Source organism: Nocardiopsis terrae, from assembly GCF_014651695.1.
GTDB classification, from domain to species: Bacteria; Actinomycetota; Actinomycetes; order Streptosporangiales; family Streptosporangiaceae; genus Nocardiopsis; species Nocardiopsis terrae.
This window is the reverse complement of sequence record NZ_BMXJ01000002.1, coordinates 1-57,671: the sequence shown is the minus strand read 5'-3', so window position 1 is coordinate 57,671 and position 57,671 is coordinate 1. Positions and strand designations below refer to the sequence as shown.

The following is a 57,671-nucleotide window of genomic DNA, read 5'->3' as shown; positions in this document are numbered from 1 at the left end:
CACCGACTACATCACGCAGCTGGAGGCTGAACAGGAGGCCGCGCAGCGAATGGTCCGCGTGGCCGAGGCCGACGTGCGCAAGGAGAAGCAGCAGCTGAAGGAAGCGCGAATCAAACTCGACCGGCGCGTGCGCTACGGCAACAAGATGTACGCCAATAAGCGTGAGCCCAAGGTCGTGATGAAGCAGCGCAAGCGCGACGCCCAGGTCGCCGCGGGCAAGCACCGGATCATGCAGGCGGGCAAGCTCGACGAGGCCAAGCGCTCGCTGACCGACGCGGAGTGCGAGGTGCGCGACGACGACCGCATCAGGATCTCGCTTCCCGATACGCGGGTGGCGGCGGGGCAGGACGTACTGGAACTGGAGGGTTCCGACGGGCGACTGTACGTGCGCGGGCCCGAGCGCATCGCCATGACGGGGGCGAACGGTGCGGGTAAGACCACGCTCCTACGCGCCATCACGGGCGACTCCGACCACCGTGAGCTCACGGTCGAGCACGTCACCGACAGGGTCGGCTACCTGCCCCAGCGGCTGGACATTCTCGACGACCGGCTCAGTGTGCTGGACAACGTCCGGGCGGCCGCACCGACCGCGACCCCGCACGACGTCCGGGCGAACCTGGCGCGTTTCCTCATCCGGGGCGACCGAGTCGACCAGCCGGCGTCGGTTCTCTCCGGCGGTGAGCGATTCCGGGTGTCGTTGGCTCGGCTCCTCCTGGCTGATCCGCCTCCTCGGCTCCTCGTGCTGGACGAGCCGACGAACAACCTCGACCTGGACAGCGTGCGCCAGTTGACCGAGGCGCTGTCGGCCTACAAGGGCGCCCTGCTCGTGGCGAGCCACGACTACGCCTTCCTGAGGGAGATCGGGATCACCAGGTGGTGGCGGATCGAGCCCGGACGGATGCCCTTCGAGGCCGACGAGCCGACTGATTGACACGTCGAACCCAGCGCCGGGGTAGGTCGTGCGGGCGAGCCCCGTGCGACCGGCTCCGGCGCCTTCGATGATTCCGTGGCGATGCTGCCGCACCCGCCTCCGGACGGAGAGCCACCCCTGCGTCCGGAGCACCGATGAGGGCCTCAGTGGTCTCCGGGGCAAAGGAGTTGCAGAAGGCACCGGAATCCAATCCGAGGTACTGCTCCTGTGGGTGAAGGACCACCGGGAAGATGACCCCTCGAACGACACCGGGCTCGGTATGAGCGAGCGCGCCCGCCTCGGGGGCTCGTGCGGATCGACCGCGGACAGGACGGCGAGATCGAGTTCCCGAAAAGCAGCGGCGTACTGCGCCAAGGAACGTCCGTGACGGACGAGTACGAGTTCGTCGAGACCCATGGCGTTCGACGACGCGGCGAAGCGCCCGGACAGGAGCATGGGCCCCGCTGGCGCCCCGAAGACATCCAGACCTGGGACCGACACCTCGGAACCTTCATCGGGGACCTCACCCACCACCTTTTCGCCCGTGGTGCGCCACGCGCCGCCTTCACCGACCACGTCCGTGGCCTGCTCGCAGACGTGGACCGCAAGAACTCCCGACAACCCGCCGGGTACCACTGAGCCTGGCCACGGAACACCTGGTCGGCGGGGTCGCGACGCACCCGCCGCCCACACCCGCGACCACCTCACTCACCGGACGCGGTTCTGGTCGTCAACGACACCCGGATCATCGGGAAGGGGAACCGCCCGGTCGGCACCGCCCGCCAGAACCGTGGCCTGACCGGACAGGTCGGAAACCGCCAGGCCATCGTGACCTGTACCTGGGCTTCACACCCCCTATGCCCGGCGCCTGTGCCTGCCCCGGGGGTGGGACGCCGCCGAGCCACCGCCGGTGTACCCGCCAGCATCCGCCACGCCACCAGACCCGTCCTGGTACCGCCACACCGCGACCGTGGTAATCGTTCGGGTCTTCCTCGCCATGCAGCGGGTTGAACAGGGAGAACAACGAGCCGATGGGAGGAGGTGAGGCCGCCGAGATCCGTCGGCAGCTCACGTGGACGGTACTCCTGGCCCGGTCCGGGCTCGCTCATATCGGACACGTGCTGAACTGGTCATACTTGCGGGGCGTGCACCGAAGACGCGCGATGATCAGCCTCTGCCGAAGACTCGGGGACCCCTGTCCGCACGAATTCGAACGTAGTACCAGGCTCACCCCCGCGCTGGGAGCCGTCGTCGCCCCCTCACTTCCAGGGGTGAGTCCGGGCCGTTGGTCATGAGCGGGAACGAACCCCTCAGAAGGAGCCCGGGCCTGAACCGCTTCCTCAGTTCACACTTTCGGGCGATTGCCAATTCAGGCTGATCCCCGCGAGGATTCTCCATGAGGAGATCAGTACCGACAGCCGGGGCCGCAATGGCAGAGACTGACGCGTGGAAACGACGAGAGGGTTCGGTGGTCGGGGTGCAGGAGGACGTCCGTTTCCCCGTGCCTGCGGAGCGCCGTGGTCGCCTCCTGGAACGGATGCTGCTCTCGCGTGAGTGCGACCGCCGAGCCGGAGTGTATTACCGCCAGGGCAAGGCCTGGTTCCATATTTCATCCGCTGGCCACGAGGGGTTGGCGGTGCTGGGTGAGCTGCTTGAGGGCGGCGACTTCGTTGTTCCTCATTATCGCGACCGGGCGCTCATGATTTCCCGTGGAATGGATGTCGAGGAGCAGGCTCGGGATCTCATGGGGAAAGCCCGCTCGCATTCCGGAGGGCGGAATATGAGCTCACATTTCTGCTATCAGCCGGGAAACGTCTTCTCGATCGCGAGCCCGACTGGCAGCCAGTGCCTTCCCGCGTCAGGAATCGCTTGGGCGGCGCGTTTCCGTGATGAGTCGTCAGTGGTTCTCTGCTCCGTCGGGGACGCCACCACCCGCCAGGGGGAGTTCTTCGAGGCGCTCGCGTTCGCGTTGGAACGCGACCTGCCCGTGCTCTTTCTCGTCTCCGACAACGGCTACGGGATCAGTACACCGACCGCGGACTTCGTCCCGTCGGGGCTCGGGATGGTCCCCGACCGAGTCATGTGGGACATCGACGCGGCAGACCCCGACGTCCTGCACGACGCGGCCTCGCGAGCCATCGCGAGCGTGCGCGGAGGGGGCGGTCCCGCTGTCCTGTGGTGCCGACTGGACCGGCTCGATTCGCATACCTCCTCCGACGACCAGCGCGTTTACCGGACCCCGGACGAACTTGCCGTGCTCCGCGACCCGATCGAGGTCTTTCGGAGCCGCCTGCTGCGTGAGGGCACCGTCACCCCGGAACAGCTGATGGACACCGAAACACGCGTGGCCGAGCATGTGGAGGAGGCGTTCGACCGCGTCGCTGCGGAGCCGACGGCTGACCCGAAAGCCGTTCATGACCACCTCTTCGCGCCCCAAACCGAGCGCGACGCCGCGTGCGAGGCGATCGGACCCGTGGCCGCCAGGAGCGGAGACACGATGGTCGCCGCGGTCAACCGCGCCCTCCGGACAGGATTGCGGGACCAGCCGGAGATGGTGGTGTTCGGTGAGGACGTCGAAGACCCCAAAGGCGGTGTCTTCGGATTCACCAAGGGCTTGGGTGAGACCTCCGACGGCCGGGTGACCAACTCACCGCTGGCGGAGGCCACGATCGTGGGCGCCGCGGTGGGCCTGGCCGCGGCCGGTATGCGTCCGGTCGTGGAACTGCAGTTCATCGACTTCGTCGGCCCCGCGTGGAACCAGATCGCGGCTCAGTTGACCACTCTGCGCTGGCGGACGCTCTCGGCGTGGAACTGCCCGGTGGTGATCTACGCACCCTGGGGCGGCTACCTCCCGGGCGGGGGGATCTGGCACAGCCAGAGCAACGAGAGCCTCTTCACCCACCTCCCGGGGCTGCGAGTGGCCGTTCCCTCGACGCCCGCCGACGCCGAGGCGGTTTTCCTGGAATCCTTCGAAGCCCCCGACCCCACCCTCGTGTTGCTGCCCAAGAACCTGATGCGGCGCCGGGAGCGTACCGACGCCCCTCCCTCACCTTCGCGGGGAAGCCGCGTTCTACGGACGGGTTCCGACGTCACCCTCGTCACGTGGGGCAACGGCGTGGACCTGAGCTTGGCAGCCGTCGACGCGCTGATCGGGGAAGGCGTCACGACCGACGTCATCGACCTGCGGTGGCTGGTGCCCCTGGACAGAGAGACGGTCGCGGCCTCCCTGCGCCGCACCGGTCGGCTCGTGGTGGTCCAGGAGGACAACAGGACGAGCAGTTTCGGCGCGGGCCTCCTAGCCGACCTCATCCAGACGGACGAGGAGTTCTACTCGCTCCTGGCACCACCGCGCCTGGTGACCCGGGACGATATCCATGTTCCCTTCCACCCCGACCTGGAGGACGAGGTCATGCCCTCGGTCGGTGACGTGGCGGCCGCGATCCACTCGGTTCTGCGATGACGGAGGAGCCACGCATGACGACACTCACTGTTCCCCGTCTCGGCGAGGGGATCGTCGAGGTCACCGTCACCTCCCTGCTCAAGCGTCCAGGCGAGACAGTGGCCAAGGACGAGATCGTCTACGAGATCGAGCACGACAAGGCCGCGCTGGCCATCGAGTCCCCCGCGTCCGGGGTGCTCGCCCGGTGGCTGGTCGAGGAGGGACAAGTGGTCCCGGTAGGGACGCCGGTCGCGGAGGTCTCCGCGGAAGAGCCCCCACCGCCGCCGACGAAGCCCGCCCAAGGCGCGTCACCGCGAGCCGCGGGACCGGCGGCGCCGGGTGAGCGTCCGCGTATCCCCCCGCGTACCAGGGCCTATGCCCGAAGGCTGGGCTTCGATGAGAACCTCCTGCCCGACATCCCCCGACGCGGGGAGAGCGTCATGCCGGCCGACGTGGAGCGGTACGCGGCGAGCATGCGGACGTCGCGTAACGACTCGGTGGACGAGCCGATCAGCGCGTCGCAGAAGCGGCTCAACGCGGTGATGCGCACGGGGGCGGCCGAGGCGGTGACCGCGGTCGTTTCGGTGAATCTGGAGGACGACGTACTGGAGCGCGCGGCCCGTGGCTTCACCGGTACCGGCGAGACGGGGGCGTTCACGACCCCGTTCCAAGTCTTCGCCGTTGCCGCGGCGCGCGCCTGCGCCGACTTCCCCGCGCTACGTTCGCGACGCGTGGGCGATGATCGGGTCCGCGTGTTCGAGAGAGCCGACCTCGGGATCGCGTGCGCCCAGGAGAACGGCGACCTGACGGTCGGCGTGGTGCGTAGCGCGGACCGCCTCGACGACGAGGAGTTCGGTACAGCCTACGCATCAGCTGTCGAACGCGCCCTGCAAGGGGAGTCCGAGGCAGACGGCAGCGTCACGCTGACCCTCTCGCACCTGGGGGACGAGGACGTCACCTTCGCCGTCCCGGTCGTCGTCCCTCCCGCTGTCGCCACACTGTTCCTCGGGGCACCGGAACAATCCGGTCCGACCGGTGTGCGCCGCGTCGTCCTGGCCTTCGACCACACGGTGATGAACGGGCACGGGGCTGCCCGCTACCTCGGAGCGGTCGTGGACGGTGTGCGCGCGTTGGCTCCGGATAGCCGCCCGTCAGCGGCCCCGCCGCTCCGGCGGACGATGGCGGGCGGAGACGTCCTCGGCAGGGTCGGCGGTATCGCCGCACGTGTCGCCGGGCACGACCTCGATCCGCGCCGCCCGCTCGGGGAACAGGGGTTCGATTCCGCGCGGGCCGTGAAGCTGACACGGGAACTGAGCGAGGAGTTCGGCACTCGTGTGCCCGTTACCGCCGTGTGGCGACACCCCACGCTGGAGGCGCTCTCCCGTCTGTGCGCGGGGTCCGCGCACTCCGACGGCGGCGGTGGAACGCCGGACGCCGAGGCGGAGGAGTCCGCGCCCCCGGCGGATGACGGCGACATCGCCGTTGTCGGAATGTCGTGCGTCGTTCCCGGAGCCGCCGACACGGACGCCTACTGGCGGCTGCTCGAACGAGGGGAGTGCCGTATAGCCGAGGTGCCCCCGGGGCGCCTGGCGGGCGCGGTCCCTGACGGCTTCCGGGCCGCGATGCTCGACGGTGTCGACCGGTTCGACGCCGAGTTCTTCGGCGTCACGCCCCGGCAGGCGGCATCCATGGACCCCCAGCAGCGGATACTCCTGGAGTCGAGCTGGCATGCGCTCGAGCACGCCGGGCTGAACCCGGACCACCTGGAGGAAACCGACACGGGCGTGTACGTGGCCGCGTGCAGTTACGACTACCGGGAGCTGCTCGTGGCGACCGGTCAGGCGGACGGCTACGCCACGGTCGGGACTTTTCCCGCCTTCCTCGCCAACCGTGTGTCGCACTTCTACGGAACGACCGGACCGAGCATCACCGTCGACACCGCCTGCTCCGGGGCCCTGACAGCGCTCTCCCTCGCCGAGGCCGCGCTGCGCTCGGGTGACTGCGGCGTCGCCCTCGTCGGTGCGGCCAACATCCTCAGCAACGCCTTCAACGCGACGGCGTTCCATACCGCCGGAATGCTCTCCCGCTCCGGTGAGAGCCGAGTCTTCGACGCGGCCGCGAACGGTTTCGTTCGGGGTGAGGGAGCGGGTTGGGTCGTTCTCAAGCCGCTTCGCTCCGCCATGATCGACGGCGATCCCGTACTCGCCGTCATCCGGGGAACGTCCGTCAACCACGGGGGGAGGTCGGCGAGCCTGACGGCGCCGAACCCCCGCGCACAGAGCACGCTGATCGCCACCGCGCTCGGCCGCGCAGGCCTGACCGCCGCGGACCTGGGATACCTGGAAGCCCACGGAACGGGGACGCCGCTCGGCGACCCGATCGAACTGGAGGCCGTCCGCGAGGTCCTGACGAAACCGGTCGACGCCCCGGGGACCGCGGCGGGGCCAGACGGCCGCATGTGGGTGGGGTCGGCCAAGGCCAACATCGGCCATCTGGAAGGCGCCTCCGGCCTCGTCGGTCTGATCAAGGCCGTCCACGTCCTCCGCAACGGGCTGATCCCCCCGACGCCCAACGTCGACCGCCTCAACCCTGAAATCGACTTCAGGGAGGCGCCGCTCGCCGTGGCGGACCGAGCGGTGTCCTGGCCCGAAGCCGACGGGAAGGTGCGCCGTGCCGCCGTCAGTTCCTTCGGCTTCGGCGGCTCGAACGCGCACACGGTCCTTGAGGAGGCCCCACCCGCTGCCCGAACCCGGGTGCGCGACCGGGGCGAAGCAATATACGCGATACCCCTCTCCGCTGACGGGGAGCGGTCCCTGCGACGGCTCGCCGCCGCTCTCGCCGATTTCGTGGAGCGCACCGGTCCGGACCTTGCGGCCCTGGCGTGGACGCTGCAATCCGGCCGCAAGTCGCTGAGCACGCGCGCCGTGCTCTGCGCACGGGGTCCGGCACCGTTCGTCGAGGCGGCACGTGCCCTCGCGCGTGGAGACGAGGACGGGGCATTGGCGCGCCCGGGGCGGGAGGCCGCTCTGACCGCGCTCCCCTCCGGCGACGGTTTCCGCGACGGAGTTCGCGCGTGGCTGCGCGGCCAGGACGCGGACGGCGAGACCCTGTGGCAGGGGGCCGACCGTCCGCGCCGGATCCCGCTCGTCCCCTACCCGTTCGAGCGGGGGTCCCATTGGTTCCCGGGGACCGCAGACGAGCCCGGCTCCGCTGACGCGACGGAGGGCGACAGGGCCGACCCCCGGGCCGAACGGACCGGGACCGCGCACCGGGTCTCGGGGCGCGAGGTCGTATCCGGGGCGGACCTCCTCGACCTGATGTCGGAACGCGGGAGTAGTGAGCTCCACGGGGTCCGCTTCATCACGCCGGTGAACCCGGAGGACCGCCACGCGCTCCACCTGGCTGCCACCGGCGAAGGGGGAAGAACCGTCCGCTGCTCGGGGACCGTGCACGCACGCGCGGCCCGAGCCGTTCCCGCGGACGGGCGCGTCGAGCCCCCGCCCGTGCCACCGTCGACTCTTCGGACGAGGAGCGCCGACCTGGGATCCGAGCTCGCCCGCCGCGGGGTGGAGACAGACACCCTCTCCTCCGCTGTGACGGACCTGCGCCAGTCCGACGGCTGGGTGACCGGTCGGCTGTCCGTACCCGGGGAGGGGGAGCGGTGGACGTGTCCGGTCGCGTGGCTGGACACCGTGCTCCAGGCGGCGTGCGTCGCCGTCGGTGACCACCGGCCGCGCCTCGCGGCGGGCGTCGACTCGTTCGTGTGGACGGGCGGAGCCCCCGGCCGGGCCGAGTTCACCGCTCGCCTGGTCGGCACCGAGAACGACAACGCCACCGTGGACGTCGGTGTGACCGATGGCACGGGGGAGCCGCTTCTGTCGTTGCGCGGACTTCGCCTGACCGTTCCGCCGGAGCGGGGCGCCGACCGCGTCCGCCTGTTCGACTCGCGGTGGGCCGAGGAGGAAGGGCCGCGAGCCGAAGGGGAGCAGGGCCCCCACCTCGTGCTGTATGACCGGGCCACGGCCGCATTGGCCGACGACGTCCGTGCCGTGTGGTCCTCCTGCGGTGCGGTCGCTGTCGGGACCGGGGACCGGTCCGAGGACATCGTGTCCGCCGTCCGGGACGCCGTGGCCTCAGCCGGCGACGGCCCGGTGCGCGTCTGCCTCCTGGTCGGCGGTGCGCGATGGACGGATGACTCGGAGGGCGTGGGACACCTGCGCTCCTGGCTCCTCTCCTTGGTGGAGACCGCCCAGAGTCTGTCCCGCGCGCGAGCCGTCGCGCGGATCCGGCTCGCCACCACGGCGTTGACCGCACCGGACGGAGGCCTCCCCGCCCCGGGAGCCGCCCTCCAGGGGGCGCTCATCGGTGCCCTGCGGACCCTGCCGAGAGAGTCGTCGGCGTTCACCGTCGCGGCCGTGGACCTGCCCGGCGGGGTTCTGGAGGACGTCAGCGGTGGCACGAGCGCAGTCGAGGCCGTCCTCGATGAGCCCTGCGCCAGCCTTCCCGCGCTCGTGGCGCTGCGCGGCGGGCGCCGGTACCGGCAGATCCTGGTCGAGCTCCCGGAACCGTCCGACGGGCCCGGTGCCGGGGGCTTCCGGGAGGGGGGCCTCTACGTCGTCCTCGGCGGCGCCCGGGGGGTTGGCGCGGAGACTGCCCGCTATCTGGCCTCCCGGTACGGAGCGCGGCTCGTCCTGGTGGGCCGGTCGGAGCCGGACCCCGGCATCCGCGACCTCCTGGAGGAACTCGGAACGGCGGTGTACCGGCGGGCCGACGCGTCCTCAGCGCAGGACGTGCGACGGCTCCTCGAGGAGTGCGTGAGCGTTTTCGGTGAACCTGACGGTGTGATCAACAGCGTCGGGACCGTCAGCGACGCGCGGTTGACGGAGATGACCGCCGCCGATCTCGACCGGTCGCTCGCGTCGAAGGTCGGCGCGGTGGTCGAACTCCGGCGTGCCTTGCGGGGGACACCGGATACCGACCTCGTGCTGTTCTCATCGGTCGCCGGGGTCTTCGGAAGCGAGGGAGGCCTCAACTACGCGGCTGCCAACGCCTTCCTGGGGCACTACGCGACCGCGGGCGACGGGACGGGGCCGACCGTACGGACCTTCGACTGGGGACTGTGGCGCGGGACGGGCCTGGCCCGTCGCTACTCCGCCCACGTCCGGAAGCAGTACCCGGGGATCGAGGACTTCCCTCCGGAGAAAGGGGCGGCCGCTTTGGACGCGGGTATGCGCGGCGGCGCTTCGCGGATCCTGGCCGTTGCGGGCGACCCGCGGCAACTGCGGTCCCTGGGCGTGTCCCCAGGGGACGGCCGTCCGGACCCGGCCGTCCGGCTCGACGGGTACGCCCGCTCCGCGCTCGCGCGCGCGATGGCCGACCTGGGGCTGACCGAAGCGCGGCGAGGCACCGACGATCCCGACACGGTGGCCGAGCGGCTCGGGATCGTGGACGGGCACCGGCGGCTTCTGGCGGCGATCATGGACGTGCTCCCCGCCGGCGGTAGCCCGCCTCCCGACACGCACGAACTCGGGTACACGCGCGCGGGGCTCCTGCGCGACCACCCGGACCTCGCGGGCCACGTCGATCTCCTCGACGCGGCACTGGCCGACCTCGGGCCTGTTCTCCGCGGGGAACTCCGGGCGACCGGTGTCCTGTTCCCGGGTGGCGACATGAGCGCGGTCGGTGCCATCTACAGCGGCAACGGGCTCTTCGACCCCGCAAACGAGGACGTGGCCACGCACCTGGCAGCGGCCGTCACCGACATCAACCGCCGTACCGGACGCCCCGCGCGCGTCCTGGAGGTCGGCGCCGGTGTCGGCGGAACGACCGAGGCCGTCCTCAACGCACTGGACCGGGCGGGGGCCTCCGCCGAGTACACCTACACCGACGTGTCCCCCGCCTTCCTCAACCACGGTCGGACGCGCTTCGGGGGCCGTGTGGACACCCGGCTCCTGGACATCGAGCGCGACCCCGGCGAGCAGGGTTTCGAACGGGGGCGGTTCGACATCATGCTGGCGAGCAACGTCATGCATGCGACACGGGACCTGGCACGCTCGCTGGACCACGTCCGCGGACTGCTCGCCGAGAACGGGACCTTCCTCATGGCGGAGATCGTGGTGCCCGCCGTGTGCCACACCGTGACGTTCGGGCTCACCGAAGGCTGGTGGCGCTTCACCGATCCCGGGTACCGGCTGCCGCACGGGCCGCTGCTCAGCATGGACGGCTGGTCACGGGTCCTGCGGGACCACGGGTGGGAACGGCGCGAAGCGTCCGCGCACCGATCTTCCCCCGGGGCCTTGGCCGTGCTGCGCTGCGTGCCCACCAGCGCGTCCGGGACGGCCGCGCTCCGGGCGCCGGAGGCCGGGGCGGAGGGGTCCCCGTCCCCGGAGGCGGATCGGCTCCCCCCCGAAGGGGCGGACGACCTCGTGCCCGAAATCCTCACGCTGGTGGCGCGCCTGACGGGCCGCGCACCGGACGGACTCGACTCCGGGGCCGACTTCCCCGGCCTGGGTGTCGACTCGCTGCTCAACGGAGAGATGGTCGACGCCCTCAGGGAACGTTTCCCCGGACACGACCTCCCCGCGACGATCCTGTACGAGCACACCTCCCCCCTGGCCCTGGCACGGTGGCTCGCGGACACGCGCACCGCCCCGCCGGAGAACCGCGAGGTCCCCGGCACCGGGTCACCTGTCCCGGTGCCGCAGCCCGTGGCGCCCCCCACGGCCGCTCCTACCGTCGAGACGCGCGGTCCGACCCCCCCGTCCGGTCGCGGTGACGGCGTCGCCGTGGTCGGGTTGGCGGGGCGCTATCCGGGTGCCTCCGATCTCGACGCGTTCTGGCGCCTCCTGGCGGAGGGGCGCAGTCCGGTCACCGAGGTCCCCGGACACCGCTGGGATTGGCGGACCGCCCGGTCACTCGGCGGAGGGTATGCGCGTTGGGGCTGCTTCGTCGACGGAGAAGACCGGTTCGACCCCCATATTTTCGGCATCACCTCGCGTGATGCGGCGGTGATGGACCCACAGGAACGGCTCTTCCTGGAGATCGCCTGGGAGGCGTTCGAGACCGCCGGCTACAGTCGCCGGACGCTCTCCGGATCCGCCGGGCGCCGAGTGGGCGTCTTCGCCGGAGTCACCGCCAACAGTCACCTCCTCGCGCAGCGCGACGCGCGGAGGTCGGGCGCGGACAATCCGGAATACGCGGTGACGGCGGCGGCGTCGGTGGCCAACCGCGTCTCCCACGCCCTCGACCTGAACGGCCCCAGCCTCGCGGTCGACACCATGTGCTCCTCATCGTTGACCGCGGTGCACCTGGCGTGCCGTGCCCTGGAGGCCGGAGACGCCGACATGGCCCTGGCCGGAGGCGTCAACCTCTACCTGCATCCTGACCGCCTCGCGGGACTGTGCGCCCTGGGGATGCCCAGCCGTGGGAGCCGCACCCGGGCGTTCGGTGCCGGAGGCGACGGATTCGTGCCGGGGGAAGGCGCGGGTGCACTCGTGCTCAAGCCCTTCGAACGGGCGGTAGCCGACGGCGACACCGTCTACGCCGTCATCCGTGGAACGGGTGTCAACCACGGGGGAGGCGCCGGACGCTATACCGTCCCCAACCCCGGCGCTCAGGCCGACGTGGTCCGTGAAACGCTCCAACGGGCGAGAGTACGACCCGAGGCCATCGACTACGTCGAGGCGCACGGAACAGGTACGCGCCTCGGTGACCCCATCGAGTTGAGGGCTCTGGCCCTCGCCTTCGGCGACCGGCCCGGACGGCGGGACGCCGTACGGATCGGCTCGGTGAAATCCAACATCGGTCACGCGGAGGCCGCCGCCGGTGTGGCGGGTCTGACGAAGACCATTCTCCAGATGCTCCACGGACGCCTGGCCCCCACCCTGAACAGCGAGCCCGCCAACCCGGAAGTCGACCTCGGTGACGGTGCCTTCCGATTGCAGCGAGACCTGGAGGCGTGGCCCACCGGCCCGGGCGGAGGGCCGCCGTGCGCGGCCGTGAGCTCCTTCGGGGCAGGCGGGGCGAACGCGCACGTCGTTCTGGAGGGGCACCCACGCGAGGAGCCCGAGGGCGGGGGCCCCGACGGGCCGCTGACGATACCGCTGTCGGCTCCGAGCCGCCCCCGGCTGCGGGCGCTCGCGGACCGGCTTCGGGCGTGGCTCTCGGCCGAGCCCGACGACGGACACCTGTCGCGCCACCCTGTCCGACTGGCCGACATGGCGCACACGCTCGCGGTGGGGCGGGAGTGCTGGCCGCACCGCGCCGCGATCCAGACCGACGACCGCGCCGCACTCGATGCGGCCCTCGCGGCGCTCGCCGAAGGTGGGGTGCACCCCGCGCTCACCACGGAGGAGGACGCCGTCCGTGCCGAGGCGACCGCCCGCGCGTGGGTCGTCGACGGTGCCTGGCCGCGATCAGCGGTCGATGCGGGGAGGCGGCGGGTCGCTCTGCCCACGACCCCGTTCGAGCGCGTGGTGTTCCCGACGCCGTCGGTCCCCACCGGCTCGGACGAGCGACGGACCGACCTACCACTCTCCGACAGCCTGCGCACGCCCGACGCCGTTCGGGCGTCGGTGCGGTTCGGTTCCGGAGCGCGCTGGGTGGCCCACCACACCGTGGACGGTGAGCCCGTCCTGCCCGCTGCGCTGCAGCCCGAACTCGTCTACGAGGCGCTGCTGAGCTGTGGCGTGTCACCGTACGAACACGAGATCCGCGACCTGGTGTGGACCGCCGCGGCCGGGGGCCTGCCGATGACCGTCCGCGCCGAACTGGACGAACCGGGCGTCGACGGCTCACGCGCGTTCCGAGTCCTGGCGGGAACGACCACGGTGGGGCAAGGGCACCTGGCTCCTTCGGCCCGCGAAACGGTGCGCCCGACACTGACGTACGCGCTCGACGCCCTGGAGGGGCGCCTCGCGGAGGCGTACGTCGGAGCAGACGCGTTCTACCGGGTCTTCCGTGACCGGGGATTCTCCTACGGGCCGCTCTACCGCGCCGTCCGCCGGGTCTTCAGCGATGGAGACGAGGCGTTCGGCTTCGCGTCACTGCCTGAGGGCGAGGATCCCGACGGCCGTCACGTCGTGCATCCGGCCCTCCTCGATGCCGCCTGTCAGACCGCCGTGTACGGACTCCTGCGAGAGGCGCCCGAAGGGGGCGCCCGTTACCGACCCATGGCGGTGGACCGCCTGTCGGTGCACGGCCCGGTCACCGGCGCCGTGTATCTCCACACGGTGCGGGCCCGGAAGGCCGACGACGGGGCGACCCACGTCTTCGATCTGCGAGTGGTCTCGTCCGAAGACGGACGGGTGATCGCTGAGGCCGACGGATTCCGGGTCCGTGTCCAGGAGGCCGCCGCGCAGAGCCGCCCCGCCTCCGAAGCCCCCCGAACTCCCGGAACCTCCGAAACCTCCCGGACTTCCGAAACCCCCCGGCCCCCCGACGTGGGAGGCTACCGACTCGGCTGGGAACCGGCCCCCCGGCCAGGGCGGTCCGCCGGGCCCGACGGGCCCGTGTGGGTCATCGGTTCGGGACGTCCAGCCCAGGCGCTGGCGCGCTTCGCCCACGCTGAGCTGAGCGGTTTGGCCGAGGCGGACGAGAAGGCCTTGCTCCGCCTGCTCGAGGAGACCGGTGCGCCGAGGACCGTCCTCGTGGACCTCGACGGCGTCGTCGGGTGCGACTTCGGCGCCCGACCACTCGACATCGACGGGGTCGTGACCGGCTGGGAGGAGTTCCGTGACTCGACCCTGCGCCCAGTCTTCACGTTCCTCCGCGACCTGATCCGTACGCGAGGCATCGACGGAGTGCGGCTCCTCGTGACCGCGGACGCCGGAGACGACACGGGTCCCGTGCACCACGCGCTCCACGGGCTGTTGAGGACTCTGGGCGCGGAGACCTCGCGGATCCGGCCGTGTCTCGTCCTCGTCGAACGCGACGCCCTTGCGGACGAGGCGTCCCTGGCGCCCCGCCTGTTCGCGGAGGACGACCCCGCGGACGACTGGGTACGCCTCGGCGGCGCGGACGGCCGGCGCACGCCGGTGCTCAGACCCGAAACCGGGCTGCCGCCCGCGGCCCCAGCCGACTTGGTGCGCCCCGACGGCACCTATCTCATCGTCGGAGGACTCGGAGGGCTCGGCAGGCGGGTCGCCTCGGCCGTCCTGGGGGCCTGCCCTGACGCACGGGTGGTCCTGACCGGCCGTTCCGAGCCGGATCCAGCCGTGCTCGACTCCCTGCGTGAGACCGCGGGGGTGGCCGCCAGGCCGACCGCGCTCTCCTATCACCGTTGCGACGCCGGGGACCGGGAACAGGTCGGCGCGTTGGCGGCGAACCTGGAACGCGACGGCGTCCGTCTGCGCGGCGTCTTCTACATGGCGGGCCTCCTTCGGGACGGCTTCCTGCGCGGGAAGTCCCTTGAGGACGTGGAGGAGGTCTGCCGGGCGAAGGCCCTCGGCGCGGTATCTGTCGACGCCGCCTTCGCGGACCACCCGCTGGACTTCTTCGTCATGGCCTCGTCCCTGGCCGCCCTCATCGGCAACGAGGGGCAGGGCGACTACGCGTTCGCCAACGGGTTCCTCGACGGGTTCGCCCGGGCTCGCGACCGGTGGGCCGCCCAGGGAAGCCGTAGCGGACGCACAGCCGCGGTGGCACTGCCGATCCTGGCCGGAGCCGGTATGAGCCCCCCGGAGGCGGCGCTCGACCACCTTCACCACACCTACGGACTGAGGCCCCTCGACACGGCGGGCGCGGTGCGCGCGTTGTGGCCGCGTTTGGCACCGGAGGCGGGTTCCGCTCACGTCGCCCTTGTCGCGGGCGACCGTGACCGGTGGGAGCGGGCGCTCGGGGTCGAGCAGCCCGACGTCGGGCCCAGCGGCTCCGCCCCAGTCAGTGGTTCGGGTACCGAGAGGCGCGGCTCCGACCCCCGGATCATCGACGGTTTGGCCCGGCACGTCGCCGAGGCGGTGGGCGTCGATCCGGCCGTGATCCGGCCGGACGCGCCGCTTGAGGAGTTCGGCGTGGACTCCGTCGCCCTGTTGCGACTCAACCGCGCCCTGGAGGGTGAGTTCGGTCGTGTGCCCCAGTCCGTTCTCCTCGACAGCGCCACGCTGAACGACCTGGCCGTCCGGCTCTCCGCGACGACCGGGGCGACGGTCGAGCCAGCGGGACCGCCGTCACCGAGGGCCGAGGTGCGCTCCGACGAGCACGTCCTGCTCCCGGACCGGCTGGTTGGCATCTGGACCGCCGACCAGACCGCGGCCCCTGAGGCGCCCTACAACATCTCGCTCGCCTGGCGCCTGCCACGACGAGCGGACCGGGACGCGCTGGCCCGTGCGGTGCGTGCGCTCGTGGAACGCCACCGCGTACTCGCCGCGTCCGTACGCTTCGCCGACGGGGAGCTCGTGTTCGTACCGTCCGGCCTCCCGCCCGAACCGGTCAGTCGACGGGTCGGTCCCGAGGACGACCTGGACGCGCTGGTACGGGCCGAGGCAGACCGTCGCTTCGATCCGTCCGCCGAACCGCTTCTGCGGACGGTGCTTTGGACGGGCGCCGACGGAGACGTGCTCCAGTTCACCACGCACCACCTCGCGGTCGACGGCTGGTCCGCCGACATCCTCCGACGCGACTTCGACGCGCTGTACAGCGCCCAGGCGGGCGAGGAGGCGCCGCTGCCCCCCGCCGCCGACTTCGCGGACGTCCTGCGCCGTCAGAACGCCGACGAGCGGGAGGGCGGGGAACGTGCGGCGGCTTACTGGCGCCGCCGCCTCGCCGAGCCCGCCACGGGCCGCCCCTTCCCGACGCGGGCAGCCGACGACGCCGTGGGCGAGCACCGCGAGTACAGCTTGCCCTCAGGCGTCGCCGACCTGCTCCACGAGACGGCGGCGCGTGCGGGGGTCTTTCCCTTCGCGGTGCTGTTGGCGGCCTTCAGCGCGGCCCTCGGACGCGCCACGGGGGCCAGGGAACTCCGAGTGGCCGTCCCGGTCCACGGCCGGGGGGCCGCGGCTGAGGAGTCCGCTGTCGGGTGCTTCATGGGCTCGGTACCGATCCAGGTCGATCTCACCCCGGCGCGTCCGGTCGCAACCTGGCTCCGTGAGATCCAGGAGGAGGTGCGAAACGCCCTCGCACACGCCGAGACGCCGTACCCCGTTCTCGCCGAGATGTGCCGTGAGGCGGGGGGCCAACCGTCCGTTCCCTCCGTGACCCTCGCCTTCCAGAACTGGAAACGGGACTCGAGCCCGCGTCGCATCCTTCCCGACCGGTACTTCTACCGTCGTGGCCAGCGCGGCCACTTCGACCTGGGGCTCGAAGTGGCTGTCACCGCCACCGGGGTCGACGTGATCGCCAACCACCGGTCGAGCACCTTGGACGGTGAAGCGGTGGACGCGCTCGTCGACGACCTGCGCCGCATGGTCACGGAGATCGGGCACTCGCACGACGCCGTCGTGGGCGACCTGATGTCTCCGGAGGCAGCGACCCTGCTGGCGCGTTTCGACGCGGAGGCGAAAGCCCGTCCCGAGGCGGTCGCGGCCGAGGACGCCGGTGGATCGCTCACATACGCCGAGCTCAGCGAGGGCGCCGATCGGGTGGCCGCGCGTGTGGAGGATGAGTCGGGCGGTGGAGAACCGGTCGCGGTGCTGGTCGACCGCTCGGTCCGCCTACCCGTGGTTCTGCTGGGCGTGCTGAGGAGCGGACGACCCTACGTGCCGCTCGACGCCTCCTATCCGCTGGAGCGGCTGCGGATGATCATCGAGGACGCAGGCTGTGCGGTCGCGGTCGCCGACGCGCACCTGGCCGACCGGCTCCCGGAGGGCGTACGGCGATTGGACGCCGCCGCGGCCGTGTCCCAGGACACGTCCTCTCCGTCGGATCCCCGCGACCTTCCGGGGGTCGCCCCCGCCGACCTGGCCTACCTCATGTTCACCTCGGGGAGCAGCGGTCGGCCCAAGGGTGTGGCGGTGACCCACTCCAACGTCGTCCACACCCTCGACGCGATCGCGCGGCGCATCGGATGGACGCGCTCGGACCGGCTGCTCGCCGTCACGACGGTGTGCTTCGACATCTCGGTCCTGGAGATCTTCCTCCCGTTGCTCTCGGGCGGCACGGTCGTGATCGCCGACCAGGCCGACACCGTGGACGGCCGGAGACTGGCTCGCGTACTCACAGAACGCCGTATCACCGCCCTACAGGCGACGCCGGCTGGATGGCGCCTGCTCGTCGACGCGGGGTGGCGGGGGACCCCGGGGCTGACCGCGCTGTGCGGAGGCGAGCAACTGCCCGACAGCCTCGCACGGGAGCTGACGGCGCGCGTCCGCCGGCTGTGGAACGTGTACGGGCCGACCGAGGCGACGATCTGGTCGACCATCGCCGAGATCGAGCACGGCGGCCGGGTGTCCCTGGGCGAACCCATCGGTGCGACGGATCTGGTCGTCACCGGGGTCGGCGGGTCCGGCGAGGCACCGCCCGGGGAACCGGGAGAACTGTGGATCGGTGGCCCCGGGGTTGCGCGCGGGTACTGGAACCGGCCCGAGCTCACTGCCGAGCGCTTCACGGCCCATCCCCTGCTCCGCGAAGGCGGTGGACGGTACTTCCGCACGGGAGACCTCGTCAGGACCGTCCCGGAAGGAGGGATGGTCTTCCTGGGCAGGGCGGACTCCCAGGTGAAGATCCGCGGGCACCGTGTGGAACTGGCCGAGGTCGAGGCCGCGCTGGAGCGACACCCCGGTGTGGCGCGTGGGGTCGCCTACGCCCGAGGCGAGGGCGCCCACGCCAGGATCGTCGCCGTGATCGAACCGGTCCGGGGCGCACCTGAGCCCTCCCACGCGGCTCTCCGCGAGGCGGCCTCAACGGTCCTGCCTCCGTGGATGCTGCCCGCCCGGACCGTGGTCGCCGACGCCCTGCCGCTGACGCTCAACGGCAAGACGGACCGTGCCAGAGCGGCCGAGCTCATCGACTCCGAGGAAGACCCCTCCGGTCCCGCGTCCGCTGACGGGGGGCCGGGTGAGGCGGACGTGCGCGAGCGGGTCGCCGCTGCGTGGTGCGACGTCCTCGGCGTTGCGCGCGTCGAGCACGACCAGCGGTTCTTCCACGCGGGCGGGAACTCCCTACTGCTCGGACGGTTGCTGGCACGACTTGACGCGCTCTACCCCGAAGCCGAGCTGGAGGTAACCGACCTGTTCGCCAACCCCACCGTGGACGCCCAGTCGGCACTCCTCACCAGTCGAATCGGCCCACCCCGGCCGGACCGGCCACGGCCGTCACCGGAAGCGGGCGCGGCCCCCGCGCCGGCTGGGCCGGACACCGCCTCCCGCCGTGAACTGCGGCGCGCGTACCGACTCGGAGAAACCCTATGACTCACGGTTCGACCCAAGCCAGCGCACCGCTCGCCGATCACGACCCCAACGCGGTGGCCGTGATCGGACTCGCGTGCCGATTCGGCCCCGCGGACTCTGCCGATCAGCTCTGGGAACTCGTCAGCCGAGGCGGAACGGGTATCCGTCGCCACGAGACCGAGCACCTCATCCGGTTGGGCCACGACACCGAGACGACCCGGAGGCCGAACTTCGTCCCCGTCGGTTCGGTACTGGACGACGCCGACGCCTTCGACGCGCGCTTCTTCGGTTACACACCCCAGCACGCCGAATGGCTGGAACCACAGCACAGAATCCTCCTGGAGAGTGCCTGGCACGCCCTGGAAGACGCGTCAGTGCCGCCCCGGCGGGGAGGCGCGCGCACCAGCGTCTTCGCCTCCGTGGGGCAGTCGACGCACCCGCCCGTGCGGATCACCGACCTCGACGCCGCGGGCATGGCACGGTTCTCCTCGTCCGACAAGGACTTCGCCGCGACCCGTATCTCGCACGTCCTCGGCTGCACCGGACCCAGCATGACCGTGCAGACGGCCTGTTCCAGCGGTCTCGTCGCCACCCACCTGGCGATCGAGAGCCTCCTGGGGGAAGAGTGCGATCTCGCCTTGGCCGGTGCGGCGTCTCTGCACTTTCCACAGGCGGGATACCTGTCCGCCCCGGGCATGATCCTCTCACCCTCGGGGGTGTGCCGCCCCTTCGACGACAACGCCGACGGGACGGTCTTCGGCAACGGTGTCGGAGTGGTGGTTCTGCGCCGCCTCAGCGACGCACTCCGTGACGGGGACCCGATCCGGGCCGTGATCCGGGGCAGCGCGGTCAACAACGACGGCGCGGCGAAAATGGACTACCACGCGCCCTCCGACGGGGGGCAGGAAGACGTGATTCGCGAGGCGCTCGCAGTCTCCGGCGCAGCCCCGGAATCGGTCGGTTACGTCGAGACCCACGGGACTGGCACCCACCTCGGCGATCCCATCGAGTACGCCGCGCTCGACCGGGTCTACGGCACAGCCGGGAACGGGGCCGCGCTCGGCTCGGTGAAGGGCACGATCGGCCACCTCAACACGGCGGCCGGGATCGCCGGTCTCATCAAGGCGGTCCTGGCACTCGAACACGGGGAGATCCCGCCCCAGGCCTCCTTCGACGACCTCAACTCGCGTATCCGCGGTACGGGGGCGCTCCGGGTACCGCGGGACCGCGCCCCGTGGGCGGCGTCCGGAGAGCCGCGGCGGGCCGCGGTGAGTTCGTTCGGAGTCGGGGGGACCAACGCGCACGTGGTCGTGGAGGAGGCCCCGTCCGCCGCGGCCCCCCCGGGGGAAGCGGCGCCGTCCGGCACGGTGTGGGTGCCCCTGTCGGCGCGGACCGGCGAGGCCTTGCGCGCCCTGGCGGCCTCACTCGCGGACCGGGTCGGTGCGGACCCGGGGATCCGTCCGGCCGACGTCGCCCACACGCTGTGGGCGGGCAGGTCCCACCTGGAGGTCCGCGCGCTGGTGAGAGCCGACGGCGCGGGGGAGCTCGCCGAGAAACTGCGGACCATCGCCTCCGGTGAGGGCGCGGACACCACGCCCGGCGCGACTCCGGAGTATCTGGCCTGGCTGGACGGCGGTGACGTACCCCGGGTGCCTCCTGCTCCCGGAGCGCGGAGGATCCGTCTGCCGGGATACCCCTTCGCACGCCAGCGCTGGCGGCGTCCAGGACACGACGGACCCGGTAGCGAGGACGGGTCGAAGCTCGGTCCCGGCGATCCGATCGTGGCGGACCACCGCGTCGACGGGCGACCGCTCCTGCCCGCGGCCGTGCAGATCGACGCCGCCCTCGCCGCACTCGGAGAGGAAGGGGCGCCCGCGGTCCTGACCGACGTCGTCCTGCTGCGGCCCGTGTGGATCACCGAGCCGACCCGCATCGTGGCCCGCATCGAGGACGGGGACGTACGCGTGTGTGCGCCGGAGCCGGTCTCCACCGCGCGGGTGGTCGCGGCCGACCAGGTCCCACCGCGACCGGAGCGGCTCGACATCGCCGGTACACGGCTCTCCTGCCCGGAGCCGATCTCCCCCGCATCCCTCTACCGCCGGTTCTCCGAAGGACGCGTGGACTACGGCCCGACCTTCCGCGTCCTGCGGGAGCTGCGCCGGGGCCAGGGCGGGGCACTGGCGAGGGCGGCGCTACCCGAGGGCGGCGGTCCCCGGGGACGGGCCGTGTCACCGGCCCTTCTCGACGGCGCACTGCAGTCCGTGCTCGGCTGCGTGTGGGACGAGGACCTGACGGGCGGCACCATGCTGCCCTTCGCCATCGACCGGATCGCGCTCCACGGCACCCCCCGCGACGAGGTGTGGATCCACGTCCGCCCGTGCGCTCCCGCACGCTCGGGCGCGCGGGTCCGCAGGTTCGACGTCACCGTGGCGGACGACGACGGAACCGTTCTCCTGACGTTGGCCGGGCTCGCGCTACGACGGGTCGCCGCGGAGTACCGCTCCGAGCGTGTGCACCTCTTCCAGGAGGCAGAGGAGCCGTACCCGGACGGCGCCCCCGTCGCGGGCCCGATCGCGGTCATCGGGGACGCACCATCCGTCGGGGCGGACCGGCACTGGCCCGAGCCCGTCGACGCCGACGGCGCGATGCGACTGGGAGAGGAGGTAGGAGCCGCTTTCCCGGACGGTGATCCGCCGGTAGTCGTCTGGCCCGTCGCCCAGGGAACGGTGCCTGGCAGCGCCGCCGACAGCGCGATCGACAGGGCGGTCACGACCCTGGCCTTCCTGCGTGCCCTCCTGCGGCCGTGGGCCCGGCGCGGGTGCACCGTGCTCGTCCCCTATCCGGCGGAGGACCCCTCAGCGAGGATCGCAGCCGGCGGCCTCGCCGCGCTGGGGCGCTCCCTGGCGCTGGAGAACCCCCGCTTCCGGCTCGTGGCAGCCGCCATGGAACCCGGGACCGGGGACGCTGATCTGCACCGGGCGATCGCCGCGGGCGCGTCCGACGCCCCGGCGTCCCGCCATCTCGTGGTGAAGGCCCGCGAACCGCTCCGCACCCCGGCGTTCCGCCCCCTGGAGCCCACCGTGGACGCCGGGACGCCTTTCGTGCGCGGCGGACGCTACTGGATCAACGGCGCGGGGCGCCTCGCACTCGGCCTCGCCGACCACCTCGTTGACCGCTACGAGGCCAGCCTCGTGCTTTCCGGGCGCTCCCCACTCGACGGCGACCGGGCGCGACACGTGCGCCTCCTGGCCGAGCGGGCCGAACGGGTGGGCGGATCGGTCGAGTACGTCCGACTCGACTGCACTGACCGGGCCGCGGTGCGGGACGTGTCCCTGCGCCTGGCCGGCGGGGGCGCCCCGGTGGCGGGGATCGTGCACTGCGCCGGGGCCGTCCGTGACTCCTACGTCATCCGGAAGGAATCGGACCAGGTCCGCGAGGTCGTCGCTGGCAAGCTCGCGGGAGCCGAGGCACTCGACAGTGCCACCGCCGACTGGCCGCTGGACTTCTTCGCGGTCTACTCCTCCGTGTCGGGGGCCCTCGGGAGTCAGGGACAGGCCGACTACGCCTTCGCCAACGCCGCCGTGGACGAACTCGTCCGCCACCGGGAGCGGCTCCGCGAGCGAGGGGCACGGCGCGGGCGATCGCTCTCCGTGGCGTGGCCCTACTGGGCCGATGGCGGTATGGGCGAGCGCGGGACGACCGAAGAGGTCCTCGCCGAGCACGGAATGGAGCCGTTGGAGACGTCGGAGGGCCTCGCTGTCTTGGAGGAGCTCCTGGGCCGGCCGGAGCCCGTCACGCCACTCGTGATCCGCGGCGACCGCGACTCCTTCACCCGGGCCCTCCCCGCGCTGCGGGGACCGGCTGAGGTCACGCCCGCGGCCGAACCCGCGGCCCCGGCCGCCAACCGTCCGCACGACACCGCCCCCGAACGGCCGGGGGAGCCGGGCCAGGACACCTCACTCGCCCATGCGCTGGAACCACTGCTCATCGGAGCTGTGGCCGAAGCGACCGGCCTCCATACCGACGAGATCACTCCAGAGGGACCCTTCGACGCCCTCGGAGTCGACTCCCTGCTGGCGATACGCGTCGTCGAACTACTCGGAGAGCACTTCGGCCGACTACCCAAGACGTTGCTCTTCGAATGCGCCTCAGTCGCTGAACTGGCGGTCTTCCTCGCTGACGAGTACCCGGAGCTCAGCGCCCGCCTCGCCGGCGGCTCCCGGGACGGGCAGGCTGAAGCAGCGGACGCCGCCCCGGAGACGGCACCGCCGGCGCCAGACGCGGCAGACCCGCGCAGGAGCCAGGGAGAGGCCGTCGCCCCCTCGCCCGCCCTCGTTCCCGCTCAGGTGACAGGGCCGCGGGAGACGGACGTCGCGGTGATCGGGATGGCTGGTAGGTTCCCGCAGGCCGACGGCCTAGACGAGTTCTGGGACCATCTGGTGCACGGGCGCGACTGCGTGACGGAGGTCCCGCGCGACCGGTGGGACGCGGACGCGCTGTACGACACCGACCGTCTCCGGCCCGATCGCACCTATACCAAGTGGGGCGGGTTCATCGACGGCGTTGAGGAGTTCGACGCCCCGCTGTTCAACATCTCCCCTCGTGAGGCCGGGATCATCGACCCCCAGGCCCGTCTCTTCCTGGAGGCGTGCTGGGCGGTGATGGAGGACGCGGGCCGTACTCCGGACCGGCTGACGGAGGCTCAGAACCCGTCCCGGCGCCGTCAGGTGGGCGTGTTCGCCGGGGTCATGTACGGCGAGTACCAACTCCACGAGGCTGAGGAACGGCTGCGCGGCAATCCCATCCTGGCCAACAGCGCCTACTGGTCGATCGCCAACCGGGTGTCCTACTTCTTCGATTTCCAGGGGCCGAGCGTCGCCGTCGACACGGCCTGTTCCTCTGCGCTGACCGCGATCCACACGGCGGTCGACGCGCTGCGCGCGGGACGCTGCGAGGTCGCCATCGCGGGCGGCGTCAACGTCCTGATCCACCCGAACAAGTACCTCATGCTCGCCCGCGGGGGATTCGCGGCCAGCGATGGCCGCTGCCGCAGCTTCGGGGCGGGAGGGGACGGCTACGTCCCGGGCGAGGGCGTGGGAGCCTTCCTCCTCAAACCCCTGACCGCCGCCCTCCGGGACGGTGACCACATCCATGGGGTCATCCGCGGCACGGCGGCCAACCACGGTGGGCGGACCAACGGATACACCGTTCCGAACCCCCGTGCCCAGGCGGATCTGGTGAGCGACGCGCTCGCGGACGCCCGGATAGGGCCGGGAGGGCTCGACTACGTCGAGGCACACGGTACGGGCACGTCGCTGGGCGACCCCATCGAAATCCGCGGGCTGACGTCGGTGTTTGCGCGAGGCGGGGTCACCGGTCCCCACGACGTCCCCATCGGTTCGGTCAAGTCCAATGTCGGGCACCTGGAGTCGGCGGCGGGCGCGGCCGCGTTCGCCAAGGTCCTGCTCCAGATGAGGCACGGCGTACTCGTCCCCTCCCTCCACTCCGACCCGCCCAACCCGGAGATCGACTTCGACCGCGTGCCCTTCAGCGTTCAGAAGGGCGTAGAGCCGTGGAGGACCCGCGACGGTTCGGAGCGGCCCCTGCGCGCCGGTATCAGTTCCTTCGGCGCTGGAGGAGCCAACGTCCACGTCGTGGTCGAGGCCCCACCGCCGCGCGCGGAGCCGGATCCGGCCGACGGCCCTGTCACCGTGCTGCTCTCAGCACGAACGGACGAGGCTCTCGCCTCCTACGCCCGCGACCTACGGGCCTTCCTCACGGCCGCTACCGACCGGGGTGAGGCGCCGCGTCCGGCGGATGTGGCCCTGACGATGGCGGTAGGCCGTGTCGACCTCGCGTGTCGGGCGGCCGTCCGCGCACACGACGCGGACTCGCTGCTCCAGGGCCTGGTGAAGATCGCGGAGGGCGGGGTCCGGGGCTCGACCGACGAGGAGGACGGGCCCGTGGCGGACTGGTTGCGCGGCGAACGGATCGACAAGGAGCAGGCGTGCGGCGCTGGGGCGGGCGCACGCCGTGTCCCCTTGCCGCACTACCCGTTCGAACGGGTCCGATGCTGGTACGACGCGCAGATCGCCCACCTGGGAGACCGGGACGAGGACTCCGGAGAAGACGCATCCGTCCGTTCGCACCTGCGCGACTTCGGGCGGCGCCCCGGTACCGGGCTGACTCCGGAAGCCGCTGTGACGCCGCCGACGCGGTCGCGTCCGGCTCCCGTCCCGGCGTTCTCCCCTACCCCCTCGGAGGAGGCTCCCATGCCCGCCAAGAAGAAGGTCCAACTCCGTTCCGTCACGAGGACGGCGGCCGCCCCGCCCGAGCCCGCCCCGCCCGAGCCCGAGCCCGTACCCGAGCCCGCGGTGCCCAGCGCCCCTGCTCCCGCCCCGGACCCCGTGCCCGCTTCCGGGACCGCGCGGCCCTCGAACACAGCCAGACGGAAGGCCGACGACACGGTTCGGGAGGTGCTGGGCGAGGTGTTGTTCACGGATCCGGAAGGGATCGAGCCGGAACTGGCCTTCACCGACATGGGCGTCGACTCGATCCTGGGCGTCGAGTTCACCGCGGGCGTCAACGCGAGGCTCGGAACGACGATCGCGGCCACCGCGCTCTACGACCACCCGACACCCGCCGCGTTCGCGCACTTCGCGGCGGAGAGCGCGAACGGCGTGCGCACCGCGTCCAACGCGGACGAGTCCCGGGCCGGGGACCCCGCCGATCCCGTGCGCGCGGAAGAGCCAGAGGCCGACCGGGTCCGTCGGATCACCGATGACCTGCGGGCCCTGCTCGCCCAGATCCTCTACTCCACCCCGGACGCCCTCGAACCGGACGCGAGCTTCGTGTCGCTGGGTCTGGACTCAATCCTGGGCGTCGAATACGTCTCTCTCATCAACGAGGCATACGGGCTGGAGGAGAAGGCGGGTGTCCTCTACGACCATCCGGGCCTGGAGAAGCTGGCGCGGCACATCGCCGCGGCCCGACTCGGCGGGGCCGATCCGACGCCGACCGGGACCGCCGCCGCCCTTCCCGTCCCCGACGTCCCCGCCACGGTCGAGACCGACGTCGTAGCGGTGCTCGACGCCGTCCGTGCGGAACGCATGTCGGTCGACGAGGCGCTGCACCTGCTGCGCTCCCAAGGCGGGCCGGGCTCCGCCGCCAACCTCACCTGATCCGCCCGAACCACACGAGTACCCGGAGAGTGACGAACATGACCGACGAGGAGATCTTCACCGTCGTCCGCCGAAACCTGATGGAGGTGGTGCCCGAACTCGAGGACGCGGACATCCGCCTGGAACACAGCATGCGGGAACTGGGAGCCAACTCCATCGACCGGATGGACGTGGTGATCGCCTCCCAGGAGGACCTGGGGATCACGGTGCCGAGCTCTCAGTTGGCGTCCGTCGACGACATCGCCTCCCTCCTCGAAGTGTTCGGGCGGCACGTGTGAGGAGCGACGGTGCCGATGACGCCGTGGTCACGGGGATGGCCGTCCTCACCGCGCTCGGCGACGACCTCACCGTGTTCGGTGATGCCCTGATGGCGGGCGACAGCGGCGTACGCGCGGTCGGGCGCGACGGTGAGGGGCCGCCCGTCGCGGACCTCGGTCCGTTCGCGCCCGAGGAGTGGGCCGACCGCTTCTCCGGTGACGAATCGGAGGTCCGGGCCCTGCGGCCGCTCATGTCACGTGTGGCGCGACCGACCCTCACCGGGGCGAGCGCGGCTCTCGCTGCCGTACGTCACGCGCGGTTGGAGCCGGGCTGGGGCCACGACGCTGCGCTGGTCGTGGCGGGCGGCGGCCTGGCCCAGCGACACCAGGCCGACGTCTCCGGTGCCTACGGACGGACGGGGCGGCTCCGCGCCTCCTACGCCCTCACCGCCCTCGACGTGGACGCGGTGGGGGCGATCAGTGAACTGACGGGTGTCCGCGGTGAGGGGTGGACAGCCGGCGCGGCCTCCGCCAGCGGGACCGTCGCCCTTATCCAGGCGGCTCGAGCGATCAGCGCAGGTTGGCGTGAGCGTGTCCTCGTCGTCGCGCCTTCCGCTGACCCGGCACCGGCCGATGTGGAGGCGATGCGTCGTGCGGGAGCGCATGCCGACGGCGACCCTGGCCTGCCTCCCCAGCTGCTGTGCCGTCCGTTCGACCGCCGTCGACGGGGGTTCGTCCGCGGCGAGGGGGCCGCCGCGATGGTCCTGGAATCCCAGAAAGCGGCCGAACGCCGAGGAGTCGGAGCGCTGGCCCGGATCTCCGGCCACGGGCAGCGCCTTGACGCGCGTCGGGGCACCCGCCCCGAGGTTCGGGGGCAGGTGGAGGCCATGCGTGCGGCCCTCGACGCGGCCGGAGCCAGCCCGCGCGACGTCGACTACGTCAACGCACACGGCACCGGATCCCATGTCGGTGACCGGGTCGAGGCCGCCTCGCTTCGCGCGGTCTTCGGCACCCGCTCGGGCCCCCTCCTCAACTCCACCAAGCCGCTGACCGGCCACTGTCTGAGCGCGGCCGGACTGGTCGAGGCCGTGGCCGTGATCGCGCAGATGCGTGTCGGCGCCTGCCACCCCAATCCGACCCTCACCGATCCCGTCGAGCCCGGCCTGGCCTGGGTCGGCGACCAGCCGGTACCGCACCGGATCCGTGCCGCGCTCAGCAACAGTTTCGCCTTCGGCGGGCTGAGCGCCTCGGTCGTGCTGCGCGCCGTCGACGGCCCCTGACCCCACGAACACGGCCCGTCACGGGCCCTGACAACGGAGAGCACCATGAAACCGGTCGGTATCGAAGCGGTCAACGCCTACTGCGGCGAGACCTGTATCGACGTGCCCGCGCTCTTCGCGGCGCGCGACCTGGACGACGCCCGCATGGACAACCTCATGATGGCGCGCAAAAGCGTTGCGCTCCACTGCGAGGACGCGGTGTCGTTCGCCGTCAACGCCGCCCAGCCGATCGTGGACTCGCTCACCGAGGATCAGCTCGCGGGCGTCGAACTCCTGATCGTGGGGACCGAGTCCGGGATCGACTTCGGCAAGTCCCTGGCAACGTACGTCCATCACCACCTCGGGCTGCCGCGGTCGTGCAGGCTCTTCGAGATCAAACAGGCCTGCTACAGCGGGACCGCGGCCATGCAGATGGCCGCCGCGGTGGTCGCCGCGAGCCCGCGCGAGGGAACACGCGCTCTGGTCATCAGCAGCGACGTCGCCCGCCCCGTCCCCCACACCTACGTTGAGCCGAGTCAGGGTGCGGGCGCGGTGGCGGTCCTCATCGGCGACGCCCCGGTGGTCGCGGAGTTCGACCACGGAGCCAACGGATTCCACAGCTACGAGGTGATGGACACCTGCCGTCCCACCCCCGAGGCGGAGGCAGGCGACGTCGACCTGTCCCTTCTGACTTATATCGACTGCCTCCAGGGCGCCTTCGGTGACTACGCCGACAAGGTCGACGGGGCCGATCTCCTCGACACCTTCGACCTGCTGGCCATGCACACGCCGTTCCCCGGCATGGTCAAGGGCGCGCACCGCACGGTCCTGCGCCGGACGAAGCGGCTCGATCCGGCGAGCATCGACGCCGACTTCGACCGGCGGCTCGCTCCCTCGGTGCGCTACCCAGGGCAGGTCGGTAACATCTACGCCGGGACGGTGTTCCTGGCACTCGCCAGCGCGCTGGACAACGCGCCCATCGACCGCGAGACCCGCGTCGGGATCTTCTCCTACGGTTCCGGGTGCAGCTCGGAGTTCTACAGCGCAGTGGTCTCGCCCGCGTCCCAACGGGCGGTCCGGGCCATGGGCATCCAGGAGGCGCTGGACGCGCGGTACCGACTGCCCGTCGAGGAGTACGACGAACTCCTCTCGGCCACCGCCGAGCTGGCCTTCGGCACACGGGACCACACGATGGACCTCGACCGGTTCCCGCACATCCTCAGGGAGCGATTCGCCTCCGCACGGCCGCGCCTGGTCCTCGAAGCAGTCCGTGACTACCACCGGGAGTACACCTGGCTGGAGGCGGGCCGATGACCGGGACCTCCCGCGGCGGCGCCGTCACCCTCTCCCGCGGGCGGGGCTTCCTCCGAGCCGTGATGGACCGCGCCGACCGCCGCAACCCCATCGATCCCGACCTGCTCGACGGGCTCGCCGCGGCCGTCACCGCTGCTGAGGACGACGCCGCCTGCCGGGTCCTCGTCCTGTCCGCGCACGGGGAGCACTTCTGTTCGGGAACCGATCTGTGGGAAGCCTCCGTCGGTGAGGTGCCGAGCGGCGGCACGCTGCCCTACTGGGACTTGCTCGAACGGCTGACGCGCACCCAGGTCGTGACGGTCGCGCTCGTCGACGGACACGCGACCGCCGGAGGGGTCGGCCTGGCGGCCGCCTGCGACCTGGTCCTCGCCGGCCCGCGTGCGCGGTTCCGTCTGACCGAGGCGCTGGTGGGACTCGTTCCCGCGATGGCCCTTCCGTTCGTCGCCCGACGCACGGGGCAACAGCGCGCCTTCTACTCGACCCTCCTCGCCGAGGAGATCGCGGCGGAGGAAGCGGTCGGAACCGGGATCGCGGACGCTGCGGGCCCGGACGGCGAGGACCTTCTCCGGCGGCACCTCGTGTGGCTCAGCAGGGTCGACCGGGCGACCGTGTCGGTCCTCAAGGAGTACCGGGGGCGGCTCTTCCCCCAGCCGGAGGGGTTGGGCAACTATGCGGGAGAGGTGTTCCTCGAACTCCTCGCCGACCCGAGGACCCGCGAGCGGTTCGATCGGCTACGTCTACGGAGAGCGGAGTGAGGACGCCGGTAGGACTCGACATCGACGGATCCGTCGCGACGGTGCAGCTGCGCGACAGCGCCGGACGCAACAGCTTCAGCCCCCGGCTGTGCGGTGACCTGGTCGACGCGGTCGACCGTGCGGTCGCGACCGAACACGTGCGCACACTCCTGGTCACGGGACTGCCCGAGCTCTTCTGTTCCGGGGGCACCAAGGAGGAGTTGCTCCGCTTCGCACGGGGCGAGGGCCGGTTCGACACCGACGACTTCTTCCGGGTCTTCGCCCGCTGCCCCCTGCCCGTGGTCGCGGCCGTACGCGGACACGCGATCGGCGGCGGTCTGGTCATGGCGCTGTACGCCGACCTCGTGGTGCTGAGTGAACGGTCGGTCTACGCGGCGAACTTCATGCGGTACGGCTTCACCCCGGGCATGGGCGCGACACACCTGCTCCCGGCCCGGCTCGGCCACGAGCTCGGGGTGGAGATGCTCTATACGGCCCGCAACTACCGGGGAGCGGAGCTGCGCGCACGCGGCGTGCCGCTGAGGGTGGAACCGCACGACCGGGTGGAACCGGCCGCCGAGGAGTTGGCCCGGTCCGTCGCCCAGGCGCCGCGAACCTCGCTCGAACTGCTCAAGCGTGAGCTGGCAGCGGCACGGATGAATTCCACCACGGCGGCCATCGACAGTGAGGCACGCATGCACGAGACGGCGTTCCGTCTGCCCGAGGTCAGGGAGCGCATCCTGGGCCGCTACGGCCCGTCCCCCCACCTCGCAGCCGCTCACCCTCGAACGACCCTGGAGAAGTGAGGACCCCGGACCCATGGACACAAGACAGATCCTGACCTCGTTCAAGGACGGACGGCTGGACCGGCGGGCCGCTGCTGATCTGCTCACCAACGACGCCCCCCGCCAGCCGGACGCCGCGCTCGAGCCCATCGCGCTGATCGGGTACAGCGCCCGGTACCCGGGCGCGGACGACGCCGACGCGTTCTGGGACCGGATCGCAGACGGGGACGATCTCGTGACGGAGGTCCCGGCGGAACGCTGGAGCGTGGAGGACCACTATGATCCGAACCCTTCGGCCGAAGGCCGTTCGGTGTCACGGTGGGGCGGGTTCGTCGACGGAGCCGAGACCTTCGACGCGGACTTCTTCGCGATGACCCCGCGCGAGGCGGAGCTGACCGACCCCCAGGCCCGCGTCTTCCTCCAGGAAGCGTGGCGCGCCCTGGAACACGCCGCGCAGCCTCCGAGCGCACTCACGGGGGCACGCTGCGGCGTCTACGCGGGCGTGATGCTGAACGACTACGGGGACCTCATCGAGCGGGAGAGCGAACACGCGCTGCTCCCGCAGGTGATGCAGGGCAACTCCAACTCGCTCCTGTCGGCACGCATCGCCTACCACCTGGACCTGCGCGGGCCCGCCGCGACGATCGACACCGCGTGCTCCTCGTCGCTCGTCGCTGTGCACATGGCCTGCCAGTCGCTCTGGCTGGGCGAGGCCGATCTGATGCTGGCCGGAGGAGTCTCCCTCTACCTGACCGAACTCCCGCACGTGTACATGAGCCGGGCCGGGATGCTCTCGCCGACGGGCCGCTGCCGTCCCTTCGACGCCTCGGCCGACGGGATCGTGCCGGGGGAGGGGTGTGGGGTCGTGGTCCTCAAGAAACTGACGAGCGCCCTGGCCGACGGCGACCCCGTGCACGCGGTGATCCGCGCGTCCGGAACGAACCAGGACGGACGCACGAACGGCATCACCGCGCCTAGCGGTTCTTCCCAGAGCGCGCTGATCAGGGGGACCTACGACAGGTTCGGTGTGGACCCCTCGACCGTCGACTACGTGGAGTGCCACGGCACGGGGACGCCGTTGGGGGATCCGATCGAGGTCGGCGCGCTCAACACGGTCTTCGCCGACCGGCGGCGTGGCACGCTGCCCATCGGCTCGGTCAAGGCGAACGCGGGTCACACGTCCGCCGCCGCCGGGATCGCGGGGCTGCTCAAGGCCGTCGGCGTCGTGCGGACCGGTCTGGTGCCGCCGACCCCCCACTACGACAACGCCAACCCCCAGGCACCGTTCGCCGAGGGGCCCCTGCGCGTCGCCGATCGCGGCCTCGAACTCGGCACGAAGGGCCGTCCGCGACGTGCGGCCGTCAGCGCTTTCGGGTTCAGCGGGACCAACGCGCACGTCGTCGTAGATGAGGCGCCGGCCACAGACACCGCCCCGATGCCCGCGACGACGGACCGACCGGTGCCGGTCGTCCTCTCGGCACGGCGGCGTGACCGGCTCCCGGAGGCGGCGGCCCGCCTCGCCGCGTTCCTTCGCGGCCCGGGGACCGACGCCCGCACCGAGGACGTCGGCTACACACTCGCCGTCGCCCGCGCCCACAACCCCCACCGCACCGCGCTGGTGGTGCGCGGACGCGGCGAACTGCTCACGTCCTTGGACCTGCTCGCGCAGGGGCGTCCCGACTCACGGCGCCTCGCCGGGGATGCGCCCCCGAGCGCGAGCCCCGACGCTCCCACGGACTCGGCTCGGCACGCGGCCTCCCAGTACGTGCGCGGCGAGGCCGTCGACTGGGAACAGCTGTTCCCAACGGATCTCCACCACAGGGTGTCGCTGCCCGGTTACCCCTTCGCGCCCGACACGTACTCGGTCCGCGCGCCGCGAGCCTCCGCAAGCGAGGAGGAGGTCCTGCTGTTCCGCGAGGGCTGGGAAGACGCCCCTATGGAGCTGGCACCCGCCCGACCGGACGGGCCGGTGGTGGTCCACGACCGCGACGGTGTGCTCTCCGGCGCCCTGGCCGACGCCGGGTTCCCGGTAGTCCCGGCAGCCGAGCTGGCGCGGGCCGACACGTGCGGGCGTGTCACGGTCGTGCTGAGGCTGGTCGGCGCGACGGACGACCAAGACGTCCTCGGGGCCGTCGACACCGTTCGTGCCGTCCTCACGCGCTTCCGTTCGGAGCGGATCACCGTGCTGGCGATCAGCGCCGAACCGGTCCTGGCCTCGGCGGCGTCGGCCCTGGTCAAAAGCGTTCGTCTGGAGAACCCGCGAGTGGACGGACGGGCCGTCCTCGTGTCCGACGACGGGGCCTCCGCGGTCGGCGACGTGAGTGCCGAGCTCGCCGACACGTCGCCGGGGCTGGGGCACCTGGTCGACCGCCGCCACGGCTCCCGGCTCCGCGCCGTCCTGGAGCCGACCACGGTCACGGCAGGCCCAGCACCGCGACTCGGCGGTGTGCACCTCGTGACCGGCGGCATGGGCGGTATCGGCCGGGCACTGGCAGCGTGGCTCGTGCGCGAGCACGGTGCACGGGTGGTGCTGTGCGGCCGCACACCTTGGGAGGAACTGGATCCAGCGCTGCGCCCCGACCCGGCGGGCACGGGCGGGATCCGCTACGTGTGCGCCGACGTGTCCGACCGCGCGGAAGCGGCCGGGCTGGTGCGTGACCTCCACGAGCGCGAGGGCGCTCTCAACGGTGTCTTCCACGCGGCGGGTGTGGTGCGTGACGCCTATCTGGTCCGGAAGGGCGATGACGACCCGGCGGCCGTGCTGGCACCCAAGAGCGCCGGTGCGCGAGCGCTCGACGAGGCCACCGCACACGTGGACTTGGACGCCTTCGTGCTGTTCTCCTCCGTCGCGGCCGTCACCGGGAACGAGGGGCAGTCCGACTACGCGCTCGCCAACGCCTACCTCGACGGGTTCGCGCGTGAGCGCGCGCAGCGGGTCCGCACCACTGGCCGGGGCGGACGGACCCTGTCGGTCCAGTGGCCGTTGTGGGACTCGCCGGGCATGGCCGTACCCGAGCCGGTGCTGGAGGTCGTCCGGGAGCGGACCGGTATGCGGCCCCTGCCCGTCGAGACCGGTCTGGCGGCCCTGGACACGCTCTTGGCGGCGGACGGGCCGGAGGTGGTCTCGCTCTTCCACGGTGACGGCGACGTCTGGCGCAGCCATCTGGCCGCCCACGACCTGGTGCCCGTGCCGGCCGCCCCCTCGGGCGGAACGCCCGAGAGCACCGAGCCCACCGCTGACCGGGACGCGGTTGCGGAGGGTGTCCGCCGCGCTGTCACAGCGGTGGTGGGGCGTCCGGAACCGGAGATCGGCACCGGAACGAACCTGGAGTCCTTGGGGCTCGACTCGGTTATGATGCGCTCACTCGCCGCCCGACTCACGTCGGAGGTCGCTCCGATCCGACCAGAGGAACTGTTCGGATGCCGCGACCTGGGCGAGGTCGTTGACCTCCTCGCGTCGGCGCCCCCGACAGCGTCCCCGCCGCCCCCGCCTCATCACACGCACGCGGCGCCCCCCTCGGGGACAACCGGCGTGCGGGCCGCGTCCGCTGCCTCCGCCGGCACACGCCCGGCGCCCGACGCTGTCGGCGCATCCCCTGCGTCACGGGTCCCCCCGCTTCCTCCGTCAGCGCACGGAGGCCCTTCCTCCGGGGCCGTCGCCGTCGTCGGTCTGTCGGGCCGCTATCCGGGCGCTCCGGATCTGGAGGTGTTCTGGGAGAACCTCGTCGCCGGACGTGATCTGGCCTCCGACGCACCGGTCGAACGCTGGAACGGCTCCTCCGAGGGGGTCCGCGGCTACTTCCTCGACGCCGTCGACCGTTTCGACCCGCTCCGATTCGGACTCTCCGACCGCGAGGCCGAACTGATGGACCCGCAGGAGCGGCTCCTGCTGGAGGTCGCTCGGAACGCACTGGAGGACGGAGGGTATGCGGGACGCCGCCTGGACTTCCTGAAGGGCGTCAGCGGCGAACCCCGTGACGTCGGAGTGTACGTCGGCGTCACCTCAGGCGACTACCGGCTCCTCGGCGCCAGCGCTTGGGCGAACGGCAACCGCGAGGTGCCCGCGAGCCACTACTGGAGCCCGCCCAACCGGTTGTCCTACCTGTTCGACCTGCGCGGTCCGAGCCAGGCCATCGATACGGCGTGCTCGTCCTCGCTCGTCGCGCTGCACCAGGCGGTCTCCGACCTTCGGCGCGGAGAGTGCGCCGCCGCGCTCGTGGGCGGTGTCAACCTCTACCTGCACCCGTCGAGGTTCCATGCCCTGCGCCAGTCGGGGTTCCTGTCCGACGACGGCCGCTGCCGGAGCTTCGGCGAGGGCGGGACCGGTTTCGGGCCCGGGGAGGGCGCGGGGGCCGTCCTCGTCCGACCGCTGGAGGACGCTCTCGCGGACGGAGACCATGTGCACGGGGTGATCCTGGGCGGTGCTGTCGCCCACGCCGGACGCGGTAGCGGTTTCACCGCGCCCAGCCCGTCGGCGCAGGCCCGGACCATCCGCGGCGCTCTTGAGGACGCCGGGGTCGACCCGGACGGTGTCGGCGTGATCGAGGCCCACGGTACGGGTACCGCGTTGGGTGATCCGGTGGAACTCGCCGGTCTTCGAGCGTCCTATGGTTCCGGATCTCCTGGCACGCGGGGCGCACCGCGATCCCTCGGCTCGGTCAAGTCCGCCATCGGGCACGGGGAGTCGGTAGCCGGTATCGCGGCGTTGACCAAGGTCCTGATGCAGCTTCGCCACAGAACGCTCGCTCCGTCGCTCCACGCCCGACGGCCCAACCCCGAGCTGAGCCTGGAGGAGAGCGGCTACGAGGTCCAGCACGAAGCCTCGTCCTGGACGCCGCACCGCTTCACCGACGGACGCCCCCAACCGCGACGTGCCGGTATCAGCTCGTTCGGTGCCGGAGGCGTCAACGCCCACGTGCTCGTACAGGAGCCACCGAGCCGGTCCGCCGTGCCGCGCGTGCGGGAAGCCGGACCCGAGCTGGTGCTGCTCTCGGCACCCACCCGCCGCCATTTGAGGGGGACGGCCTCCGTGCTCGCTGAGTGGATCTCGACCGCGGAACGCGACGGAACCGCCCCGGACCTGGCCGATCTCGCGTACACGCTGCGTGTGGGACGGGAGGAGGAGAAGGTGCGCTTGGCCGCCGTTGTGTCCGATCCGCACGAGCTTGTACGCGTGCTCCAGGACTTCGCCCGTTCCGGTGACGGACCCGGGGGCTCGCCAGGCGCGCGCGTGAGCGAATCGGACGGCCACTGGTCCGGCAACGAAGGGCTGGGGCTGGTGCCGGAGACACGGGAGTACCTCGAACAGCTCTGGCGCAACCGCCGACTCGACCAGCTGGGCTCGCTCTGGCTGGCGGGGGTGGAGATCGATTGGTGCGGGTTGGCGCGCTCCACCGAGGGGGCTGCGCGCGTCGTCTCACTGCCCCCGTCCGCACACATCCGCCGATCGTTCTGGTTCGGGCAAACCGACGCCGCACGGACGCCGCACGCAGAACCCGTACACGCTTCGGAGCGGTCGGCCGCACCCGAGCCTGAACCCGGTCCCCGGCCCGAGCCTGAACCCGGTCCCCGGCCCGAGCCTGAACCCGGTCCCCGGCCCGAGTCCGGGGTCCGTATGCCCGCTCCGCCGCCCACGGAGCGCGAAGCCGAGGCATCGGTACCCGGCACGGGGCCGAGCGGCCCGGACGGGAGCGGGGTCGACGGGATCACGGATCTCGTCGCGGCGTTCATCCCCGGAGCCGAGGGGCCGATCGACCCCCACAGTTCCCTTCTCCAGTTGGGGATCGACTCCATCAATCTCGTGTCGCTGAATTTCGAACTGATCGAGCAGTACGGCAAGGACATGTCGTTGCGGGAGCTGAGCGCGATCAACGCGGTACAGCTCGCCGACCGTCTCGCCGCGCCCTCGGCCTGAACTCGGAGAACCGGAGAACCACATGGCATCGACGACCGGCAAGCGGTTGCCCAGACCCCTCATGATCACCCCGGACCCCGGCTCCTCGCAGGAGCCGTTCCCGCTCACCGAGGTCCAGGAGGCGTTCTACGCTGGCCGGGCCATGGGGGGCGGCGGGACCCAGGTCCACCTCGAGTTCGAGGTCGACGCCGATGTCGACCGTCTCGAGGAGTCCTGGAACCGCCTGGTGGCGAACGTGGACATGCTCCGGGCGCGTGTGCTGTCCGACGGCCGCCAGGCCGTGGCCGAACAGGTGCCCCACTACCGCATCGAGCGCGTCGACCTGAGGGCGGCCGACGCCACCACACTGGCCCGAGAACTGGAGGGGGTCAGGGAGGAGTCCGCGCGGGGGTTCGATCCGCGATCGTGGCCGCTGTTCGCCGTCAGCGCCGTTCGTGTGCCTTCGGGGCGTACACGGGTGATGTGCACGCTCGATGAACTGATCGTCGACGGGCCGAGCGCGGTGCTTCTCCTTCGCTCCTGGTACCGGTTGTACAGGGACGGCACGGACCCTGAACCCACCGAGATCACCTTCCGTGACTACGCACAGTGGGTGGGGGCGGCCCAGCCCTCGTCGGAGGCGCTCGCGTACTGGGGTGAGAAACTCGCCGACGTCGACCTGGGCCGGCCGCTGCCCCTCCGGCCCGGGCGCGGTGGGACGGGGGCGGGCGGCTGGAGGCTGGCCCTGGATCTCGACCCCGCGCAGCGGGAACGGATCAGCGAAGTCGCCCGGAGCGCTGGGACCACCCTGCCGCTTCTGTTCCTGACGCTGTGCGCGGTGGCGGTCCGGGGGCAGGAGGCGACGGCCCCGCTCCCCGTCGTCGTCACGACGTACAACCGTCGCCCCGTGCACCGCGATGTGCGGCGGATCGTGGGGCCGTTCATATCGACCTCCGTCTTCGTCGCTCCACCGTGTACCACCCCGCTGCGGGAACTCCTCGCCGCTTCCCAGGAACAGATGTGGCGTGATCTGGAGCATGCCTCCGTCACCGGGGTGAGGGCCCTCCGTGAGCGCGCACGGACCGATCCCGCGTCCCGGGGGATGGCGATTCCGGCGGTGTTCACCAGCTTGCTCGGGTCCGTGCGGACCGAGCCGGACGAGGTGTCCGACCCCGAGCACTGGGGTCGGCACATCGACCGGGAGGTGTCGGCCACACGTACGTCCGGCGTGTGTCTGGAGTTCCAGATCGCTGAGCACGGTGACGGCCTGCGAGTGTCCTGGGACTACGACCCGGCGGCCCTGGACGCGGAGGACGTGCGCGAGGCCTTCGAACGGCTGCGACGGATCCTCGGCCGCCTTGCTGAACGCGGGGCGTCCGTGCTCGACGAGTCCGCTACCGCCCTCGCCCCAGGGGCCGCGGACGGGCCGATCCCGCTGACGGACTTGCAGTCCGCCTATCTGGTCGGGAGGGTCAGCGGCCTAGGGGGAGGAGCGGAGACCCGCGTCTACCAGGAATTTCTCGTCGATGGCCGGTCCCCGGAGACCATCGAGGAACAATGGAACAGACTCGTCGACCACCACCCCATGCTGCGTGCGGCCGTCCATGAGGACGGCACGTCGACCATCGTGCCCTCGCTGCCCCAGAAGATCCCCCGCCACGACCTGCGGTACCTGGACGGGACGGAAGCCGAGGCCGAACTCACGGCCGTCGCCCGGCGGATGGTTCGGACACCGCTACCGCTCGGCGAACCCGGTATGTACGCCCTCGAACTCAGTACGCTCCCAGACGGGCGTGTGGTGGTGCACGCGGTCCTGGACGCGCTCTTGGCGGACGCCCGCAGCTACGCGCTGCTCTTCGGGCAACTGTTCACCCTGTGCGAGGACGATCAGCGTGATCTCGGCGCACCCGCCGACCCCAGGCCCTACCTCCGGGCGGTCGCTCCGCATGCTCCCGACGCGCGAGCGGGGACGGATAGCGCCCTCACCCGTGCCATCGCGGAATGGCGGGCCAAATTCGAGGTCCTTCCCCCCGGTCCCCCCCTACCGCTTCCGGAGAGCGACGGCCCGCGCGAACACAGAAGAGCGGATCTGGGGTCGTGGCGTCGGCTCACCGAGCGGGCGAGGGAGATCGGGGTGCCCGCCGACATGGTGTTGTTCACCTCCTACGTCGATGCGCTCAGGGGCGAGTTCGGCCCGGAGCCCTTCACCGTCACCGTCGTCTCCTGGGACCGTCCCGAGGACCCGCCCGGAGCCGAACGGGTCGTCGCCGACTTCACACAGCTGGCCTGGGTCGCGGTGGACTCCGACCTGCCCGATGACTTCGACGGTCGCGCGCGCGAGCTGTGGTCCCGGGTCAGAGCCGACGCGGAGCGGGCGAAGGTGCGATCCGGACTGGCCGAACTACGCTCACGCACATTGCGGTCGCGCGGTCGCGCGCCCTTCCCCGCCGTCTTCACCCGCGTCCCCGAACCGGACCCGTCCTTCGCCCCCCGGGGGGTCGAGCTCCGGGTGAGCCAGTCGCAGACCGCGCAGGTGGCGTTGGACCACGTGCCGATCCTCGTCGGCGATGCCCTCGTGACCCAGTGGGACGCGGCCGAGGGCGCTCTGCCTTCCGACCGGCTGACCGCCATGTTCGACTCCTACGTCGCGGGTGTGCGCCGGTTCCTCGGAGCGGACCGGCCGAGCACGCTCCTAGAGCTGGTCGAAGAGGGGTTCGCGCGCCATGGCAGCCGGGTCGCCGTGCGCGCCCACGAGAAGACCCTCACCTACCGCGAGCTCGACCTCCGTACGGCGCGGCTGGCCAGGCGCCTCCAGTCGCTCGGCGCACGTCCGGGAGAACACGTCGCGGTGCACATGCGACGTTCGGTGGACTTGGTCACCGCCCTCATAGCGGTCGTCCGCGCCGGTGCGGCCTACGTGCCGATCGACCCCGCCAACCCGCCGGACCGGGTGCGTTACCTGCTGGAGGACAGCGGTGCGCGCGTGGTGGTGGCCGACAGCGAACACGCGGATCTCCTGGAGACGGCGGGAGTGCGGGTCGTCCGACCGGACGGTGACCTCGGAGCGGAGGACGGCGCGGAAGCGGCTGCGCCCGACGTCCGTGTTGATCCCCGCGACGCCGCCTACATGATCTACACGTCCGGGACCACCGGCATGCCCAAGGGCTGTCGCAACACGCAGGCGGGCGTGGCCAACCGTTTGTCGTGGATGCGGGACCGACTCGGGTTGACGCCGGAGGACCGAGTCCTCCAGAAGACCCCGTACGGATTCGACGTCTCCGTATGGGAGTTCTTCTGGCCGCTGCTCTCCGGGGCGTCGATCGTCGTGGCCCGGCCCGGCGGGCACATGGACACGGCCTACATGGCGCAGCTGATGCGGGCCGAGAAGGTGACGGTCTGCCACTTCGTCCCCTCCGCTCTGGGCGTGTTCCTGCGCGAACCCGCCGCGTCGGCGTGCACCACGCTGCGCCACGTGGTGTCCAGCGGCGAGGCCCTGCCTGTGCCCACCATGCGGCGCTTCTTCGAGGTGCTGCCCGGTACCGAACTGCACAACCTCTACGGCCCCACCGAGGCCGCGATCGACGTCACACACTGGAGATGCCGTCCGGACTGGGACGAGGCGACGGTCCCCATCGGCCGGGCCATCGATCACACGCGCGTCTACATCGTGGACGATCGGCTGCGCCCGGTGGAACCGGGAGAAGCCGGCGAGATCGTCATTGGCGGCCGGGGCGTCGCCCTCGGTTATCACGGGCGGCCGGAGCTGACCGCGGAGCGCTTCGTGCGGTCACCCTTTCCCGACAGCCCCTCTCCGACCCTCTACCGCACGGGGGATCTCGGGTGGCTCGGGGACGACGGCGAGATCCGCTACGCGGGGCGCGAGGACCGCCAGTTCAAGATCCGGGGGCTGCGTGTGGAGCCCGAGGAGGTCGAGACGGCCCTCGCCTCGGTGGCGGGGATCGCGGACGCGCGCGTGCTCGCCATCCCCGGACGGTCCGGCCAGGACGACGGATCCCTCGTCGCCCTGTGCATCGCGGAACCGGACGGGCCGCCGTCGGTCGGTGCCGTTCGCGCGGCGCTCGCGGATTCCCTGCCCGCCTACCTGGTCCCCAACCTCTACCGATTCACCGACCGTTTCCCGCTCACACCCAACGGCAAGCTCGACCACGCGGCGGCCGCGGCGATGGTCGTTGCGGAGGAGCCTGTGCACGACCTCACCGCGGACGGCATAACCGCGGACCCGAAGCCCGGGGACACCGCCCATAACCCGGGTCTGAGCTGGCAACGGGTCGCGAGTCTGGCATCGGACCTCCTCGGGAGGGACTCGGTGGGCCCCGACGACGACCTGTTCGACCTCGGCGCCAGCTCCTTCACCATGATCCGTCTGGCGCAGGAGATCCGTGACAGGTACGGGGCGGAGGTCGAGGTCGACGCCCTGATCGACATTCCGACACCTCGGGGGGTGGCGGGTTCCGCCGAGGCGGGCGCGGGGGCCGCCGAGGGGGGAGAAGGCGCGAGCGACGTGCGGATCGCCTTCGACCCGCAGGCGAAGGCGGAGTTCAAGGAGGCCCGTGTGGCCGAACGCGCCTTCGACGCGTCTGTGCCGCGGATTCACTTCCCGGAACCCGGGCCCGACGACGGACGGCGACTCTACGACGCCACCTCGTTTCGCGACTACCGTTCCGCACCGGTCTCGGCCGACGCCGTCCTCGACCTCGTGGCCATGACCGCTTGGGGCGACCTCGACGGGCGCGCCAAGCGCCGGTACCCCTCCGCGGGAGGCTTCTACCCCGTGCAGGTCTACGTCCGCGTCGAACCCGAGCGCGTCGACGGACTGGACGGCGGGCTGTACTACGTCCACCCCGGTGAACGCGCCCTGGTACGAGTCGGACCGCCCGGAGCCCCGGACATGGGCGCGCAGGTCGAGCACAACCGTCGGATCACCCAGGGCGCAGCGTTCGGTTTGTTCCTCGTCTCGACTCCGGCGGCTATCGCGCCCGCCTACGGCCGTGACGCGGCGGCGCGCTACTCGATGATCGAGGCGGGGCACCTCGCCCAGCTCCTGATGACGGAGGCCCCCGAGCGCGGACTCGGGCTGTGCCCCGTGGGACGCATGGATTTCGATGCCCTGCGGGAACGCCTCGACCTGGAAGCCGACCAGGACCTGCTGGTCTCGCTGTGGGGCGGCGGGCTCACCAACGAGGCCATCGACCGCCGGGCGCGCCTCACCCCGACGGCGTCCGCTCCCTCGGCGCTTCCGGCGAAGGCGCCGGACCCCGACGACGGGCCGGCCCCTCCGGTCGCGGTCATCGGTTTCGCGGCCGACCTGCCCGGCGCACGGACCCTCGACGGCATCGAACGGCTGATCGCTTCCGGGGAGACGGTGTTGGGTCCCGTCCCACAGGAGCGAAGGGGACTCGGGTACGTCCGCGCCACCGCTGGGGGTGCCGCCGTCGGCGGATACCTGGCGGACGTCACCGAGACCGAGGAGGAGTTCGCCATCCCCGAGGACGAGGCGGCCGCACTCGACCCGCAGGAGCGGTTGATGCTGTCCGTGGTCCGGCGCTGCCTGGAGGACGCCGCCGTCACTCCGGCGTCGGCGGTGATGGAGCACGGGCCCGTCGGCGTCTTCACGGGGTCCATGTGGAACGACCACGCCCTCCACCGCGTCGACGGGGGAAGCCGCGTGCACGCGACTCGCTCGGGGTTGGCCCACCGCGTCTCCCACGCCTTCGACCTGCGAGGCCCGAGCGTCGTGCTGGACAGCGCGTGCGGGTCCGGCACCGCCGCGCTGGAAGCGGCCTTCCGTTCGGTCTCGGCCGGTCGGTGTGCGGCGGCGCTCGCCGCCGGGAGCAACCTGGTCCTGCACCCCGATCACCTGGACGCCCTCTCCGAACTCGGGCTTCTCGCCCAGGACGCCGACTCGTGCGCCTTCACCGACCGGGCGAACGGGTGGCTGGTCGGTGAAGGTGTCGCCGCGGTCCTCCTCAAACCGTTGGACGCGGCCCTGGCAGACGGCGACCCGATCCACGCGGTGATCCGTGGCGGGGCGCTGCTGCACTCGGGGCGGACCCGCAGGTTCGGTGTCCCCGACCCCGATATGCAGGAGCACGTCATGCGTGCCGCTTTGGACGACGGGGGTGTCCAACCGTCCGACATCGGATACGTGGAAGCGTCGGCGAGCGGGGCCGCTATGGCGGACGCGCTGGAGGCACGCGCCGTGGCCCGCCTGTTCGCGGACACGCCCGGCACGCCCGTCCCGCTGGGCACGGTCAAACCCGTCTTCGGCCACATGGAGGCGGCATCCGTGTTCGCCCAGCTCGCCCGGGTCATCATCCAGTTCCGAGCCGGACGCATCCATGCCAACCGGACGACGTCCGGACTCAGCCCGGCGGTCAGTGCCTACGCGGACACCGTGTGTCCGGTCCAGCGGACCGTCCCCTGGGACAGGGCGGCGGACCGGCCGCGCCGCGCGCTCATCAACGGCTTCGCGGGTACTGGTTCCTACGGTTGCGTCGTCGTGGAGGAACCCACGCCCCGGGAGTCCGTCCGCGACCCGGAGGAGGACGGGGTCCGCGTGCTGCCCCTGTCGGCCGATACCCCGGGCAACGTCGCCCGCTCCGCCCGGGCACTCTCGGAGTGCTTGGACCGTGACCCGCGCTCCACCCTTGCCGAGGTGGCCAAGACGCTGCGCGAGGGCCGGACGGACCGGTCCGTCCGCTGCGCGGTCGTGGCGTCGCGGGGTGGGGCCGCGGAGGCGTTGCGCTCGCTGGCCGACCGGATCGACCGCGAGGGAGCGGGCATCACCGAGTGGCAGGGCTCTCCTCCTGCGGAGGAGGCCGACGTGCTGCGGGCGTGGCTGTCGGGGCACGAGGTGACCTGGCCGGCCGTCCCGGCTGGCGTACGCCGGATCTCCCTGCCCGCCACGCCCCTGAGGACGGCCGACCACCCCCTTCCCACGCCCGCCTGCGCCCCGTCGGCTCCGCAAGCACCTGAGGGGGAAGGGCCGCGCGATGCGGGACCTGGACCGCTCGACCGCCTCCGGAGCGTCGTCGCCGCCGAGATCGGGGTGGAGCCGGGGCGGTTGTCGCCTGCGGACGATCTGTTGGCGCTGGGAGCGACCAGTCGGCAGCTCATGCGGATCGCAGCCCGTGTCGCCGGGGACGGGGGGAGAGAGCTGGGACTGGAGACGCTGTTCGACTGTTCTGACTTGGAGGCACTGGCAGAGGAGGCGTTCGGCCCCGGTGCGCCCGCCGAATGAGGAGAAGAACCGTCAGACAAGGAGGTGACCACGATGACCACACACATTTTCATGTTTCCGGGGCAGGGGTCGCAGCGCGTCGGAATGGGGCGCGCGCTGTTCGACCGGTTCCCCGTGCTGGAACGCGAGGCGAGTGAAGTCCTCGGCTACTCCGTCCGGGAGCTGTGCCTGCGGGATGAGGGCGGGCTGCTCCGGGACACCCGCTATACGCAACCGGCCGTCTTCACGGTGAACGCGCTCGCCTACCGTGCGGCACTGGAGGACGGTCCGCCACCCGATGTCGCCGTCGGGCACAGCCTGGGCGAGTACAACGCACTCGAAGCGTCGGGGGCCCTGGGGTTCGCCGAGGGCCTCGGGTTGGTCGCCGCGCGGGCGCGGGCCATGGGGAGGATCTCGGGTGGAGGCATGAGCGCCGTCATCGGGCTTCGGGAGACCCTGCTGCGTTTCCTCCTCGTGCGCGCCGGGTTCCCGGGTCTGGATCCGGCCAACTTCAACACGGCCACACAGACAGTGATCGCCGGGCCCACCGAGGACCTCACCGAGGTCGAGCCGATCCTGGAGGACGCGGGTGCCAGGGCAGTCCGCCCGCTCGAAGTCAGCGGACCCTTCCACTCCCGGCACATGGAACCGGCAGCGGCGGAGTTCGCTCCCGTGGTGCGGTCGGCAAGGCTCGCGCCCCCGCGTTTCCCGGTCATCTCCAACCGCACGGCCCGCGAGTACACGGCCGACGCCCCCACACTCCTCATCGAGCAGATCCATCATCCGGTCCTGTGGCGTCAGACCATGGAGGGGCTCCTCACCCTCCCGGAGCCCGAGTTCACCGAGGTCGGGGACGGTCGGGTACTCACGGGCATGCTGCGCCAGATACGGCGCGAACAGAAGTCCGAGGCGGAGCGCGCCGACCGGGCGCCCGCCGCCGCTGGACGGGTACAGAAGGAGAACAAGCCGTGAACTCACATCAGACAGTGGACGCCGTCATCCGACCGGCCCCCGTGCCGGACGCGGCGGTGCGGATCTTCCTGTTCCATCACGCGGGGGGTTCGCACCTGGTCTACCGCGACTGGGCCGCGCGGATGCCGAAGAACTGGGACGTGTGCCTTTTGGACGCGCCTGGACGCGGGCGGCTGTCCGGGATGCCGCCGTGCGGTGACACCGACGCCCTCGTGGACTTCTTCCGGGGCCAGATAGCCCACCTCCTGGACCGTCCTTTCGCCTTCTTCGGTCACAGCATGGGCGGGCTGGTCGCCTACGAGCTGACCAACCGGCTCGCAGCCGAGGGTGGACCGGCCCCCGTGTGGTTGGGCCTGTCCGCTCGGGGGGCGCCGCGCATCGGCGCCGAACCCGGGGACCGCCACCTCATGCCGGCGGAGGAGTTGCGCCACCACCTGGAGGCCATGGGAGGTACACCGCGCGATGTACTGGCCGATCCGGACGTGTGGGACATGTTCGAGCCGATGATCCGCAACGACCTCAAGCTCGTCGAGACCTGGCGCCCGCGGCCGGGGACCCCGCCGCTTACCGTTCCCGTGTCGATCCTCGGCGGAGCGTCCGACACCTTGGTGACGCGGGACCGCCTCGCCGCCTGGGCGGCGTACGCCCAGCGGCTTCAGGGGATGTACGTGTACCCGGGCGGTCACTTCTACTTCATGGACAAGGCCGACGACGTCACGCGGCGGATCGTGGCGGAGGTCGACCGGGCACTCACCGGACGTGTACTGGGAGCACCGCGGTGACGGGCAGGTCTCCGCGGGACCCCACCCGAACGGAGGAGGTGGTCCGCCTATGGAGGTGCTCCAACGACGACCTCCCGTACGGTATGGCCGTGACCCTGGCGTCGGAGTGGTTGGACGACCGGGAGCGAGCTTCCGTCAAGCGGTTCGTGTTCGATCACGACCGACGCCAGTACTCGGTGGCCCACGCCATGCTGCGTCGGGTCCTGGCCCTGGAGACCGGTGTGCCGGAGAGCGGTCTGGAGTTCGGTAGGACCGCACGCGGGCGGCCGTTCCTCCGCGAACCGGAGGGCGGCTGGCCGCGCGGGGCCGGAGGGATCGACTTCAACCTCTCGCACTGCCGGGGCACGAACGCCCTCGCCGTGGTGCGGCACCGGCGCGTCGGTGTAGACGTCGAGAGGTGCGACCGGAGGGATTTCGACCTGGACCGCCTCGTCGGTGCGTTCACCACCGAGGAACGCGGGTGGATCTCCGCGATGCCGGATCCCGCCGAACGCGCCCGGGCCGGCCTGCGCCTGTGGACGCTCAAGGAGGCCTACGCCAAGGCACGGGGCCTGGGGCTGGGACTACCCTTCGACTCCTTCGCCTTCCACCTGGCCCCTGGCCGGGGCGTACTCGGCTTCGTCCCCCCGGACGACGACCGGGACGGCGTGTGGGGGTTCGCTGAACTCACCTCCGGACGGCGAACGCTGCTGGCGCTCGCGGTCGAGTGCGCACACACCCCGGTGACGGGTGTCCGGGTCAGTGACGGATTCCCTTGGCGCCCGCACGCCTCCCTGGAGTCCCTGTGCCCGGAGCCGGACGCTCCGGTCCACCTGGTGGGGGCCCCGGACTCTTAGGGGCGCTCTCGGGGCCGCTGCGTTCCGGTCCGCTCTGGGTGGCCCGGGGCGGGGCACGGGGGAGGGGCCTCGGGGCAGTCAGGTCCCGGAGACCTCGGTCGTGAGCCGTTCGAACCGGTCTACGAGCGCTTCCTGCTCCCTGGCCAGGAGGTCGAGCCGATGGCGCAGGACGCTCAGTTCGGTACCGAGTTCATGTCCGTGCGCGGGCGCGGGGACCACCGGATCGAGGCCGGGGACCTCGTGCACTGCCACCGGCCCGGCCAGGTCGGGAGCGTGCCACAGGATCGCCTGCATCCGGGCGTGCAGGGCCGGTCCGGGCTCCACGCCCAGCTCGTGTAGGAGACGGTGCCGGGCCCGCTCGTACACACCGAGGGCCTCGGACTGGCGTCCGGACTGGTAGAGGGCGGTCATGTACAGATCGTAGAAGCGCTCCCGTAGCGGATGCCGCTCCGTGAGCGTTTCCAGCTCTCCGGTGATCTCTCCGTACCGGCGCGCCCCGATACCCGCCTCGTAGAGGGTCTCCAGGGCACACAACCGCTGTTCCTCCAGGTGCGCCGCCTCTGTGGAGCAGATGTCGCCGGGCAGAGTGTCCTCCAGCGCCGGTCCCCGCCACAGGGCCAGCGCCGAGCGCATGACGTCCATGGCCCGTCCGGGGTCGGACCCCAGCAGCGCTCTGCCGCGCGTGGACAGCTCCATGAACTGCTCCGCGTCCGTCTCGTCCCGGGAGAGGTCCAGTACGTACCCGACCGGACGTGTGTGGATCCTCCCCTCGGAGAGACCGGGCCGTGCCGGCCCGTCGAGCTGTCGGCGCAGCCGAGCCACGTGTGCCTGGAGGGCGTTGGTCGCGTTGGACGGGGGGTCGTCGTTCCACAGCTCGCAGATCAACCGGTAGATCGAGATCGCGTGGCCCGACTTGGCCACCAGGGTCGCGAGTAGGGACCTCTGCATTGCTCCGGGAGGCCTGATAAAGATCTCCCTGTCCTGGTCGTAGACCTCGATTGGGCCCAGGATGCGAAAGTGCATGGTGCGCTCACAGGAACCTGTTGGGGTCGTCGAAAGGGGTGGGGGACGGCTGAGTCGTGCGGGTGCGGTTCAGGTGGCCGTTGAGCCGCCCTCTGGTCGTTGGGAGTCCTTCCGGTGCTGGTCGGCGACGAGGTTCGACCAGGCCGTGATCGTTGGGGCGCGCATCATGTCGGAGAAGTCGACGTCCAGGCCCGACTCCTGCCACGAACTGAGGACGCGCATCGCCGTTACGGAATCCAGTCCGTGGTCGACGAGGTCCTCGTCTTCGGATATCTCATCTGGGGAAACGCCGATTTCGCGTGCGACGAGTTCCTTGAGTTTCGTGTGGTCGTACACGGGCTCGGGATTCGTGTACGCACCCTGGGCAGCGTGCTTCTTCTGCATGGATGAAAGCTACCACCCGTCCTGTTTCGGGGAAATAGTCGAACTCTTGCGAAGTCGTTTTATTGCTGATTTCAACGAGGGTTCAAGTGGTTCTCTAGTGATGTTGTATAAAACTCGAGCCATGGTGGTGTCGTGATTTATGTTCGTTGAATAAAATGGGCACAAAACCTCCTCCTGGGTATTGTCGTAAAACAGTTTGTGACGCTGGTTTCGACAGAGGAGTGCCATGAGTGAGATGGGCGGCGGGAAGATCCGTGACGGAGGCGCCGGTACCCTGCTGCGTGCGTTGCCGAGCGGGGCGGACACACCGTCCCTTCCCGAGATCCACGCGATGGAGGAGCCCCCGGTCACCCGGGTCTTCGTGGCCGGTCCGGACGTGCTGGCGCGCGCGGGCCTGAGGTCGCTGCTCGGGGAGGCCCCCTACGTGGCCGTGGCGGGGGAGGGCGACCTCGGCGCCCAAGGTGCGTCCGCACTGTCGGTGGCGGGCGCGGACGTCCTCGTCTTGCACGGGATCTCCGAGGACTGGGAGGAGTCCCCCCTGGGCCGGGCCGCCGTGGCCTCCGTCCCGGGCCTGCGGGCCATCGTCGTCGGGGCCTGCCCCGCTCCGGGCTCGGAGGTCGTCCGAGGGCACCTGCCCGACACCGCTTCCCCCTCGCTCCTCGCCGCCGCGATCACGGTGGCGGCGGTCGACTACACGCTCGTGCGAGGCGCCCCGGCAGCGGGCGTAGCGGGCGAGGACGGACGGGAGGGCCGGCCCTGGCGGCACGACGTGCCGGACGACCTGTCCGAACGGGAACGGGACATCCTCGCGCTGATATCCCGCGGCCTGTCCAACGCCGAGATCGCAGCGGAGCTGACCGTGTCGCTGAACACCGTCAAGACCCACGTCCGCAACGTGTTGTCCAAGCTGCGGCTGGAGAACCGGGTGCAGGCCGTCGTCTACGCCTTCAGGACGGGCCGCGCCAACACGGGCTGAGTACGGCCCGCCGGAGCACCGCGTGTCAGTGGCGCATCAGAATGCCGTCATCCCGATAGCCGACCATGCGTGAACCTCCCAAGACGAAGAGAACGGAGAAAGGCGTGGCTGTCGAGGACGAGGCCGGTCTAGCGCTCACATCCGCCCAGCAGGGGATCTGGTTCGCCTGCCAGCGTGATCCCTCCAGCCACGTGTACAACGTCGGTGAGTACGTCGACCTGCGCGGCCCGGTCGACGCGGACCTGCTGGACGAGGCATTGCACCAAGCCGTCCTCTCTACCGAGGCCTTCCACACGCGCTTCCACACCGAGGACGACGGGCGGGTCAGCCAGTTCATGGCGGCCGCGCACGACCCCGGCTGGAGGCCGCGGCACGTCGACCTGACCGGCCAGGTCGACCCCGTGGCCGTCGCCGAGCACATGATGCGTCAGGAGCTGCGAACACCGGTCGACCCGACGGGGAACGAGCCCCTGTTCGAGCACATCCTCTTCAGGGTCGCCCACGACCGCCTGCTCTGGTTCTACCGCGTCCACCACATCCTCCTCGACGGGTTCGGTCTGCGGTTGTTCGTCGACCACGTCGCGCACACCTACACACGCCTCCTCGACGGCCGCGGCCCGGAAGGGGACGCGCCCCTCCCCGGGCCGGGGCGACTCGTGGAGGCGGAGCGCCAGCACCGCGCGTCCGTGAAGGCCGGGCGGGACCGGGCCTACTGGCGGGCCACCCTGGCCGACCGGCCCCGGCGTGTCTGGGTGGGCGAGGACCGCACCGCGGACGGCGTCGCGCACCGCGCGACGGGCTACCTCGGACGAAGTTCCCGCGATCGCCTGAAGAAGGCGGCTGCCACGGCGCGGACCGGGTGGCCGACGGTCGTCTTCGCGGCTACCGGTGTCTACACCCATCGACTCGTGTCCTCCTTCGACGTGGTCCTGGGCCTGCCGGTGAGCGGACGGACGACGAGCACGGCCCGCAGAGCGCTCGGGACGGCCGTCAACGTGCTCCCGCTGAGGTTCCGGGTCCGTCCGGACGACACGGTCTCCGCCTTCATCGCCGACACGCACGAGCGGCTGAGCGAGGCGCTGCGACACCAGCACCACCCGCTTGAGGAGATCCGGCGCGACCTCGGAATGACCCCGGAGGACCCGCCGCCCCACGGCCCGGTCGTCAACATCATGCCTGCCGGCCACGGGGAGCGCTTCGGCACGGTCACCGGCGTCGTCCGGCCGCTGGCGACGGGGCCGGTGACGGATCTGAAGATCTCCGTATACGAGGAGCCAGGGGGAGGCCTGCGCTTGGACGTCGAGGCCAACCCCCGCCTTCACGACGAAGCGGAGACCCGGGCACACAAGGACCGGATCATCGGTCTCCTGGAGCGGATCGGGTGGGCCGACGAGGAGACACCGCTCGGGCGGTTCGACGCGGCGCTGCCCCATGAGCTGACCGAAGTGCGGACGGACCGGCCGCAGGGGAGGTCCGAGGGCTCCCGTCCCGACGCCGACGTTCTGCCGAGCGCCTTCGAACGGTGTGCAGCCGCACTCCCGGGGACCATCGCCGTCACGGACGGGGAGCGGTCACTCACCTACGCGGAACTGAACGCGCGCGCCAATCGGCTGGCGCACAAGCTGATCGGCCTGGGGGCGGGACCGGAGAAGGTCGTGGCTCTCGCCCTGCCCCGCTCGTGCGACCTGGTGGTCGCCCTTCTCGCCGTCCTCAAATCGGGGGCCGCCTACCTTCCGCTCGATCCCACCCAACCGGACGGGCGTACGGCCTGGACGGTGGCCGACACCCGCCCGATCGCCGTCATCACCGCCCCCGGAAAACGCGACGTCCCCGGGCTCGCTCCGGGGACGGCCCGGGTCGAGATGGAGGCGGACACGGCGCACCTGTCCGAGATGCCTGATTCAGACCCCCCGACGCGCGCACGGCCCGAGAACGCGGCCTACGTCATCCACACCTCGGGGTCGACCGGCCGCCCCAAAGGCGTCGTCGTCCCCCACGCCAACGTCCTCCGGCTCCTCGATGAGGCCGAGCACTCGCTGGGGTTGGCCGAACCGGGCGTGTGGACACTCTTCCACTCCTACGCCTTCGACTTCTCCGTGTGGGAGATCTGGGGAGCACTGGCGCGCGGGGGACGCCTGGTGGTCGTTCCGGCCTCGACCACCCGCTCGCCCGACGATCTCCTCGACCTGCTCGAATCGGAGGAGGTGACCGTACTCAGTCAGACGCCCTCCGCCTTCTACCAGCTCATCGGCGCCGACCGGGAACGTCGGGCACGGGGCCGTGCCCGACGGCTCGCCCTCCGCCACGTGGTCCTGGGCGGTGAGGCTCTGGACCCGGCACGCCTGTCACCGTGGTTCTCCCGGCCCGGCGGGGCGGCGGCCGCGGTGACCAACATGTACGGCATCACCGAGACGACGGTGCATGTGACCCACGGCCCCGTCGACCCCGCCGTCCCGGCCGCCGAGGGTCCGTCGTCCGTCGGTACGCCCCTCGGACACCTGAACGTGCACATCCTCGACACCGCCCTGCGTCCTGTACCACCAGGTTGCGTCGGCGAGATGTACGTGTCGGGCCCCGGACTGGCCCGCGGTTATCTCGACCGCTTCGGACTGACGGCGGAGAGATTCGTCGCCGACCCGTTCGGCGCATCCGGTACGCGTATGTACAGGACCGGGGATCTGGCGCGCACGACCTCCGACGGCGCACTGGTCCACATGGGGCGCGTCGACCGTCAGGCGCAGATCCGCGGCTTCCGGGTGGAGCCCGGGGAGGTCGAGGCCCACCTCGTCGCCGTGGACGGGATCGCTGAGGCCGCGGTCGTCGCGCGCGCTGACGGAAACGGTGGCGAGCGCTTGGTCGCCTACGCCGTCCCGGAAGCGGGCCGCACCGCCGATACGCGCCGGTGGCGCGGCGATCTCGGCGAGCACCTGCCCGCCCACATGGTGCCCTCGATCCTGGTGCCGGTCGACGAGATCCCGCTGACGGCGAACGGCAAACTCGACCGCGATGCGCTGCCCGGTCCGCCATCGCCGGACTGGGACGCGACGGCCGCCGCCCGCACACCGGAGGAGGAGCTGGTGTGCGATGCCTTCGCGCGGGCGTGCGGTGTCGACGGCTTCGGTGTGGACGACGACTTCTTCGTTCGCGGCGGCCATTCGCTCCTGGCCGCCCGACTCACCATCGACCTGCGTCGCGTGCTGGGCACCCCGGTCACGGTGGGGGACGTGTTCCGCCACCCGACACCGGCCGGACTGGCCGCCCGGATGCGCGGATCCGAGGCGCTCACCCCGGACGAGCCGCTTCCGCTCGCCCCTGGCACGCGTACGGGGGACACCCCGCTGTCGTACGCGCAGCGCCGCATGTGGCTTCTCCACCGGATGCAGGGGGCCTCCCCGACCTACAACATGCCGGTGGCACTCCGGTTCACGGGAGAGCTGGACGAGTCGGCGCTGGCCGAGGCACTGGACGACCTGGTGGACCGCCACGCCACCCTGCGCACCGTGTACCCGGAGAGCCCGCACGGCTGTGACGCGCGTGTTCTGCCCCCTGACGAAGCGCCGCTGACACTCGAACACCACACGGTGACCGAGTCCGCTCTGGACGAGGCCCTCACCGCCGCCGCTCGCGAATCCCTCGACCTGGAAAGTCGGCCGCCGGTCCGTGCACACCTCTTCCGGGTAGGTGCCGCCGACACGGTCCTGCTCCTGCTGATGCACCACATCGCCGGTGACGGGGCGTCACTCGCCCCGCTCGTCACCGATCTCACCGGCGCCTACACGGCCCGGGCCCGGGGACGGGAGCCCAGGTTCGCCCCGCTCGCCACCGAGTACGCCGGTTTCTCCGGTTGGCAGAAGGACGTCCTCGGCGAACCGGACGATCCCGGGAGCCGGCTCCACGAGGCTCTGGAGCACTGGGCCGGAGTTCTGAGAGGGCTCTCGGACCAGACGGAGCTGCCGACCGACCGGCCACGCCCGGCGTCCATGAGCCATCGCGGAGGGTCGGTGCCCGTGTCCCTGGGAGCCGAGCTGCACCGGAAGCTCGCCGACCTGGCGCACGAGGTCGGCGCCACCGTGCACATGGTCCTTCAGGCGGTGCTCGCCGCACTGCTCACCAGGCTCGGTGCGGGAACCGACGTCACCGTCGGCTGCCCGACCGCCGGGCGGCCGGTACGCGAACTCGACGCCCTCGTCGGTTTCTTCGTCAACCCGGTTGTGCTCCGCACCGACACCTCGGGGGACCCGACGTTCCGCGAACTGCTCGGCCGCGTTCGCGACGTGTTCCTGGACGCGTACCAGAACCAGGACGCCCCGTTCGAGATGGTTGTGGACCGTGTGCGTCCCGACCGTTCCCCGGCACGCCACCCGCTCTTCCAGGTGGTGCTGTCCCACCAGCGTGAGGAGGCACCGGTCCGCGTGCCCGGCCTGTCGGTGCGCCGCGTCCCCGTCGACTTGGGTGTGGCGAAGTTCGACCTGACGCTCAACCTGGTCGAGTCCCACGGACGCACCGGTGCCCCGGCGGGGGTCGACGGCGACCTGGAGTACGCGGCCGAGCTGTTCGACCGGGAGACGGCCGAGGCCATCGTCCACCGCCTGACCGTTCTCATGCGCGCGGCCGTTGAACGCCCCGACGGCCCGATCAGCGGCGTCGACCTGCTGACCGAGGACGAGGAACGCCATCTCCAGGCGCCCACACCCGCGACGGCCCCGCCGGATCGGCCCCTGACCGACTTCTTCGAGGCCCAGGTCGCGCGAACGCCGGACACCGTCGCCGTCGAGGCGGAGGGCGTGAAGCTGACCTACGCCGAACTCGACCGGGCAGCCGAACGGCTCGCGCGACGCCTGTCGGCGTGCGGCGTCGGACCTGAGACGGCCGTGGCGATCCTTCAACGGCGTTCGGCCGACCTCGTGGTCTCACTCCTGGCCGTCCTCAAGGCCGGCGGCTTCTACGTCCCCCTCAACACCCGGTATCCGGCGGCCCGGCTGGGGCACCTGATGCGGGCGGCCGGTGCTCCGGTCCTCCTCACCGACGAGGTCGTGAACCAGGAGTACGCCAGCGAGTCCTGGGCCGGTGACGTCCAGGTCATCGTTGTGGACCGCACCGACGCGGCACCGGTCGACGCATCGGACGGCCCGCCCCGGCCACGCGCCCCCCGGCACCCCGAACAGCTCGCCTACGTGATGTTCACGTCCGGCTCCACGGGTGTCCCCAAGGGAGTCGCGATCACGGATCGCGACGTTGCGGTCCTGGCCACCGACCGGTGCTGGCCCGGGGGAGCCCACGAGCGCGTGCTCCTCAACTCCCCCTACTCCTTCGACACCTCCCAGTACGAACTGTGGGTCCCCCTGCTCTCCGGAGGCACCGTCGTCGTCGCTCCGCCGGAGGACCCGGATCTCGACACGCTCGAACGGCTGTTGAGGGAGGGCGCGGTCACCGGCATGTGGCTGACCTCCGGCCTGTTCAACCTGGTCGCCCGGGAGCGCCCGGAGTGCCTGCGTGGAGTGCGTGAGGTCTGGACCGGAGGTGACGTGGTCGCTCCCGACGCCGTGAGCCGCGTCCTCCGAGCCTGTCCGGACACCAGGGTCGTCGACGGCTACGGACCGACGGAGGCGACGACCTTCACAACCCGTCATGCGATGTCCGCACCATGGCGGCAGGAGACGACCATCCCCATCGGCACACCCCTGGACCACACCTCGTGCTACGTCCTCGGCCCCCGCCTCGAACCGGTGCCCACCGGTGTCCTCGGCGAGCTGTACATCGGTGGCGCGCGCCTGGCCCGCGGCTACCTGGACCGCCCCGGGTCGACGTCGGAGCGGTTCGTGGCCGATCCCTTCGGTGCCGTGGGCACGCGCATGTACCGCACCGGCGACCTCGTGCGACGGCGCCGGAGCGGGACACTGGAGTTCATCGGCAGGATCGACCACCAAGTCCAGGTGCGCGGCTTCCGCGTCGAACTGGGCGAGATCGAGTCCGTCCTCGGAGCCCATCCCGACGTGGGCGAGACCGCGGTGATGGCGCGCGAGGACGATCGGGGCGAGAAGCGGTTGGTCGGTTATGTCGTACCTGCGAGCGGTGCCCGGATCCGCACCGATGACGTCCTTCGGGAGGCGGCCGCGGCCCTGCCCGACTACATGGTTCCCGCCATGCTCGTCACCCTGGAACGCCTGCCGCTGACCCCCAACGGCAAGCTGGACCGGGCGGCACTGCCCGCACCCGGGTTCGCGGTCAGCACGGGACGCGCCCCCCGCAGCGCGAACGAACGCCTCATCGCCCGCCTGTTCGCGGAGATGCTCGACCGTGAGGACATCGGAGCCGAGGACGGATTCTTCGACCTGGGCGGCGACAGCATCATCGCGATCAGGCTCGTCGCCCGCGCGCGGCGCGAGGGCCTTGTGTTCTCCCCCCGGGACGTCTTCGAGCGCAAGACGGTCGCGGGCCTCGCCGCGGTCGCCACCGCCGAACCCGGGAGCGGGAGCGGCGGGGATGCGTCGGCGGCCGGAGAGGCGGCGGCGACGCCGATCATGCACTGGCTGAGCGCTCGCGGCGGCCCCGTGGACGGATTCGCCCAGTCCATGTGCGTGCGCGTTCCGGGAGGACTGGGGGAGGACACGCTCGTCCGAGCCCTCCAGAGACTCCTCGACCGACACGGCGTCCTGCGCTCGACGCTCACCGAAGGAGAGGACGGACGGTGGGGCCTGCGCATCGCCGAGCCCGGACGTGTCCCGTCTCGGGACTGGGTGAGGCGGATCCCCGCGGAGACCGGTGGCGTGAGCCCGCGGGACGTCGCCGCCGAGTCCCGCCGCCGCCTCGATCCGCGATCCGGACGCATGGGAGACGTTGTCTGGGTCGACCGAGGGGAGGATCACCTCGGAGACCTGGTCGTCACTCTGCACCACCTCGTCGTCGACGGTGTGTCCTGGCGGATCCTGTTGCCCGAACTCCAGGAGGAGTGTGAGGCGGTCCGGGCGGGCCGCGCCTCGTATCGACCGGGCGGGGGGACCTCCTACCGCGCGTGGGCGGCCCATCTCGAAGAGCTTGCCGAGGCCGAGGAAACGCTCGCAGAAATGGCGCATTGGACGAGTGTGCTCTCGGCGGAGAACGCACCGCCGGTCACCGCCGCGCTCGACGCCGACCTGGACACCGTCGGCACATCCGAGAGCCTGACGGTCGAGCTCGCCGAGGAACAGACCGCCCCGCTCCTGGCCGAGGTCCCCCGCCTCGTCCACGGGAACGTCAACGACGTCCTCCTCACCGCGCTGGCCCTGGCCGTTGCGGACTGGAGGCACCGGCGCGGGCTCGGCGACGCAGACGGAGTGCTGATCGACGTGGAGACCCACGGGCGGGAGCCCGGGGACACCGGTCTCGACCTCTCCCGGTGCGTCGGATGGTTCACGAACCTTCACCCCGTTCTCCTCGCGCCAGGCCCAGGTGGACGGCGGGAGGCGCTGGCGGGCGGAGCCGGGCTCGACCGGGCGCTCAAACGCGTCAAGGAGCAACTCCGCCAGGTGCGGCGCGGCGGGATCGGATACGGCCTCCTGCGCTACCTCAACGAGGACACGGGCCCCCGCCTCGCCCGGTTGCCGCGCCCCGACATCGGCTTCAACTACCTGGGACGCTCCGGAGGGTCCTCGGCCCGGGACTGGAGCGCCGAGCCGGTGTCCCTCGCCCTGCTGGACAGTGCTGATCCGGAGCTGCCCCTGGCGCACGCGGTCGAGGTCAACGCCGTCGTGCGGGACGGCGAGAAGGGCCCCAGGCTGACCGCCGTCTGGTCGTGGGCACCACGCCTGCTCACGTCCGATGAGGTAGCGGACTTGAACGCGACCTGGTTCCGCGCGCTGCGAGCCGTGACGACACGCTCCGACCACCCTGACGCGGGCGGCCGGACACCCTCTGACCTGCCCCTAGTGTCCATGAGCCAAGACGAGATCGACCGGTTCGAGGACGAATGGAAGGTGCGGAAGTGACCCGCTCGGATATCACTGACATCCTGCCGCTCACCCCCCTGCAAGAAGGCCTCCTCTTCCACGTGGTCTTCGACAGCGAGGGGATCGACGTCTACAACGTTCACATGTCCTTCACCCTGCGCGGGCCGTTGGACACGAGTGGACTGAGGGCGTCGGTACAGGCCCTGCTAAGCCGCCACCCCAACCTCAGAGCGGCCTTCAGGCAGCGTGACCGGGGACGTCCCGTCCAGGTCATCCCCCGCGAGGTGGAGATACCTTGGCACGTGGTCGATCTGCGTGACGGAGGCCGTGGGACATCCGAGGAGACCCGGTCCCGCCTCGACGCGCTGAGCCGGTCCGAACGTGAGCACCGCTTCGATCCGGCCGCGCCGCCGCTCCTGAGGTTCTGCCTCGCGCGCGTTGCCGATGACGAGTACCGCCTCCTGCTCACCACACACCACCTGCTCATGGACGGGTGGTCCATGCCTCTGCTCGTCCGGGAGCTCTTCGCCCTCTACGGCGCCGGGGGCGACCCCGCCGCCCTCGAACCGGTCCGGCCCTACCGGGACTATCTCACCTGGCTGGCACGACAGGACGAGACGACGGCGATGGACGCTTGGGCGTCCCACCTCCGTGGGCTCGACGAGCCAAGCCTCGTCGCCTCAGTGCCCGCGATGGGAGGGACCGCGCTCCCGGAACAGATCTGGACCGAACTGACACCCGAGCGCACCGCCGCGCTCGCAGCGACCGCACGCGCCAGGGGACTCACGCTCAACACCGTCGTGCAGGGGGCTTGGTCCCTGCTCCTCGGCGCCGTGCTCGGCCGTGACGACGTGGTCTTCGGTGCGATCGCCGCTGACCGTCCGCCCAGCCTCACGGGTGTCGAGCGGACTATCGGCATGTTCATCAACACCCTGCCGGTGCGGGTCACCACACGCCCCAGCGAGCCGGTGTCCGAGGTCTTGGAGCGTATCCAGCGCGAGCAGTCCGAGCTTATGGAACACCGGCACGTGTCCCTGACCGAGGTGGCGCGCGCCGCCGGGCACGGCGAGTTGTTCGACACCGTCGTCGTCTTCGAGAACTATCCCCTGGATCCGGAGGACCTACGCGCCGAAGCCCGGGGGGTGCGGGTCGATGACTTCGCGGTCGAGGACGCGACCCACTATCCGCTGGGTTTGATCGTAGTCCCCGGGGAGTCGCTCCGGATGCGGTTCGACCACCGGGCCGACGTCGTGGGCTCCGACATGGCGCGCGGACTGCTCGAGGGCTTCGTCCGGGTGCTTGAGCTGATCGCGGATGACCCGGACCTGCCCGTGGGCGCTCTGGACGTGGTGTCGTGGGGTGAGCGGTCGCGTGTGGTGGAGGGGTTCAACGACACGGGGCGTGTGCTTTCGGGTGGTTCGTTGGTCGGGGCGTTCGAGG

20 protein-coding genes (1 of these 20 running past the window's edge) are annotated in these 57,671 nt (G+C 71.4%); 18 read left to right on the top strand and 2 right to left on the bottom strand.

Translation table 11 applies throughout. From position 1 onward, the window contains the following. The 15 genes from IE195_RS04370 to IE195_RS04295 all read left to right on the top strand — a co-directional run. Positions 1 to 931 carry the 3' portion of an ABC-F family ATP-binding cassette domain-containing protein gene (locus IE195_RS04370; protein ID WP_191268102.1) on the top strand. The gene continues 674 nt to the left of window position 1, outside the view, so the window shows 931 of its 1,605 coding nt (coding positions 675–1,605); its start codon lies beyond the left edge, outside the window; its stop codon occupies positions 929 to 931. Positions 932 to 1,294: 363 nt separating this feature from the next. Then, positions 1,295 to 1,549, top strand: coding sequence for a hypothetical protein (locus IE195_RS04365; RefSeq protein ID WP_191268101.1), 255 nt, complete (start codon positions 1,295 to 1,297; stop codon positions 1,547 to 1,549). Positions 1,550 to 2,306: 757 nt separating this feature from the next. Continuing rightward, entirely contained in the window at positions 2,307 to 4,370 is a 2,064-nt protein-coding gene (locus IE195_RS04355; protein WP_308428391.1) for an alpha-ketoacid dehydrogenase subunit alpha/beta, read from the top strand. Positions 4,371 to 4,384: 14 nt separating this feature from the next. Continuing rightward, positions 4,385 to 18,691 (top strand): non-ribosomal peptide synthetase, encoded by a 14,307-nt coding sequence (locus IE195_RS04350; protein WP_191268099.1) that lies wholly within the window; start codon positions 4,385 to 4,387, stop codon positions 18,689 to 18,691. After that, the gene (locus tag IE195_RS04345) at positions 18,688 to 25,851 is read left to right on the top strand and encodes a beta-ketoacyl synthase N-terminal-like domain-containing protein (RefSeq protein WP_191268098.1); all 7,164 of its coding nucleotides are present in this window, start codon (positions 18,688 to 18,690) and stop codon (positions 25,849 to 25,851) included. Before IE195_RS04350 ends, IE195_RS04345 begins: the two co-directional genes overlap by 4 nt. Positions 25,852 to 25,889: 38 nt before the next feature. Next, positions 25,890 to 26,129, top strand: coding sequence for a phosphopantetheine-binding protein (locus tag IE195_RS04340; RefSeq protein WP_191268097.1), 240 nt, complete (start codon positions 25,890 to 25,892; stop codon positions 26,127 to 26,129). Next, positions 26,126 to 27,388, top strand: coding sequence for a beta-ketoacyl synthase N-terminal-like domain-containing protein (locus IE195_RS04335; protein WP_229826079.1), 1,263 nt, complete (start codon positions 26,126 to 26,128; stop codon positions 27,386 to 27,388). Before IE195_RS04340 ends, IE195_RS04335 begins: the two co-directional genes overlap by 4 nt. A 45-nt stretch (positions 27,389 to 27,433) precedes the next feature. Further along, entirely contained in the window at positions 27,434 to 28,681 is a 1,248-nt protein-coding gene (locus tag IE195_RS04330) for a hydroxymethylglutaryl-CoA synthase family protein (protein WP_191268096.1), read from the top strand. After that, positions 28,678 to 29,436: an enoyl-CoA hydratase-related protein gene (locus tag IE195_RS04325; RefSeq protein WP_191268095.1), complete on the top strand. Its 759-nt coding sequence runs from the start codon at positions 28,678 to 28,680 to the stop codon at positions 29,434 to 29,436. The genes IE195_RS04330 and IE195_RS04325 overlap by 4 nt, the downstream gene beginning before the upstream one ends. Beyond that, positions 29,433 to 30,221, top strand: a complete 789-nt coding sequence (locus IE195_RS04320) for a polyketide synthase (RefSeq protein WP_191268094.1) — start codon at positions 29,433 to 29,435, stop codon at positions 30,219 to 30,221. Before IE195_RS04325 ends, IE195_RS04320 begins: the two co-directional genes overlap by 4 nt. Positions 30,222 to 30,234: 13 nt before the next feature. Beyond that, positions 30,235 to 36,114, top strand: a complete 5,880-nt coding sequence (locus IE195_RS04315; protein ID WP_191268093.1) for an SDR family NAD(P)-dependent oxidoreductase — start codon at positions 30,235 to 30,237, stop codon at positions 36,112 to 36,114. A 22-nt stretch (positions 36,115 to 36,136) separates the two neighbouring features. Then, positions 36,137 to 43,354 carry a non-ribosomal peptide synthetase gene (locus IE195_RS04310; RefSeq protein ID WP_191268092.1) on the top strand — a complete coding sequence of 2,406 codons (7,218 nt, stop codon included), beginning with the start codon at positions 36,137 to 36,139 and terminating at the stop codon, positions 43,352 to 43,354. Between the two features lie 33 nt (positions 43,355 to 43,387). Continuing rightward, a complete protein-coding gene (fabD, locus tag IE195_RS04305) occupies positions 43,388 to 44,305 on the top strand; it encodes an ACP S-malonyltransferase (protein WP_191268091.1) in 918 nt (305 codons plus the stop codon). Continuing rightward, on the top strand, positions 44,302 to 45,087 hold the full coding sequence (locus IE195_RS04300) for a thioesterase II family protein (protein ID WP_229826078.1): 786 nt from the start codon (positions 44,302 to 44,304) through the stop codon (positions 45,085 to 45,087). The genes fabD and IE195_RS04300 overlap by 4 nt, the downstream gene beginning before the upstream one ends. A gap of 89 nt (positions 45,088 to 45,176) precedes the next feature. Next, entirely contained in the window at positions 45,177 to 45,923 is a 747-nt protein-coding gene (locus tag IE195_RS04295) for a 4'-phosphopantetheinyl transferase family protein (protein WP_191268090.1), read from the top strand. A gap of 78 nt (positions 45,924 to 46,001) precedes the next feature. Here IE195_RS04295 and IE195_RS04290 read toward each other — a convergent pair whose 3' ends face one another. Next, entirely contained in the window at positions 46,002 to 46,946 is a 945-nt protein-coding gene (locus tag IE195_RS04290) for an AfsR/SARP family transcriptional regulator (RefSeq protein WP_191268089.1), read from the bottom strand. Between the two features lie 69 nt (positions 46,947 to 47,015). Next, positions 47,016 to 47,330 carry a phosphopantetheine-binding protein gene (locus IE195_RS04285; protein WP_191268088.1) on the bottom strand — a complete coding sequence of 105 codons (315 nt, stop codon included), beginning with the start codon at positions 47,328 to 47,330 and terminating at the stop codon, positions 47,016 to 47,018. Between the two features lie 226 nt (positions 47,331 to 47,556). Here IE195_RS04285 and IE195_RS04280 point away from each other — a divergent pair, with 226 nt between their 5' ends. The 3 genes from IE195_RS04280 to IE195_RS04270 form a co-directional block, all read left to right on the top strand. Beyond that, positions 47,557 to 48,306: a response regulator transcription factor gene (locus IE195_RS04280; RefSeq protein WP_225942343.1), complete on the top strand. Its 750-nt coding sequence runs from the start codon at positions 47,557 to 47,559 to the stop codon at positions 48,304 to 48,306. Between the two features lie 104 nt (positions 48,307 to 48,410). Continuing rightward, positions 48,411 to 56,270: a non-ribosomal peptide synthetase gene (locus tag IE195_RS04275; protein WP_191268087.1), complete on the top strand. Its 7,860-nt coding sequence runs from the start codon at positions 48,411 to 48,413 to the stop codon at positions 56,268 to 56,270. Further along, positions 56,267 to 57,671: condensation domain-containing protein (locus IE195_RS04270; RefSeq protein WP_229826077.1), on the top strand; the 1,405-nt coding region annotated here is incomplete at its 3' end. The genes IE195_RS04275 and IE195_RS04270, both read left to right, overlap by 4 nt.

Bases quoted from the DNA above. Each gene is read 5' to 3' on its own strand.
- IE195_RS04280 (WP_225942343.1), top strand. From the start codon at position 47,557: ATGAGTGAGATGGGCGGCGGGAAGATCCGTGACGGAGGCGCCGGTACC.
- IE195_RS04315 (WP_191268093.1), top strand. From the start codon at position 30,235: ATGGACACAAGACAGATCCTGACCTCGTTCAAGGACGGACGGCTGGAC.
- IE195_RS04310 (WP_191268092.1), top strand. From the start codon at position 36,137: ATGGCATCGACGACCGGCAAGCGGTTGCCCAGACCCCTCATGATCACC.
- IE195_RS04350 (WP_191268099.1), top strand. From the start codon at position 4,385: ATGACGACACTCACTGTTCCCCGTCTCGGCGAGGGGATCGTCGAGGTC.
- fabD (WP_191268091.1), top strand. From the start codon at position 43,388: ATGACCACACACATTTTCATGTTTCCGGGGCAGGGGTCGCAGCGCGTC.
- IE195_RS04290 (WP_191268089.1), bottom strand. From the start codon at position 46,946: ATGCACTTTCGCATCCTGGGCCCAATCGAGGTCTACGACCAGGACAGG.
- IE195_RS04325 (WP_191268095.1), top strand. From the start codon at position 28,678: ATGACCGGGACCTCCCGCGGCGGCGCCGTCACCCTCTCCCGCGGGCGG.
- IE195_RS04340 (WP_191268097.1), top strand. From the start codon at position 25,890: ATGACCGACGAGGAGATCTTCACCGTCGTCCGCCGAAACCTGATGGAG.
- IE195_RS04345 (WP_191268098.1), top strand. From the start codon at position 18,688: ATGACTCACGGTTCGACCCAAGCCAGCGCACCGCTCGCCGATCACGAC.
- IE195_RS04330 (WP_191268096.1), top strand. From the start codon at position 27,434: ATGAAACCGGTCGGTATCGAAGCGGTCAACGCCTACTGCGGCGAGACC.
- IE195_RS04285 (WP_191268088.1), bottom strand. From the start codon at position 47,330: ATGCAGAAGAAGCACGCTGCCCAGGGTGCGTACACGAATCCCGAGCCC.
- IE195_RS04355 (WP_308428391.1), top strand. From the start codon at position 2,307: ATGAGGAGATCAGTACCGACAGCCGGGGCCGCAATGGCAGAGACTGAC.